This is a genomic window from Methanoregula sp., assembly GCA_041645435.1.
Lineage (GTDB): Archaea > Halobacteriota > Methanomicrobia > Methanomicrobiales > Methanospirillaceae > Methanoregula.
This window is the reverse complement of sequence record JBAZQB010000004.1, coordinates 229,487-287,157: the sequence shown is the minus strand read 5'-3', so window position 1 is coordinate 287,157 and position 57,671 is coordinate 229,487. Positions and strand designations below refer to the sequence as shown.

Annotated in this window: 59 protein-coding genes (2 of these 59 running past the window's edge); 35 read left to right on the top strand and 24 right to left on the bottom strand. The window is 51.1% G+C overall.

The features are described 5' to 3' along the window. On the bottom strand, window positions 1-398 hold the start of the coding sequence (locus WC593_10345) for a GTPase (protein ID MFA4825540.1). It extends 700 nt beyond the left edge of the window; 398 of the gene's 1,098 nt are visible here — the first part of the coding sequence; it begins with the start codon at window positions 396-398; its stop codon lies beyond the left edge, outside the window. A 46-nt stretch (window positions 399-444) separates the two neighbouring features. Here WC593_10345 and WC593_10340 point away from each other — a divergent pair, with 46 nt between their 5' ends. From WC593_10340 to WC593_10330, 3 genes are all read left to right on the top strand, one after another. Further along, entirely contained in the window at window positions 445-1,326 is an 882-nt protein-coding gene (locus tag WC593_10340; GenBank protein ID MFA4825539.1) for a CBS domain-containing protein, read from the top strand. A gap of 52 nt (window positions 1,327-1,378) precedes the next feature. Further along, complete coding sequence (locus WC593_10335) at window positions 1,379-1,588, top strand: histone (GenBank protein MFA4825538.1); 210 nt, start codon at window positions 1,379-1,381, stop codon at window positions 1,586-1,588. Between the two features lie 88 nt (window positions 1,589-1,676). Further along, complete coding sequence (locus tag WC593_10330; protein MFA4825537.1) at window positions 1,677-1,931, top strand: PRC-barrel domain-containing protein; 255 nt, start codon at window positions 1,677-1,679, stop codon at window positions 1,929-1,931. Here WC593_10330 and WC593_10325 read toward each other — a convergent pair. The 5 genes from WC593_10325 to WC593_10305 form a co-directional block, all read right to left on the bottom strand. Beyond that, on the bottom strand, window positions 1,895-2,611 hold the full coding sequence (locus WC593_10325) for a phosphoglycolate phosphatase (GenBank protein ID MFA4825536.1): 717 nt from the start codon (window positions 2,609-2,611) through the stop codon (window positions 1,895-1,897). The genes WC593_10330 and WC593_10325 overlap by 37 nt on opposite strands. Beyond that, on the bottom strand, window positions 2,605-3,582 hold the full coding sequence (radA, locus tag WC593_10320) for a DNA repair and recombination protein RadA (protein MFA4825535.1): 978 nt from the start codon (window positions 3,580-3,582) through the stop codon (window positions 2,605-2,607). The genes WC593_10325 and radA overlap by 7 nt, the downstream gene beginning before the upstream one ends. Window positions 3,583-3,662: 80 nt before the next feature. Then, on the bottom strand, window positions 3,663-4,964 hold the full coding sequence (locus WC593_10315) for a nucleic acid-binding protein (GenBank protein MFA4825534.1): 1,302 nt from the start codon (window positions 4,962-4,964) through the stop codon (window positions 3,663-3,665). A gap of 12 nt (window positions 4,965-4,976) precedes the next feature. After that, on the bottom strand, window positions 4,977-6,269 hold the full coding sequence (gene lysA / locus WC593_10310) for a diaminopimelate decarboxylase (GenBank protein ID MFA4825533.1): 1,293 nt from the start codon (window positions 6,267-6,269) through the stop codon (window positions 4,977-4,979). Next, window positions 6,266-7,414 carry an LL-diaminopimelate aminotransferase gene (locus WC593_10305; GenBank protein MFA4825532.1) on the bottom strand — a complete coding sequence of 383 codons (1,149 nt, stop codon included), beginning with the start codon at window positions 7,412-7,414 and terminating at the stop codon, window positions 6,266-6,268. Before WC593_10305 ends, lysA begins: the two co-directional genes overlap by 4 nt. 221 nt (window positions 7,415-7,635) lie before the next feature. Between WC593_10305 and cutA the strand changes: the two genes are divergently transcribed. From cutA to WC593_10200, 21 genes are all read left to right on the top strand, one after another. Then, complete coding sequence (gene cutA / locus WC593_10300; GenBank protein ID MFA4825531.1) at window positions 7,636-7,959, top strand: divalent-cation tolerance protein CutA; 324 nt, start codon at window positions 7,636-7,638, stop codon at window positions 7,957-7,959. Next, window positions 7,956-8,702 carry a formate dehydrogenase accessory sulfurtransferase FdhD gene (gene fdhD, locus WC593_10295; protein MFA4825530.1) on the top strand — a complete coding sequence of 249 codons (747 nt, stop codon included), beginning with the start codon at window positions 7,956-7,958 and terminating at the stop codon, window positions 8,700-8,702. Before cutA ends, fdhD begins: the two co-directional genes overlap by 4 nt. Before the next feature lie 72 nt (window positions 8,703-8,774). Continuing rightward, window positions 8,775-9,248: a DUF1890 domain-containing protein gene (locus WC593_10290; GenBank protein ID MFA4825529.1), complete on the top strand. Its 474-nt coding sequence runs from the start codon at window positions 8,775-8,777 to the stop codon at window positions 9,246-9,248. After that, window positions 9,236-9,511, top strand: coding sequence for a DUF1894 domain-containing protein (locus WC593_10285; GenBank protein ID MFA4825528.1), 276 nt, complete (start codon window positions 9,236-9,238; stop codon window positions 9,509-9,511). The genes WC593_10290 and WC593_10285 overlap by 13 nt, the downstream gene beginning before the upstream one ends. 73 nt (window positions 9,512-9,584) lie before the next feature. After that, window positions 9,585-9,971 carry a response regulator gene (locus tag WC593_10280; GenBank protein ID MFA4825527.1) on the top strand — a complete coding sequence of 129 codons (387 nt, stop codon included), beginning with the start codon at window positions 9,585-9,587 and terminating at the stop codon, window positions 9,969-9,971. Window positions 9,972-10,126: 155 nt separating this feature from the next. Beyond that, the gene (locus WC593_10275; protein ID MFA4825526.1) at window positions 10,127-11,830 is read left to right on the top strand and encodes a 2-oxoacid:acceptor oxidoreductase subunit alpha; all 1,704 of its coding nucleotides are present in this window, start codon (window positions 10,127-10,129) and stop codon (window positions 11,828-11,830) included. Then, a complete protein-coding gene (locus WC593_10270; protein MFA4825525.1) occupies window positions 11,830-12,678 on the top strand; it encodes a thiamine pyrophosphate-dependent enzyme in 849 nt (282 codons plus the stop codon). Before WC593_10275 ends, WC593_10270 begins: the two co-directional genes overlap by 1 nt. A 103-nt stretch (window positions 12,679-12,781) precedes the next feature. Beyond that, a complete protein-coding gene (locus WC593_10265) occupies window positions 12,782-13,618 on the top strand; it encodes a hypothetical protein (GenBank protein MFA4825524.1) in 837 nt (278 codons plus the stop codon). 63 nt (window positions 13,619-13,681) lie between these two features. Then, entirely contained in the window at window positions 13,682-14,686 is a 1,005-nt protein-coding gene (locus WC593_10260; GenBank protein ID MFA4825523.1) for an IPT/TIG domain-containing protein, read from the top strand. A 150-nt stretch (window positions 14,687-14,836) separates the two neighbouring features. Continuing rightward, window positions 14,837-15,436 (top strand): DUF2179 domain-containing protein, encoded by a 600-nt coding sequence (locus WC593_10255; protein ID MFA4825522.1) that lies wholly within the window; start codon window positions 14,837-14,839, stop codon window positions 15,434-15,436. Between the two features lie 184 nt (window positions 15,437-15,620). Further along, the gene (locus WC593_10250; GenBank protein MFA4825521.1) at window positions 15,621-16,886 is read left to right on the top strand and encodes an AAA family ATPase; all 1,266 of its coding nucleotides are present in this window, start codon (window positions 15,621-15,623) and stop codon (window positions 16,884-16,886) included. A 2-nt stretch (window positions 16,887-16,888) separates the two neighbouring features. Then, window positions 16,889-17,446, top strand: a complete 558-nt coding sequence (locus tag WC593_10245; protein MFA4825520.1) for a hypothetical protein — start codon at window positions 16,889-16,891, stop codon at window positions 17,444-17,446. A 106-nt stretch (window positions 17,447-17,552) separates the two neighbouring features. Beyond that, entirely contained in the window at window positions 17,553-17,705 is a 153-nt protein-coding gene (locus WC593_10240) for a rubredoxin (GenBank protein ID MFA4825519.1), read from the top strand. Between the two features lie 5 nt (window positions 17,706-17,710). Then, window positions 17,711-18,895, top strand: coding sequence for an FprA family A-type flavoprotein (locus WC593_10235; GenBank protein ID MFA4825518.1), 1,185 nt, complete (start codon window positions 17,711-17,713; stop codon window positions 18,893-18,895). Window positions 18,896-18,907: 12 nt separating this feature from the next. After that, the gene (locus WC593_10230; GenBank protein ID MFA4825517.1) at window positions 18,908-19,288 is read left to right on the top strand and encodes a desulfoferrodoxin; all 381 of its coding nucleotides are present in this window, start codon (window positions 18,908-18,910) and stop codon (window positions 19,286-19,288) included. Window positions 19,289-19,357: 69 nt separating this feature from the next. Then, window positions 19,358-20,815 carry a potassium transporter TrkG gene (locus tag WC593_10225; GenBank protein MFA4825516.1) on the top strand — a complete coding sequence of 486 codons (1,458 nt, stop codon included), beginning with the start codon at window positions 19,358-19,360 and terminating at the stop codon, window positions 20,813-20,815. Between the two features lie 91 nt (window positions 20,816-20,906). Continuing rightward, window positions 20,907-21,719, top strand: a complete 813-nt coding sequence (gene cfbC / locus WC593_10220; protein MFA4825515.1) for a Ni-sirohydrochlorin a,c-diamide reductive cyclase ATP-dependent reductase subunit — start codon at window positions 20,907-20,909, stop codon at window positions 21,717-21,719. Further along, window positions 21,685-22,728 carry a nitrogenase component 1 gene (locus WC593_10215; GenBank protein ID MFA4825514.1) on the top strand — a complete coding sequence of 348 codons (1,044 nt, stop codon included), beginning with the start codon at window positions 21,685-21,687 and terminating at the stop codon, window positions 22,726-22,728. The genes cfbC and WC593_10215 overlap by 35 nt, the downstream gene beginning before the upstream one ends. Then, window positions 22,721-23,851, top strand: a complete 1,131-nt coding sequence (locus WC593_10210; protein ID MFA4825513.1) for a nitrogenase component 1 — start codon at window positions 22,721-22,723, stop codon at window positions 23,849-23,851. The genes WC593_10215 and WC593_10210 overlap by 8 nt, the downstream gene beginning before the upstream one ends. Before the next feature lie 166 nt (window positions 23,852-24,017). Beyond that, window positions 24,018-24,428 carry a hypothetical protein gene (locus WC593_10205; protein MFA4825512.1) on the top strand — a complete coding sequence of 137 codons (411 nt, stop codon included), beginning with the start codon at window positions 24,018-24,020 and terminating at the stop codon, window positions 24,426-24,428. Between the two features lie 180 nt (window positions 24,429-24,608). Next, window positions 24,609-25,550, top strand: coding sequence for a PAS domain-containing protein (locus WC593_10200; GenBank protein ID MFA4825511.1), 942 nt, complete (start codon window positions 24,609-24,611; stop codon window positions 25,548-25,550). A 189-nt stretch (window positions 25,551-25,739) separates the two neighbouring features. On the opposite strand, the gene WC593_10195 is transcribed toward WC593_10200, so the two are convergent. The 3 genes from WC593_10195 to WC593_10185 all read right to left on the bottom strand — a co-directional run bounded on the left by WC593_10195 (window position 25,740) and on the right by WC593_10185 (window position 28,916). Then, the gene (locus WC593_10195) at window positions 25,740-26,882 is read right to left on the bottom strand and encodes an amidohydrolase family protein (GenBank protein ID MFA4825510.1); all 1,143 of its coding nucleotides are present in this window, start codon (window positions 26,880-26,882) and stop codon (window positions 25,740-25,742) included. Between the two features lie 302 nt (window positions 26,883-27,184). Beyond that, entirely contained in the window at window positions 27,185-27,385 is a 201-nt protein-coding gene (locus tag WC593_10190; GenBank protein ID MFA4825509.1) for a hypothetical protein, read from the bottom strand. A gap of 91 nt (window positions 27,386-27,476) precedes the next feature. Then, window positions 27,477-28,916 carry a PEGA domain-containing protein gene (locus WC593_10185; protein MFA4825508.1) on the bottom strand — a complete coding sequence of 480 codons (1,440 nt, stop codon included), beginning with the start codon at window positions 28,914-28,916 and terminating at the stop codon, window positions 27,477-27,479. A 278-nt stretch (window positions 28,917-29,194) separates the two neighbouring features. Here WC593_10185 and WC593_10180 point away from each other — a divergent pair, with 278 nt between their 5' ends. Further along, window positions 29,195-29,755, top strand: a complete 561-nt coding sequence (locus tag WC593_10180) for a DUF998 domain-containing protein (protein ID MFA4825507.1) — start codon at window positions 29,195-29,197, stop codon at window positions 29,753-29,755. Window positions 29,756-29,764: 9 nt separating this feature from the next. Here WC593_10180 and WC593_10175 read toward each other — a convergent pair whose 3' ends face one another. From WC593_10175 to WC593_10165, 3 genes are all read right to left on the bottom strand, one after another. Next, complete coding sequence (locus WC593_10175; GenBank protein MFA4825506.1) at window positions 29,765-30,883, bottom strand: isocitrate/isopropylmalate family dehydrogenase; 1,119 nt, start codon at window positions 30,881-30,883, stop codon at window positions 29,765-29,767. Beyond that, entirely contained in the window at window positions 30,871-31,359 is a 489-nt protein-coding gene (locus tag WC593_10170) for a 3-isopropylmalate dehydratase small subunit (GenBank protein MFA4825505.1), read from the bottom strand. The genes WC593_10175 and WC593_10170 overlap by 13 nt, the downstream gene beginning before the upstream one ends. A gap of 70 nt (window positions 31,360-31,429) precedes the next feature. Beyond that, window positions 31,430-32,680 carry a 3-isopropylmalate dehydratase large subunit gene (locus tag WC593_10165; protein MFA4825504.1) on the bottom strand — a complete coding sequence of 417 codons (1,251 nt, stop codon included), beginning with the start codon at window positions 32,678-32,680 and terminating at the stop codon, window positions 31,430-31,432. A gap of 193 nt (window positions 32,681-32,873) precedes the next feature. On the opposite strand from WC593_10165, the gene WC593_10160 reads away from it, so the two are divergent. From WC593_10160 to hisE, 3 genes are all read left to right on the top strand, one after another. Beyond that, window positions 32,874-33,611 carry an SIMPL domain-containing protein gene (locus WC593_10160; GenBank protein ID MFA4825503.1) on the top strand — a complete coding sequence of 246 codons (738 nt, stop codon included), beginning with the start codon at window positions 32,874-32,876 and terminating at the stop codon, window positions 33,609-33,611. A gap of 218 nt (window positions 33,612-33,829) precedes the next feature. Continuing rightward, window positions 33,830-34,273, top strand: coding sequence for a NusA-like transcription termination signal-binding factor (locus tag WC593_10155; protein ID MFA4825502.1), 444 nt, complete (start codon window positions 33,830-33,832; stop codon window positions 34,271-34,273). Then, window positions 34,270-34,572 carry a phosphoribosyl-ATP diphosphatase gene (gene hisE, locus WC593_10150; protein MFA4825501.1) on the top strand — a complete coding sequence of 101 codons (303 nt, stop codon included), beginning with the start codon at window positions 34,270-34,272 and terminating at the stop codon, window positions 34,570-34,572. The genes WC593_10155 and hisE overlap by 4 nt, the downstream gene beginning before the upstream one ends. Window positions 34,573-34,576: 4 nt before the next feature. On the opposite strand, the gene WC593_10145 is transcribed toward hisE, so the two are convergent. The 8 genes from WC593_10145 to WC593_10110 form a co-directional block, all read right to left on the bottom strand. After that, window positions 34,577-35,029, bottom strand: a complete 453-nt coding sequence (locus WC593_10145; protein ID MFA4825500.1) for a bifunctional nuclease family protein — start codon at window positions 35,027-35,029, stop codon at window positions 34,577-34,579. A gap of 59 nt (window positions 35,030-35,088) precedes the next feature. Next, the gene (locus WC593_10140; GenBank protein MFA4825499.1) at window positions 35,089-36,108 is read right to left on the bottom strand and encodes a flippase-like domain-containing protein; all 1,020 of its coding nucleotides are present in this window, start codon (window positions 36,106-36,108) and stop codon (window positions 35,089-35,091) included. A 130-nt stretch (window positions 36,109-36,238) separates the two neighbouring features. Then, complete coding sequence (locus tag WC593_10135; protein ID MFA4825498.1) at window positions 36,239-36,817, bottom strand: DUF357 domain-containing protein; 579 nt, start codon at window positions 36,815-36,817, stop codon at window positions 36,239-36,241. Next, the gene (gene dph5 / locus WC593_10130) at window positions 36,814-37,563 is read right to left on the bottom strand and encodes a diphthine synthase (GenBank protein MFA4825497.1); all 750 of its coding nucleotides are present in this window, start codon (window positions 37,561-37,563) and stop codon (window positions 36,814-36,816) included. The genes WC593_10135 and dph5 overlap by 4 nt, the downstream gene beginning before the upstream one ends. 49 nt (window positions 37,564-37,612) lie before the next feature. Further along, window positions 37,613-38,776: a GTP-binding protein gene (locus WC593_10125; protein MFA4825496.1), complete on the bottom strand. Its 1,164-nt coding sequence runs from the start codon at window positions 38,774-38,776 to the stop codon at window positions 37,613-37,615. Next, complete coding sequence (locus tag WC593_10120) at window positions 38,773-39,480, bottom strand: hypothetical protein (protein ID MFA4825495.1); 708 nt, start codon at window positions 39,478-39,480, stop codon at window positions 38,773-38,775. The genes WC593_10125 and WC593_10120 overlap by 4 nt, the downstream gene beginning before the upstream one ends. Window positions 39,481-39,491: 11 nt before the next feature. Further along, window positions 39,492-41,342 carry a ferrous iron transport protein B gene (feoB, locus tag WC593_10115; protein ID MFA4825494.1) on the bottom strand — a complete coding sequence of 617 codons (1,851 nt, stop codon included), beginning with the start codon at window positions 41,340-41,342 and terminating at the stop codon, window positions 39,492-39,494. Continuing rightward, complete coding sequence (locus tag WC593_10110; protein ID MFA4825493.1) at window positions 41,339-42,016, bottom strand: metal-dependent transcriptional regulator; 678 nt, start codon at window positions 42,014-42,016, stop codon at window positions 41,339-41,341. The genes feoB and WC593_10110 overlap by 4 nt, the downstream gene beginning before the upstream one ends. A 132-nt stretch (window positions 42,017-42,148) precedes the next feature. Between WC593_10110 and WC593_10105 the strand changes: the two genes are divergently transcribed. After that, complete coding sequence (locus tag WC593_10105; protein MFA4825492.1) at window positions 42,149-42,778, top strand: undecaprenyl diphosphate synthase family protein; 630 nt, start codon at window positions 42,149-42,151, stop codon at window positions 42,776-42,778. Window positions 42,779-43,239: 461 nt separating this feature from the next. Here the strand turns inward: WC593_10105 and WC593_10100 are convergent, their stop codons facing one another. From WC593_10100 to WC593_10090, 3 genes are read right to left on the bottom strand one after another with little or no spacing between them, the layout of a single operon-like run. Further along, window positions 43,240-43,932 (bottom strand): hypothetical protein, encoded by a 693-nt coding sequence (locus WC593_10100; GenBank protein ID MFA4825491.1) that lies wholly within the window; start codon window positions 43,930-43,932, stop codon window positions 43,240-43,242. 56 nt (window positions 43,933-43,988) lie between these two features. Next, a complete protein-coding gene (uppS, locus tag WC593_10095; protein MFA4825490.1) occupies window positions 43,989-44,771 on the bottom strand; it encodes a polyprenyl diphosphate synthase in 783 nt (260 codons plus the stop codon). Next, complete coding sequence (locus WC593_10090) at window positions 44,768-45,760, bottom strand: radical SAM protein (protein MFA4825489.1); 993 nt, start codon at window positions 45,758-45,760, stop codon at window positions 44,768-44,770. The genes uppS and WC593_10090 overlap by 4 nt, the downstream gene beginning before the upstream one ends. A 221-nt stretch (window positions 45,761-45,981) precedes the next feature. On the opposite strand from WC593_10090, the gene WC593_10085 reads away from it, so the two are divergent. From WC593_10085 to WC593_10070, 4 genes are all read left to right on the top strand, one after another. After that, on the top strand, window positions 45,982-46,959 hold the full coding sequence (locus WC593_10085; protein MFA4825488.1) for a hypothetical protein: 978 nt from the start codon (window positions 45,982-45,984) through the stop codon (window positions 46,957-46,959). 184 nt (window positions 46,960-47,143) lie between these two features. Further along, a complete protein-coding gene (locus WC593_10080) occupies window positions 47,144-48,109 on the top strand; it encodes a hypothetical protein (GenBank protein MFA4825487.1) in 966 nt (321 codons plus the stop codon). A 57-nt stretch (window positions 48,110-48,166) separates the two neighbouring features. Beyond that, a complete protein-coding gene (locus tag WC593_10075; GenBank protein ID MFA4825486.1) occupies window positions 48,167-49,315 on the top strand; it encodes a type IV pilin N-terminal domain-containing protein in 1,149 nt (382 codons plus the stop codon). Window positions 49,316-49,346: 31 nt separating this feature from the next. After that, window positions 49,347-49,730: a PKD domain-containing protein gene (locus WC593_10070; protein ID MFA4825485.1), complete on the top strand. Its 384-nt coding sequence runs from the start codon at window positions 49,347-49,349 to the stop codon at window positions 49,728-49,730. Window positions 49,731-49,733: 3 nt separating this feature from the next. Here the strand turns inward: WC593_10070 and WC593_10065 are convergent, their stop codons facing one another. Next, window positions 49,734-49,856, bottom strand: coding sequence for a hypothetical protein (locus tag WC593_10065; GenBank protein MFA4825484.1), 123 nt, complete (start codon window positions 49,854-49,856; stop codon window positions 49,734-49,736). 724 nt (window positions 49,857-50,580) lie between these two features. Between WC593_10065 and WC593_10060 the strand changes: the two genes are divergently transcribed. Beyond that, window positions 50,581-54,468, top strand: coding sequence for a PKD domain-containing protein (locus WC593_10060; GenBank protein ID MFA4825483.1), 3,888 nt, complete (start codon window positions 50,581-50,583; stop codon window positions 54,466-54,468). Window positions 54,469-56,266: 1,798 nt separating this feature from the next. Further along, a protein-coding gene (locus tag WC593_10055; GenBank protein ID MFA4825482.1) for an IPT/TIG domain-containing protein crosses the window boundary here: on the top strand, window positions 56,267-57,671 show its start. Its footprint extends 2,030 nt past the window's final position; the window shows 1,405 of its 3,435 coding nt (coding positions 1-1,405); the start codon lies at window positions 56,267-56,269; the stop codon falls past the right edge of the window.

The window sequence follows — 57,671 nt, the reverse complement described above, 5'->3', positions numbered from 1 at the left end:
TTGTCAATCTGGTGCACCATGGACGCGAGCCGGGCTACCGCCCGCTTACGCACAATGAGGGTATCGGCAGCCTTGCGGGACTGCACTGCCAGCTGGTTTCCCACCATCTTGGTATGCTTGGCTGCCCAGCCAACAGCACCAAGGGACATTTTTATTTTTTCAATCCCGTAGAGGATATCAGCCAGTTCCCGGTAAAACGGGGGGAGTTTATCAAATTCGGGAAATCCCCGTATGATATAGACAAGGCGATCGTGAACCGCTGCACCAACAGCCCGGACGAACTCTTCGTTCGCGCGCTCCTTGTTGGTCTTCTCCTTCATCTTTTTAGCTGCACGGCGGAAACTCCGGTCGAGGATCTCGTCCGCAGTTGGCACCGTCGGCATTGTTTCAAATTCCATAAATCGCCTACCTATATATTTATGGACCGTCATACGGTATATCGTTATGGACCTGTCCCTGATCCAAAAAGATATTCTTATTACGTTAATCACTCTCTATCACCGGCATTCCCACTCCATTAAAGGCGAAGAGATCGCTGACCTCATCCAGCGCAACCCGGGGACTGTGCGCAACCAGATGCAGGCATTAAAAGCAATCGGACTGGTGGATGGCGTACCCGGCCCAAAAGGGGGGTACATTCCCACAGGTCTTGCCTACCGGGAACTCAACCTGAAGGTATCCGAAGAAGGCGATTATGATGTCGCGATCAGTAAAAACGGGGTTGTAGTCAATGGGGCAAATGTCCACGAGATCGCGTTTAACACCCTCTGCCATCCTGATGTCTGCCATGCGGTGATCAAACTTGTCGGGAGCGCAAAACTCTTTGAGATCGGTGATCAGGTCACGGTCGGTCCGACACCGGTCAACAAGCTCCTGATCCGGGGGGAGGTATTCGGGAAAGACGAGTCCAAACAATCTCTACTCATTGCTACTTCAGAAATCATCTCACTTCCCAAGAAACCGATCAGCACCTACATGAGTTGTCCGTTAAAAACCCTGACCTGCACCGACACGCTCCATGATGCTCTGGTTCTTTTTAATCACGAACATATTCACGGTGCCCCGATACTTAAAGACGGGAAGCTGGCGGGAATTATCACCATGAGTGATCTCGCAAAATCCATTGAAAAGAATCTGCCCCTTACTACAAAAGTGACTGAGGTGATGACATCTGATGTCGTGGAAGCCCCTGCAGATACCCGGCTTTTTGATGTAATCCGCAGGTTCAAGGAACGGGAGATCGGGCGTTTGATCGTTGTTGAGAACGGGACTCCTGTTGGCATTATCACCCAGTCTGATATTATCAGGGTATTTCCCACGCTCTAAATACAATATATTTAGATATTTTGAATGAAATTGTATGGGTGGAGAAGTATCCATGACTGAATTATCCCAGGCTGCAGTTGAACGAATTATAAAAAAGACCGGTGCCGAGCGTGTCAGTGCTGACGCCTGCGAAACGCTGGCAGAGCTGATGGAAGAATACGGGACCTTCCTTGCAAAAGAGGCAAAGAAGATGTCAGACCACGCAGGCAGAAAAACCATGCGTGGATCGGACATCAGAATGGCTGCTGATATGTTCAAATGACCATAATCAGGTGATTAATCTAAAAAATAACTCTTTTTTTCCCGTTCTTTTAGAACAGTTTAAATATTTATACGTCGTCAATTTTTTTATGACTCGTGTATTTGCCCGCACCCTTTCGCGCAAGAAGATTATGAGCAACGATGGTAAGCTTATTGGCACCCTCAAAAACATCAGGGTCGACTTTGATTCCGGGCAGGTTGTCGAGATGCTCGTCCACCCTGACCAGACCTTTGACACTGCAAATTATGACATGGAAGATGATAAAATCCTGAAGATTTCGTTTGAAGCGGTCAAGGATATCAAGGACTATATTGTTGTCGACCGTTTTGCGGCGCGAAGGTAGGACTCATATTTTTCAATCACTTCTACAAATCCGTCTCCATATCCTTTTTCTGCAACATACTGTGCCGCTGCCTTGATATCCTTATGGCCATTTGCAACGGTTGCACCTATGCCGGCAGTAGCCAGCATCTGGATATCATTGAGCGAATCCCCGACGGCAAGAAAATCAGATGGTGACAGGTGCATCTCCTGTGCCAGTGCAATAAGGGCAGTTCCCTTATCCACGCCGGGAGACTGCAGGTGGATCGCATACCCGGTATCGAGCACATTTACCGGGTATTCTTTTAAGAGCATTTTCACTTCATCGACAGGTACGGTACGGCCAAATGCCAGATCGGCATAACGATAGGAGGGGCTGTAGAGATCCAGTTCGATTCCCTTCGTGCGGTAATGCGCCTGTAATACTTCCAGTGCAGTATGGCATACCCCCTGGTTCCCCTGAATGCGGGGGGTGCCGGTGAACCCGACCCGGAAGACACCCCCGTTCTCGGCGATGAAGGTCCCGTGGGTACCGATCATTTTGCAGATAGCATCCATGAAGCAGGAGGTATTCCCGCTCGCCAGTACCACTTCGATGCCGTCATCCACAAGAGACCTGATAGTATCGACTGCGCCGGTATTGATCCGGCGGGACGAATCGGTGATCGTCCCGTCAATATCTGTCAGGACTGCTTTTAACACGACTTGAGACCTGCCTCTTCAACAATGAACGGTGCTTCTCCCTCGGGAAGGTTGGGACTGTCCACGAGACGTGCAATACGTTTGCCGCCTTTGCTCTTGCGCAGGTAGAGACGGAAGGTAGCCGTGTGCCCGACAATGTTACCTCCGATGGGTTTTGTCGGGTCACCGAAGAAGACTGCCGGGTTGGACATGACCTGGTTGGTAACGAGCCCGACGCCGTTGTGCTCATCGATGAGCTTGAAGAGTTCATGCATATGCCGGTTCAGTTTCTGCTGGCGGGCGGCAAGGGTGCCCCTGCCGGCATATTCTGCCCGGAAATGGGCAGTGAGCGAGTCGATGATGAAGAGTTTTACCGGTTTATCGCTGTCCTTGAGTTCAGCCGCAAGATCGCGGGAGTTCTCGACAAGGAGCATCTGGTGGTCGGATGTGTGGGCCCGGGCAATATGGATATTTTTTAAAAATTCATCAACATCCGGGATATTATCCAGACCAAGACCGTTCACCATCTGTTCGATACGCTCGGGTCGGAAGGTATTCTCCGTATCGATGTAGATGGCGCTCCCGTCCAGCCCGCCCAGTTCTGTGGGAAGCTGCACGTTGACGGCCATCTGGTGAACGATCTGACTCTTACCGGAACCAAACTCACCGTACATCTCGGTGATGGCCTGAGTCTCCATACCCCCGCCCAGCAGGGCGTCAAGTTCCGGGACCCGGAAGGACAGTTTTTTGATATCCTTTCGCTGTTCGAAAATGTCTTTTCCGGTCTTGAAACCGCCGATATCTGCAGCTTCACGGGCTGCCTTGATGATCTTTTTTGCGGTTGACTCGGAGATCTCCGAGACTTCAGAGAGTTCAGCCGGCGATGCGGTTGCGATACTTTCCACCGAGAGGTAACCAGCTTCGCGGAGCTTGTCTGCGGTGCTCGGGCCGACGCCCGGTAAATCTTCAATGTTTAATGGTCCTTCAGCCATTTCTTTACAACTCCTATGGCACAACAAGATTTTATAAACTCGCATATAACCCCGCGGAGTGCGTGGTGTGAAAGTGTGATTTATTCTTTGAGACTCTCGTTGAATCGCTGGAGATGCACCATTATTTCATCAGGGGTGAGAACCACCGACTCTGCCTGCTCCGGAATAATCCGGCTCCCTTTGAGAAGTCCTGATACCCTGAGTTCTGTACCGTGCGGAAAACTGCCCTCAATCAGGTAGCGATCTGTCCCATTATCGATGAATATGCAGCCCTGCCCATGAATGATAGTGCCGGAAAAAATAATGGGCTGTGCCGCTTCATCCGGCACCCGGAATGCGCTGCCCCGTCCCACGCCCAGTTCAATACCCCCGAACCGCCCGGCTTTGGCGGTTGCATGGTAGGCCTCCACCCGGTCACCCATCTTTAATGGCACGAGAGCGAAATCCCCCCAGAGAACCAGTTTGAGTTCCTCGCCTTCGTCACTCACGACGATATTTCTTACCCATGAAGCAGTGCCGTTCTTTGTGGTGAAGGAACGGGGCTGCTGCATCTGTTTCACCTGTCCCTTGACAGAGAAAATACCCTGGTCGCTCACAGAGCCAAGCGGTGTGAACGGCACGGAAACTACTGTATCTGTTACCATGACTGTGCTTGTCTCATCCAGGCTGTAATCCCGTCCCTCGCTCTTATGGTTGGGTTTTGCGCCGCTGATATGCACCGTTGTGCCGGGAGCGATATCGCACAGCAGTTCCGGAGCCCATGCAACAAGCCGGGCCGAACCCTTGTCATCCCCGATCACCGCTTCCACCATCTCGCTGGTAGTCCCGTCCCGGCGGGTGAACGAGCGGGGCTCGTTGATGCAGATCACGATTGCATCGAGATCCACCGGTTCATTGGAGAGGCTGCCTGCACCCGTCCCCTGTGCCGGCAGGGTGCAGGAGATCTCGCAGCTTGCCTGGCGCAGGGCAAGGGCATAGATCTCTTTTGTGTTCTTTCCCGGGTGACGACCGATGATCTCCAGCACATCGCCAATCGCCACATCAATTGCCGCTCCCGCCTTTTCGTCCCAGAGCACCACCCGAGTGGTTCCCGTCTCGTCACCCAGGAGCAGGGTGGCTACCCAGCCCTTCTCACCATCAGCCCGGTCAAACTCCTTGGGTTCTGTTTTGTCAATGACTTTTCCGAAAAAAGAGAAGAGGCTGGACTTTCCTGACAGCCCCTTGATCTTCACATGCTGCCGGCCCAGTTCGCCGATCACCAGCATGGCGGCAGTCGGTTCATCGACCAGGTCGCCGCATTCCTCGATCTTTGCATCTACGCGCCGTTCGAACTCCTCTGTCGTGATCAGGTCATCGACCAGCGCGTAGTGAAAGAGGACCACGAATATCTCCGCCTACCGCTGCCAGGACGGACGTTCCATAGTGGCGGTGATATCTGCAACCGTTTCGCCCCTGCGCATGAGTCCCGCCTGCTCCCCCTTGATCAATACCTCGGGGCAACGCGGGCGGCTGTTGTACTGTGACGACATCGCAAACCCATAGGCACCGGCATCGAGCACCGCGATGATGTCACCGGCTGCAAGTTCCGGGAGTTTGCGGTCGGGCGCAAGGATATCCCCGGTCTCGCAAATAGGGCCGGTGACGGTGTATTCCATGATAAGGGGGGCATCGGCCTTGTTGGCGACAATGACCTCGTGATACGCGTCATACATTGCAGGCCGGATGAGCAGGTTGAAACCAGCATCAACGTTGGCAAACCGCTTGTGTGCCGATTTTGTCGAATTGACCCGGGTGAGCAGGATCGTGGAATCGGCAACAAGCGAGCGGCCGGGCTCGATCCAGAGTTCCGGGGTGATACCGCAGGCTTCTACGCCGGCTTTGAAGACGGGAATGACTTTTGCAGCATAGTCTTCCGGGGACGGTGACAGATCGGTATCGTGGTGGTACGGAATTCCGAGACCTCCGCCGAGATCGATGAACTCGAGTTTCACCCCCATGTTGGTGAGCTCCTTTGCGATCCGCACCATCACTTCAGCAGCGCGGACAAAGGGTTCGATATCGAGGATCTGTGAGCCGATATGGCAGTGAATCCCCACGGGCTGAATGTTTTTGCATGCCATGGCTTCCCGGTATGCCGCGGGAATCTCCTTGTGGGGGATGCCGAACTTGCTCGTGGCAAGGCCGGTGGCGATCTTCGGGTGGGTGGGGACTTCGAGCGCCGGGTTGACCCGGAACGCGATCTTAACGGTCTTTCCTGCGGCACGTGCCGCGGCATCGAGCTGGTGGAGTTCGTCGAGAGAATCCACCGAGACTTTCACGCCTTTTTCAACCGCAAGTTTCAGGTCAGCCGGGGTCTTGGAACTGCCATTGAAGAGCAGTTTTTCCGGTGCCATACCAGCTTCGAGCGCGAGATGGAGTTCTCCGGATGAGAAGATATCTGCTCCCGCCCCGAGTTTTGCAAGTGCCCGCATTATCGCGAGGTTGCCGTTGGCTTTTGCTGCAAAGAGCACCTGGACCTTCGGGTAGCGGGCACCGAAAGCTTTCCTGTAGCTTTCGAACTGCTCGATAACCCGGTCCTCGCTGGTGACGTACAGCGGCGTTCCGTACTGCTCTGCAAGGGCAACGCAGTCCTGCCCGTTGATCTTCAGGTGACCGTTCTGGACCGTGAGATGGTGAGCGAGTTTCACAGGTTCAGCCTCCGCATGCGTTCGATTGCCTCGTTGATCCGTGTTACCGGGCGGGTGATGGCAAACCGCACATAGCCTTCGCCGCTGGCGCCAAAGCCTACGCCGGGGGTTGCAACGATGCCGGCTTCATTGAGCAGTTTTGCCGAAAATGCCATGCAGTCGTTGACCGGGACCCAGACATAGAAGGTTGCCTTGGGTGAGGGCACATCGAACCCGAGACCCCGCAGGCCGGCGATCAGCACATCGCGGCGTTCCTGGTAGATGGCGCAGGCTTCTTTCACGCAGTCCTGCGATCCGCGCAGTGCGGTGATTGCCGCGTGCTGCACCGCGTTGAAGACCCCGGAGTCCACGTTGGTCTTGACCCGGCCGAGCCCGGCAAGGATCTCTGCATTACCGACTGCCATGCCGATCCGCCAGCCGGTCATGTTGTAGGTCTTCGAGAGCGAGTGCATCTCGATACCCACATCCATGGCACCCTTTGTCTCAAGGAACGAAGGAGCCCGGTACCCATCGAATGCGATCTCGGAGTACGCATTGTCCGAGACGACGACGATATTGTTATCGGCAGCAAAGTCCACAACCTCGCGGTAAAACCCGTCCGGGGCTATTGCTGCGGTCGGGTTGTTGGGATAATTGATGTAGATGATCTTTGCTGCTTTGGCTACTGCTTTTGGGATATCCGCAAGCACGGGAACAAAGTTGTTCTTCCTTATGAGGGGCATCTCGTGCACCCGTCCCTCGGCAAAGAGGGTCCCGGTCCGGTACACCGGGTAACCAGGACTCGGGGCAAGCACATAGTCGCCGGGGTTGACAAACGCCTCGGCAATATGGGCAATACCGTCCTTGGAACCCATCAGGGCAACAACTTCTTTCCCGGCATCAAGCGTAACGCCGAACCGCTGCTTGTACCAGTCGGCAACAGCGCTCCGGTACGCGGGCATACCCACGTATGACGGGTAGTGGTGGTTCTCCGGGTTCTTTGCGGCCTCGCAGAGTGAGGCTACGATATGGGGCGGGGTAGCGAGATCCGGATCTCCTACACCGAGGTCGATGATGTCTACACCTTTTTTCTGCTGTTCGGCTTTCATCTCGTCGATCCGTGCAAAAAGATACGGCGGGAGATTGCTCATGCGTGATGCGTACATAAGTACCTAATTTTGGCAGTCTGACGTATAGTAATTAACTCTAAAAGCACATTCTCCCGCACCTTCCCGCGGGTGAACGGGCATACCCTTAATACCGAACAGTAAAAATAGAGCGAAAGGGAGAAAAAAAGGGAATATGAGGTGCCGGACGTCACCGTTTACCCGGGAAAGGAAGGTAAAATGGGAACGCCTTGACCAGCCGGCATTTTAACGGAGATCTCATGGAATCACCAGAAATCGTTGTCATTTTCTGCACGATACCCGCTGCAGAATCAGAAGCCATGGCCCGGGCACTTATAGAGCGCAGGCTGGTTGCCTGTGTCAATGTCGTTCCCGTGCATTCTTATTACCGGTGGAACGGGGAATTCTGCTCGGAACCGGAACACCTGCTCATCGCAAAGACCCGGGAATCAATGAAAACAGATGTTATCGCCGCTATAAGGCAGTTGCACAGCTACGAAGTGCCCGAGATCATCGCGGTACCGGTCATTGCCGGTCATATGCCATATCTTGACTGGGTACATCAGGAAACGTGTGAATCATGATGAATCACCATCATGCCATCCAGGTAAATGGTAATGAGATACACGAGATTGATGATCCTGTTGTTGTGGAGGACCGGTTTCAGATTCTCTTGAATGATCATCCCATAACAGAAGTAATTGCGAGCCGGGACCAGCTCAGGGAACTGGGAGCCGGTTTTGTGGTAAGCGAAGGGATCAGTCCGTATGTCGATAAGGTGATTGTCGATGGCGATCGTATTTTAGTGTATTCAGATGCCGGCTGCGAAGTGAACCTGGCTAAAAGAGCGGTGGGTTCATCCGGAGGATTTGAGTTCTCTTTAAAATCTGCTCATATTGTCTCAGATATCCGGATATCCTGTCAGGAAATCATCGCTGTCACCAAAGAGATCGAGACTGAACTCTGGCGAAAAACCGGCGGGGTTCATTGTTCAGTTCTTTTCTGTAATGGTACGTGTATTGTCAAAAGCAGCGATGTGGGCCGGCATAATACCGTTGACAAAATCATCGGACATGCTCTCTTGAACGGAATAAATCTCTCCCGCTGTGTCATTGGTTGTACGGGGCGACAACCTGCAGGGATGGTCAGGAAAAGTGCAAATGCAGGAATTCCCATAATAATTTCCCGGGCCGCTTCTACCGATAAGGGGATTGCTACCGCTGATGCAGCGGGAATAACCCTGGTCTGTTTCAGTCGTGGAGAGCGATTGACGATATACACGCACCCGGAGCGGATACGCAGTATTCCGGTGTTTCCTCATGAGTGAATACCCGATGCGCAAGATTATTGCCTGTTGTGAATAATGGAACTGTACCAATCAGCAGGGAATGGTCTAAGCGTGACGGGGGAATCAACAACACAACCGGCAACCGCGCTTCTCGTGCTCGGCTGCCCGCAGGTGCCGGTACAGACAAGTATAGCATTATACCTGATCAACCGGCTCAAAAAGGCGGGTATAGTGCCCACCGTTGCCGGCAATAAGGCAGCAAACACGCTTCTTGTGGTTGCAGATCCCGACCGGCATTACCTCGGCGAGGTCATGGATCTTGACCGGGCGGTTGTCATGATCACTGAAAAAAAGCGGGACTTTGACCGGTGTTTTGTCTTTATCCATAATGATGCCGGGGTCACCTATGCCGGGACAATGAGTGCGATCTCAAAGGCAAAGATTTTCACCATCATCTACGGCGAACATTATGAAGAACTGGTAAAACAGATGGACTTTCCCTGCACCCCTATTGCAGCAAAAGCCGTGCATAACCCCCTTCCCTTGAAAAAAGCGCTTGATGAGGTGGCACCATGGGCTGCGTAGAATCAATGAATTACGAGATCGTGCTCCGGGATGCGACCTTTAAGGAGTCCCGTGATTTCATCAAAAAAAACTATACCGAGTTCCGGGATGTCTTACCCGGATTCAAGGTCTTCGATGTCCACGTCATAGGGTTGCCTCCGATTGCCATCGGGCTTGAAGGTGATTTTGTGATCTTTCCTTACACCAAGCCCTGCCATGGCACGTTTCTCCTCCGAGTTGAAGACAAGGACGAGGCTGCAAGACTGCGGGCATTAAAAAAATAGAAATCTGTTATCCGGACACGACAGAGTATATAATATATTGGTATTAACTATTAGGTTAACAGACAGGTTAACCATGACAAGCAAGGGAAAAGTACTCCTGATGGATGATGAGCAGATCATCCTTGATGTCACTCAGGAAGTCCTTAAGTTCCTTGGTTATGAAGTCATGTTTGCCCAGGAAGGGCAGGCAGCAATCGAGCTCTACACAAAAGAGAAGAATGCCGGCGTTCCCTTTGACCTGGTTATACTCGATCTCTCCGTTCCTGAAGGGATGGGCGGAAAAGAGACCATCGCGCAGTTAAAGGCATTTGATCCGGAGGTAAAAGCCGTAGTGTCCACCGGATATTCCAATGATCCTGCAGTGCTGGATTTTGCCAGTTATGGTTTTTCAGGAAAACTCACGAAACCCTATAAGATCAATGACCTGAAAAATGTCCTTGAGCAGTTGATCAGAAAATAAGGGAGAATTATTGCATTTCAGCAGTTTTTACTGTTTTTGTATGAATTTTCTCAATTGCTTCCTTTACTGCCCGCCGCACATACCCGTCGTTATCCTCTTTTAATTTTATTAAAGGTCCAAGCGCTGTCGTAGTACCACTATTGCCGGGTGCATACATGCCAAATTATTTAGCAGCTCTGGCAGTATCAGATCATGTGGGGATCCAAATGAACGAGGTGTCTGTCCTTATCGGGGGAAAGGCAGGAGAGGGCATCAATAGTGCCAGTGCAATGATCGCACAGCTGCTGAACCATCTTGGCTATCGCATTTATATCTATTTTGATTACCCTTCCCTGATCCGGGGCGGGCACAATTTCGCCATTATACGGGGCCGGGAACAGCATGCAGGTGCCTGTCGCAACCGGGTTGATTTTGTACTGGCGCTCGATCAGGAGACCATTGTGCGGCAAAAAGAAAAATTCACGGATAAAACGGCCTTCATCTCCAATAAGGATGTAGTAAAAAACGGGGGTCAGGGTATTCCGGTCAAGGCAATCCTTGCAGAAGAAAACGCTCCCGGAATCATGGGAAACTCCGCACTCATCGGCGGATTTGCCAGAGTGGCAGGGATCGACTGGCAGGTCGTGGATGCCGTGTTCCGCAGGCATATTCCGAAAGGCGCGGACCTGAACCTTGCCGTGGCAAAAAAAGCATTCGACATGTTCGAACCTGTCCATCCCATAAAAAAAGGTGAAAACCTGCCGCAGTCCCTGGTATCGGGAAATGAAGCGATCGGACTGGGCTTGGTGCGGGGTGGGCTGGATGCCTATGTTTCGTACCCGATGACACCATCTTCCAGTATTCTCCATTTTCTTGCCGAGCAGAAAGAGCGGTTTGGGATTATGGTTGTGCATCCCGAAAACGAGATTGCGGTTATCCTCATGGCGCTCGGGTTTGCCTATGCAGGCAAAAAGTCTGCCATCGGCACTTCCGGCGGGGGATTCTGCCTGATGACGGAAGGACTTTCCCTTGCCGGGATGGCAGAAATTCCTGTTGTGATCGTTGTTTCACAGCGAACCGGCCCCTCAACCGGACTCCCTACCTATACCGGACAATCCGATCTCCAGTTTGTCCTTCATGCCGGGCACGGGGAGTTTCCCCGCCTGATCGTTGCCCCGGGGGATGCAGAGGAAGCCCTGCACTGGTCTGAACGCGCAATGGATATTGCATGGAAATGCCAAATCCCGGCATTCATACTTGCCGACAAGACGCTTTCGGAAGGCACGTACAGCCTTGATCCGGGTGCATTGCAAAATCTGTCAGGTCCGATAGTATCCTTAGGGGATGGCAAGACCCCCTATCACCGCTATGGGAATACTGAATCCGGCATCTCTCCCATGGCATTTCCCGGAACAAAAGATGCAGTGGTGAAGGTGAACGGTTATATGCATGACGAAGCGGGAATCACTGCCGAAGATGCAGGGATCACCGATCAGATAACAAATAAGCGACTGAAAAAGTGGGAGACCTTAATCTATCTGATGCAGGGCTACGACGGTGTGATCCAATCGGGCACTCCCGCTGCATCAACTGCATTGCTTTGCTGGGGATCCACCAAAGGAATCTGTGAAGAAGCAGCTGCAGAACTCGGCCTCCGGGTCGTACGCCCCATTGTGCTTGCCCCGTTCCCGGTCGATCAGATCCAAAAAGCGCTTCGGGGAGTGAAACGGTTGATCGCCGTGGAAGAGAATGCAACCGCCCAGCTTGCAGCTCTTGCAGAGCGGCACGGGATTATTACGGATGAGAAGATCCTGCGGTATGATGGCAGGCCGTTTACCGTAGAAGAGCTGGTCTCCCGGGTAAAGGAGGCGGGTATCTGATGACCCGGACACTCATCACCGATGCCCAGAACACATGGTGCCCGGGCTGCGGAAATTTTTCCCTCCAGCACACGTTAAAAAACCTGCTGTCAGACAGGGAAAAGGAAGGAAAATCTCTCGATGATGTTGTTCTCGTATCCGGTATCGGTTGTCATGCAAAGATTGCCGATTATCTCAATATCAACAGTTTCTATTCTCTTCACGGGAGGGCAATTCCGGCAGCTACAGGTATAAAACTTGCCAATCCTGCCCTTACGGTGATCTGTTGTGTGGGTGACGGGGATGCGTACGCCGAGGGACTTGACCACCTGATCTTTGCAGCAAAGCGCAATATCGATATAACCGTAATTGTGCACAATAACCGGGTCTATGGACTTACTACCGGGCAGTACACCCCCACATCCCCGCTTGGATTTAAGGGAAAATCAACCCCTTCCGGTACAGCGGAATATCCCATCAACCCGGTTGAGCTCATGCTCGCGAGCGGTGCAAGCTTCATTGCCCGGGGATACACCCGGAAGATGGATGCGTTAAAGGGGCTGATCCGCGCAGGTATTGCACACAAGGGTTTTTCATTCATTGATGTGCTCCAGATCTGTGCCACATTCTTCCCGGCAACAGACTATTATGATTCCCATGTGTATGATCTGCCTGCCACAGGTACGCCGGATTTTGAGGCTGCGTGTGCCCTTGCCCGCGAATGGGACTACAACAGCGATGCCCGGATCGCCCTTGGCATTTTTTATGAGCGGGCCCTTCCAACATTTGAAGAGCGGATGAGTCCCGTTTCAGTTAGAGAAGAAGAGCGTGAGCGTGCCATACGGGAGCTGCTTGAAGCCCGGACATAATCGGGATCCCCTCAGAATGGGTATCAATCATATACGGATAGTGCAATGAAACCGGAATATACATGTGAATAGTGATCCAACCCTGTTAAGAGCACAATTACGCATGACTGACGAACGACCATCCCTTCGCAGAGTATCCGGGCCAACCGACAGACCTGAATCCCGTTCAATGGTGATCCGGCTGCTCGTGATCCCCATTGCTATCTATGCGATCTGGATGATTGTAACAGCCCTTCTCGAAGGGGATGCCCGCCTGTTCCTGGCACAAAACCCGGCAGGAATTGTCATATACACGGTTTTTGCATGCATCATTACGGGAATGATTATACCGGTATACTGCCTGCGTGAATCATTCGTCACGGGTGCGATCAACATGTTCCAGATCGGATTTCGGGAATTGCGGCGAACCCTGTTTGCATGTTCCCTGACATCCTTTTTCGGATATACGATGGTAATACTCTTTTCACCGTTTGGGACGGATCGATCCGCATTCGCCTTCACGTTCCTGCTTCTGCTGCCGACAGCAATTGCATCGGTGATGGTCTGCTGGGTGCTTCTGGGAACCCATGTACAGGCATTTGTGCGGAGCGGGGGGACTATCATATCGATCGCTGCCGGCAGCCTGGTCACTGCATGGCTTTTCTGCATCACGTCCTTTGCCCACAGCCCGTCAGTTCACCTGCAATCGGCGCTGGCGGGATTCCTGGTGCTCGGACTTGCAACAGCAGTCTTCTTCTTTGCGGTCAGGGATGTCTATGCAGCAAGCATCTTTGTTGCGTTTGGACTGACATTTGTTATGGCAGACCGTATCGGGATATCCGGCACGCAGAGTGCGATGATCGCAGTCTATGGTTCTGCACTTTTAGCAGTCATCACTCTCATCGGAATACACCGGTATTTTTCCCGGAATTTCAAAACGGTCATGCTGCCGGTAAAATAACCCGACCTTCAGCCGGAACAGGGATAAAAAATATTATACGCATATGCATCGAAAGTTACCACTATGGAGAAAAGACTCAGGGACGGACTTTTGATCTGTGCTATTCTTGGTTTTATGGTACTGGTTGCCGGGTGCTCCGATCAGTCATCTGCTGGAACGACTACTACCGTACCCACGACAGCATTGCCAGAAGCAAAGTTTGTTGCAGGAGATATTATTGCCAAATCTGCCTCATCGACGGATCAGACATTATATGTTATTACCAAATACGATGTGACAACCGATATGTACACCCGGGCCTGGATCTATAAAAACACTGACGGGTCATGGGGACACTTCATCAACAACAAGACTGAAAAAGTTGAGAGGGTCCTTGTCGAAAAAGTCTATCCGGTAAAATTATCCCATGTGACCGTCTCGTCTATACAGATTGTTACGACAACCATTCCTACGACGGTTCCAACAACCCTCTCCGGCAGTACTCCCACGGTGAGCAATGTATCTCCCGCGAGCGGTGCCAAGGATGCAGTTGTCGGCGTAACAATTACCGGTACGAATTTCGAGAGCGGTGCAACGGCAAAACTGACGCGGGCAGGATACCCGTCAATTACAGCAACGGGCGTATCGGTCTCCTCTGCAACTTCAATTGGCGGGACCTTCAATCTCAATGGCGCGGACGAAGGTAGCTGGAATGTCATGGTCACCAACCCTGGAGGAATGTCGGGGACCAAGACCGGCGCATTTTCTATTGGTGCTCAACCCCCCATTCTGACGAGTGTTTCCCCAACACACTCTGAACTGAATACAACCCAGCTTGCCATAGCCATTAATGGCCAGAATTTCAAAGAGGGGGTAAAAGTGACTTTTATTCAGGGAACAACCGAACTTCCCTGTGTCACTCCAACGTCTCTCGATACCCTGAAGATCACCTGTGTTCTTGATCTCAAGACCTCCAACGGTGCCAAATCCGGTCTCTGGGATGTAAAAGTGTTAAATATCGATGGTCAGCAGTCAGGTACCCTGACCGGAAAATTCACGGTTGAGAATCAAACACTTTCCAGTTCCTGATCTCAAATCTTTTTAATATCCTTTGGTCTTAAAAATTTAAGAGACCCGATTCATTATTTTTATTTCTGATTTGATTCAGGGTACTACGACGGTTTTTCCTCCACATACCACAAACTATTAACACCAGTGAACGGTAAAAAATGGATAATCATGGTCGAAGCCTTCCTCACGTCTCCCCTGTTTGCCCTTGTGCTGCTGCCGTTCATGATTTTCTGCGCCCGTGTCTGCGACATGAGCCTTGATACGATCCGTGTCATCACCATGTCGAAAGGGATCAAGTACCTTCCCGCAATCATCGGCTTTTTCGAAGTGATCATCTGGCTTGTAGCCATTGGCCAGGTAATGAATAACCTGACAAACGTTGTCTGCTATATCGCTTACGGGGCCGGGTTTGCCACCGGGACCATTGTCGGCATGGCAATCGAAGAGAGACTCTCCCTGGGCCTCACCAGTGTCCGTATCATAACCAAAGAGGATCCGGCAGACCTTATGAGATTTCTCAGGACGCATAATTATGGCGTCACCAGTGTTGATGGGGAAGGTGGGACAGGTAGGGTGAAAATGGTCTTTACCATCATCAAGCGGCAGGATCTTGCCCATGTGATCAGCATCATCAAACAGTTCAATCCCTCCGCTTTTTATTCCGTGGAAGAGGTTAAATCCGTTGCAGAAGGAGTATTTCCTGAGCGGAGCAGGCATGGAATCTTTTCCTGGATAGACACTCTCCGGTTTAACCAGAAGGGAAAATGATCCCTCCATATACATACGAATGATTCGCCCATGAAATCCGGTCCTGTTGTCATGCGATCACGATACTGAACCTGTAGCAGGGGGGGTCAATAGAACCAGGAGATCCGTTCCTGCCATTCAATGTCCCGGCTCAGGACCAATACCTTCTTTTTGTTGCAGGGTGACGAGAACTTACGGAGTATTCATGCCCATACAACAGGTTCATGTGGAAAATTTCAAGAGTTTTTCCGAACTCGATGTTGATCTGTCCCGCTTCAATGTGGTAATAGGGTCAAATGCAGCAGGAAAATCCAATTTCATCAGTATTTTCAAGTTCCTCCGCGATATTGCACGCCACGGTCTGGCGAATGCAATCGCCATGCAGGGGGGCCTGGAATACCTACGGAATGCAAAGATCGGGCATGGACGGGATCTTGTGGTACGGGTTGTCTATACCCCGGACCAGAAGATGGATATTATCGATCGTAAGGCCGGCGGCAATACACTTCTGGGGATCCAGTCTTGCGAATCCTCCTACGAGTTTGCGATCCGTTTTGAAGAAAAAGGGGATGGATTTGCGATTATACAAGACCGGCTCGTGATCGGGTGCGAGGTCTTTTCCTGCGAACGAAAGGGAACGGGCATAACGAAAAAAAATACCCTGGGACACGGCGGGATACAAGTAACCAGCGAAAAGGGGGATGTAACGTTTGCCGTCAACATCCCCGAGGGATGCCCCCTGTCTGAAAACGATATCATTCCGGTCTTTTTCCGCGGGGTACATCTGCCAAAAAACACCCTTCTCCTGGAGAATTCGTATGCATATCCACTTCCGCACGTGGAGAAATTCTTTGACCGGATCGCGGTGTACGATATTGATCCAAAACTCCCGAAACGGGGAGCATTAATCACCGGAAAACGGGATCTTGAGGAGGATGCCAGCAACCTTGCCGTCGTCGTAAAAACCATTATCGAAGACCCCGAAAAGAAGCGGAAATTCTCAAACCTGCTCCGGGACACGATGCCTTTTGTGGAGGATTTCTCCGTGCAGAAGTTCATGGATGTTTCCCTAATCCTCACGCTCCGCGAACGATATGCCAAAAACCATGATCTTCCTGCCTCCTCCATGTCAGATGGGACGATTACGATCTTTGCCCTGATCATCGCGCTCTATTTCGAGGACAAACCATTCATCGTCATTGAAGAGCCGGTAAGCCATATCCACCCGTTTTTAGTCGCCCGGGTCATGGCAATGATGAAGGAGTCATCAGAACGAAAGCAGCTGATGATCACCACTCACAGCACGGAAGTAGTCAAGCATGTCAGTCTTGAAGATATCCTGCTCATATCGAGAGACAGCGAGGGGTTCTCGGTCATATCGCGCCCTGCGGATAAAGAAGAAGTCCGGACGTTTCTGGAAAATGAGATCGGGATTGAAGAGCTCTATGTCCAGAACCTGCTGGGATTGTGAGCATGAAAAAACGGCTTTTTATCCTGGTCGAAGGCGAGGATGACGTCAGGTTCTTTGGCCGGATTATAAAACCCCTTTTCGTCACCCGGTATGAATCCATCGAGATCATTCCCTATGCCTGTATCAAGCGGGTGAAGGTGAACAATTTTTTGAAAAGTGTCCGGCAGATGAACAATGACTATATCTTTGTTGCCGATATCGATACCGAACGCTCGGTCCGGGACAAAAAACAGATTCTCTATTATCATTTCGACAATATATCCGGCCACAGTATTGTCATCGTGATCAAAGAGATCGAGAGCTGGTATTATGCCGGGCTGTCTGCCATTTCGGCCCGGGATATCGGTGTTGAGGAACGTCTGGCAACTGATGAAATGTTCAAAGAGGAATTCAACCAGCTCATGCCACAGCACTTTGACTCACGCATTGATTTCATGTTTGAGATCCTCAAATCCTTCTCGCTGGAAACGGCGGTTCTGAAAAACCGTTCTTTCAAATTTTTTGTTGAGCGGTATCATCTTGCTGATAGCATTCCTGACATACCCCACCATGAGGTATGAACCCGGCTATAGCTGTTGTACGCTATCGAAATGATTATTTCAAATCTCCACACTAGTTACGTAACAACTAAAACCATCGGAGGTTTTGATTTTGACAGAAAAATACGTGTGTGCCATCTGCGGGCATGAATACAATCCTGAAAAGGGAGAACCGTTGCAGAATATCCCCACGGGCAGGGATTTTGCTACTCTGGCAGAAGACTGGCAATGTCCTGTCTGCGGAGCCGCAAAGAGATTTTTTAACCGGAGTTGTAACTGATTGTTATGGTTTCACGTGAAATTGCACAGGGGATCTTCTGGGTGGGAGCTCTGGATTTTGACCGCCGTCTCTTCGATGCCCTGATCCCGCTCCCAAACGGAACGAGCTATAATGCTTACCTTATCAGGGGAAGCGGGAAAACCGCTCTTATCGATACGGTCGATCCCGGCAAGGAATTTGAGCTGGTGTCAAACCTGCTCAAACTCGGCGTTGAAAGCATTGATTACGTGGTTATCAACCATGCCGAGCAGGATCATTCCGGCACCCTGCCGATGATCCTCGAATTCTACCCGAATGCGGTAGTGGTGACCAATGAGAAATGCAAAGAACTGCTCATTGCCCTGCTCCAGCTTCCGGAAAACCGGTTCAGGATCATCAAGGACAACGAGACCCTGTCACTGGGTGACCGGACGCTCGAATTCCATCTGACCCCGTGGACACACTGGCCCGAGACCCAGGTAACGTACCTTAAGGAAGACCAGATCCTTTTTTCCTGCGATCTCTTCGGATTCCATTTGGCCACGTCTGACCTGTATGTGACCGATGAAGCTGAGTGCTACCGGTTGGCAAAACGGTATTATGCCGAGATCATGATGCCATTCCGGAACAGCATCAGGGGCTACCTGACAACAATTAAGGCACTCCCGCTCAAAATGATCGCACCCAGCCACGGTCCTGTTCACCAATCCCCGCAGTTCATTCTCGATGCCTATGCTGACTGGATTTCCGATTCGGTGAAAAACGAAGTTGTAATCCCGTATGTGTCGATGCATGGCAGTACTGAAAAGATGGTAGAGCACCTGACTAATGCCCTGATCGCACGTGGTATTACGGTAAAACCGTTCAACCTGACTGTTACAGATATCGGGGATCTGGCGCTTGCCCTGGTGGATACGGCCACTGTTGTTGTGGGGACACCTACGGTCCTGTTTGGTCCTCACCCCCAAATTGTGTATGCTACGTACTTAGCCAACATGCTCAAGCCCAAAGTCCGGTTTGCCTCGGTGATCGGATCGTACGGCTGGGGCGGCAAAACTGCCGAGACGGTTGTTAAGATGCTCGACCACGTCAAAGTGGAAGTCCTTGAACCGGTTATCGTGAAAGGACAGCCGGATGAAGCGACGTTAAAGCAGCTGGACCGGCTCGCAGACGATATCTTAAAGAAGCACCGCGAGATCATGATTGTATAGGGAGTTATTTGTATGACAAGAAAACTTGAAATCTACAAGTGCGGTGTTTGCGGAAATATTACCATGGTTGTTCATGCTTCCGGAGGAACCCTCGTGTGCTGTGACAAACCCATGGAGTTGCAGAAGGAAAAAACTGATGACACCGGAAAGGAGAAACATGTGCCGGTCATTGAGAAATCTGCAAAAGGCGTAAGTGTAAAGGTAGGTTCGGTCCCCCATCCTATGGAAGAAAAACACTATATTGAATGGATCGAAGTGACCTCAGGAAAAAATCTCTCCGTAGTTGGATTAAAACCCGGTGACAAGCCTGAAGCAGAGTTCTGTACTGCCGATACGAATGCCAAGGTACGTGCATACTGCAATGTGCACGGGCTTTGGACAAACAAACTCTAGTTCTCCACTCTTTTTTACATGCTGACGACAGGCAAACACTAATAGAGCCTCAGTGGCAATTCTTTAGCGATGCACCGGTTTGAGCATCTTTCCACGATTATTGCAGATCTCGGGGACATTTTTGTCTATGTTGCCCCGGTAACCTGTGTTCCGCTCATTGTAGCGGTTCTTTTCTCCGAGTGGAATATGCTCCTGCCCATGCTTGCCGTGCCGATTACATTTTTTATCATCGGCATGCTCATAAGAAGACTGCCACGCACCCAGCGGGGCGTGAGACTTTCAACTGCCCTCTGCTCGGTTGCCCTCTTCTGGTTTACCAGTGCAATGGTAAGTGGTCTGCCGTTCATGCTCGGACTGCATATGGGATTTACCGATGCTCTCTTTGAAGGGATGGCAGGCTGGACCGGGACGGCTTTTTCCATGATGCAGTCACTGGAGACCGCACCTCATACACTCCTCTTCTGGCGATCCTATATGCAGTGGATCAGCGGCATAGGGATTATTGCATTTGCCATTGCCATGGCCAGCAGCACCGGGCTTTCCCGGTCAAAGATATTCCGCACGGAAAGCAGGGATGAACCGCTGATGCAGGGAGTCGTATCTACCGGCAGGGCGCTCTGGAAAATCTACGGGATTCTTACCTTCTTTGCGCTGGGTCTCATCCTGTTTACCGGTCTCTCGTTATGGGAATCGGTAAATCTTGCTCTGGCCGCAATATCAACCGGTGGATTTACCCTGCACCCGGGAGGAATCCTGTATTATCACAGCGTCCTGCTCGAGCTTATCCTCCTCCCGATCATGATCGCCGGGGCCCTTCCGTTCAAACTCTATTACCTCATAGCAGAGAACCGTCGCTGGAGCCTCTTTGGCGATGAACAGGTCAAACTCTTCTTTGTCTTTGTAGCTTTGGGAACCGCGGTCCTTACCTACGATCTGGTCTATTTTAACAACCTTGCATACCTGCCGGCCCTGCACCAGGGCCTGTTCATGACCGTATCTGCTGTTTCCACGTCAGGGTTTTCTATTGTAAATATCCATACCTGGGCCAGCGTAACGATCCTCTTTCTTGCCATGCTGGTATTTATCGGGGGTGCGAGTGGCAGTACTGCCGGGGGGATTAAATTACACCGGGTCATACTTGCCGTCCGTGCCCTGCTCTGGTGGTTCCGTCGCCTCTTTGTCAGTGGCAAGGTACTCATGCCATTCCGGCTTGAAGGGCGGGTGATCCCGAAGGCAACAGCAGAGCTGGAAGTTGCAAAGAACATGCTCATCATCATCCTTTCGGTTACCGTCATTTTTGTCGCGGCCCTTGCCGTTATCCAGTTCCATCTCACTACATTTTCACTGACCGAAATCGTACTTGATGTCGTCTCTGCATTCTCTACCTGCGGTCTGGGTTCCGGGTATGTATCCCATGATATGCCCATCATCTCAAAATGGATCTTTATCTGCGTGATGTGGGTGGGCCGGCTTGAGGTTATTCCCGTAGTGATGCTGATTATGGCTCTCTTTGGCAGACGGGAATAACCGGGCAAACCTGCCAATGATCCCTGTAACACAACTTTACTTTTCTTAACATCAGGAGATCTAATATAAATTGCCACTCCATAGTATGGTGATGAAACAGATCGCCCTGTATGGCAAGGGGGGTATCGGCAAATCCACCACCTCGGCCAATCTCTCCGCTGCGCTCTCCGGTATGGGGCTTGATATCCTGCAGATCGGATGCGATCCCAAGCGGGACAGTACCCGGATGCTAATGCACGGCCAGTTTATCCCCACGGTCATGGATCTGGTCCGGGTCCGGGGCGAAGCGCCGATTACGTTATCGGAAGTCGAGTTTACCGGGTTCAATGGTGTCCGCTGTGTCGAGGCGGGAGGGCCGGAACCCGGTGTCGGGTGTGCCGGGCGGGGAATCATTGCCACGTTTCAGCTGCTCGAGAAGTTCGGGGCTTTAAAAGGCGACGTTATTGTGTATGATGTGCTCGGCGATGTTGTCTGCGGAGGATTTGCCATGCCGATGCGCGAGGGGTATGCACAGGATGTCTACCTTGTAACCTCCGGCGAACTGATGTCACTCTATGCAGCAAACAACATCTGCAAGGCGATCCAGCGCCTTTCTTCGAGAACAAAAAGCACCTGCCGGCTGGCCGGGGTGATCTGTAATGCCAAGAACCAGCCGAATGAAGAGGAACTGGTTGCGGAGTTTGCAAAGCGGGTGAACAGCTCGCTTATCCAGTTTATCCCGCGTGACCGGGTTGTGCAGCTGGCCGAACTCAACCGGAAGACAGTCATCGAGTACGAACCCGCATCTGCGCAGGCTGAATGTTATCGCACCCTAGGCAAACGGGTTATGGAGAATACCCATTTTACTATCCCAACCCCGTTAGAGATTGATGAGCTTGAATCCCTTGCCTATTCATACATCTAGATTCGGTGGCTGCACCCTCACCGGGGCCCTCTCGGTGACGACCCATATCCGCAATACCGCAAGTCTTGTCCATGGGCCAAAAGGGTGCACCCATCATAACTTCTCCCTGTTGCACGCTACCGGGCTTGACAATGATATCGTCACCCTGCCGGCACTGGTTTCTACTGCCTTAAGCGAGAGTGATATTGTGTTTGGGGGGGAGGGGGCACTGCTTCGCACCCTTGATACTGTGGCAGAACGTGACATCGATGCCATATTCGTGCTCTCTACCTGCATTATTGATACCATAGGTGATGATGTAGCCGCAATCTGCAGCAGGGAGTATGGCATACCCGTGATCATTGTGCCAACTGCCGGTTTCCTTGGGGGTACGTTCCAGAACGGGGTGGCTAATGCCCTCTGTGCAATCGCCGGTACCGCTGCACCCTGCCCCGTGAATGACTGGGTGAATATCATTGGTGAAAAAAATCTCGAATACGAGGTTGAAGAAAACTATGCAGAAATAACCCGGCTCTTAGGAATGCTCGGTATTCCGGTGAACCTGCGGTTCGTGCATGATATCGCGTTTGAGGATATCGGGACGCTGGGTGCTGCCCGGCTCAATATCCTGCGGGAACCTGCGCTCCTGTCGGTGGGAGATTACCTGGAGCAGCGATTTGGCACTCCTTTTATCCCGACATTTCCGGTCGGACTCTCCGGCACGCTCTCGTTTTTGGAAGCCGTTGCTGAAATTTTTGGCATAACCAGCCATCCGGCCGTGGAAAAAGAACTTCTGTTACAGACAGATACCCTTGCCGGTTTTTCTGATCTCAAGGGTATGGCTGCATCGTTTGATCCGGCTATGAGTGATCCGGATGGCGTGAAATCTTTTTATGAAGTGGCAGAGGCATTACATATCCACCTGAAACAACCGGGCACGAACGGCGTTTCACTCGGTCCTGGTACCCCGGTGGGAACTACCGGTGTGCGGCGGATGCTCCACCGCTGGAGGCGCCAGCTTCATGCCTGAATGCACCAATCCCCTCTGGCCCTGTGCAATGACCGGGGCGGCTGCCTGCCTTGCCGGATACGAAGGGATGACCGTCGTGATCCATGGATCGAGCGGCTGCTACTACTATCCAACCACGCTCCTCCACGCTCCCCTGCACGGGACATTCATCCTCGAACACGAGATCATCTTTGGCTCCGAGGACCGGCTCAATGAAGTGATCGGGGGATTGTCCGGAAAGGGCAAACGTATCGCAGTGATCACTACCTGTGTTCCGGCAATCCTTGGGGAGGATATCCGGTCCATGCTCGAAAAGCACGATGTTATTCTTGTAGACAGCCCGGGTTTTTCCGGTGATGTGGAGGCAGGATACAAAAATGCCCTCTCGATACTGGCACCTCGTGTTGATACCAGTGCCCATGGAGTAAATATTGATGGTGCCTGCCTGTTCGATCCCTTCTCTGCGGGCAATGTGCAGGAGGTCGGGCGATTGCTGAGTATGGCCAAAATACCTGCTGGCACGGTATTTTCCCATGACCGGCTTGAAAAAGTGCAGCATGCATCTCCATATACGATCGGCACGAATGACGATTTTGCAAGCGGCATTGGTGAGTATTGTGGGGGGACGCTCGGGTTCCGGGCGATCGAGACAACATTTGGAAAATTAGGAGAAGTGTTCGAGGACGCTGATGTGGACCGGGTCTTTTCAGAGGTTGAACAACAGGAGGAGCGTCTGGTCAGGGCATGTGACAAGTACCTGCTCCGGTTCGATCCGCCCTCTGTAGCAATTTTTGCCGGTTTTTCTTATGCACTGCATACTGCAGGAACCCTCGAACGGTACCTGGATGCGGAGATACGATGTATCGGGTCACGTAATGTTCCGGGCGAATCGAAGTACCCGGTAGGACAGGTTACCGGGCTTGATGAAGTGAGATCCCTGATCGGACAGCATAATCCGGATCTGGTAATGGGGTCCTCTTTTGAGCGTTCAGTCTGCGATGCCCGGGCTTTTACCGGCATCACACCGCCACTGCGGGGAACGGTCCGGCTTGCCCCCACCCCCATTGCGGGAATAAATGGGACCCTTTCTCTCGTGGAGCAGGTCATCAACACCTGCATGGACAAAAAAAGCGGCCGGTCCTGATCGCCTTTTTCCGGTATGCGAATTTTCGCTCCGGATTGCTTTTTTATCAGGGTTTGGCAGACTCTCTCTCCCGGATTACAGGAATTATTCACTTTCACCCTGCGCACGGTGACGGGTTATATAGCCGGCATTGCAACGCCATACTACGACAGAAAGGTGGTCGGGTATGATGGAAAAAGCAGGATATCTCCAGCGGACCGGGTACAGTGCATATGACAGTGAAGGAAATGTGCATGCAGTGATCGAACTCCATATCCTTGGGAGACGGTATGCTATACGGAGGTCTGATCTCTCCAAGGCAGTCTCCGGTCATGTTTTTGTGCAGCTGGAGGAACTCACCCACGAATGGCAGTATTACCTTGGAGCGGTAAAGGGACTTGCTCAGGTCTCGGTTTCAGGAAAAGCGTTGAACATCGAGTTATTTGAGGCCGGCAGCTTCACGGTCTCGCTAAACACCCTCCGTGGGGTAATATACGGAAAAGATCGCTTGGCAACTATTGTAAAGATACCCGCACAACCCGCCATCAGCGCCCGCCGGGGCGTTTATGGACAGCAGCAGATCGGTGCCGTTGTATAGGGTGGATTCCACAACGGAACAGGATTTCCGTATCGTAATTGCTGGAAGTCCGAGATCGAACCTCTTTTTTCCAGCGAAATCGTACAACATTAATAGTTCTGCGACAGATGATCTGTGTGAAGAAGAACACTCCTTTTTATCCGGTTGTTCTGACGTGAATTGGCACAGGGAGCTAGGATCATGAGCATGGATATTTCGGATACGATATACCGGGATCTGGTAGAGTGCCAGCAGGACCTGGTAGTTAAGTTCAACCCGGAAGGCCGTCTTCTCTTTGTGAACACCGCTTACTGTGAAGCCGTGGGAAAACCAAAAGAGGCACTTACCGGCAGCGTGTTCATGCCGGTTACTGATGAGCGGTATTCCGATGTCATTGCCACCCGGATGACCAGGCTCTTCCGCCCGCCATTTGCCTGCATGGTAGAGCAGTGGATCCAGACCCCAAAGGGAATGCGGTGCTTCAGCTGGTCGGCAAAGTCGGTACTGAAAGGTGCCAATACGGTTGAATCGATTGTAGCTACCGGCCATGACATCACGCGGATCAAGAGCGAACAGAAAGCGCTGAAAAAGAAGGATGAGGAACTGATGCTCGCTATCGAGAGCGGGAAGCAGATGTATTACACCCATACTCCTGATCATACGATGATGTTTGTCAGCCCACGTTTGCGTGCTCTTCTCGGGTGTCATCCAAAGGAAGGAAAACGCACCTGGACGGATTATCTCACCGAGAATCCGATGAATGCCTCCGGGCTTGAACGGACCTTAAAGGCGATCGCATCCGGCCGGCGCGAACCTATCTACCGGTTGGAGATGAGCTCGCTTGACGGTCACATAATCCAGCTCGAAGTCAACGAGATCCCGCTGGTAAAGAACGGAAAGACGGTTTCGATAGCGGGATGCGTAACCGATGTTACCGAAAAAGCGCTGGTTGAAGAGGGGTTGGCTGAGGCCGAGATCCTGATCCCGGATCTCGCGGTATCAAAAAAACGCCTCAACGATCATTCTGTGTCTCCGGTATCCCGCCCGAAAAAACAGCGTAGCTTTTTCCAGTCCCTCTTCTCACGAAAACCGGATGTGGAAGAGGAGGATGATTTTACTGGACATCCCCGTAATCCGAAATAGGTCAAATGGGGTGATGCAGACGGGGGTCCCCTCCCTCCTTGGGTGCGGAGAGGGGATTTGGAGAGTGACCGTCCATTTTATTGAAAAATTGAGGATTGCCTGTGAATTGCCGGAGGTCAATAAAAATTCATCCATACAACCATGGGATTTTTTTTGTCGCGGTCATGCAACCACCTTATAATGAAAAAATTAATCCTTCCAATCCTCCCCGGTCATCAGATTCCATGCGTTTTTATAAGCAATTTTCTCAGCAACGTCGTTTGGCATTGCAGGAAGAATGATTTGGCGGAATGTATTCAGGACCTGGTCATAACTTCCAAACCGCCCGCCGTTGATATCAGATCCCAGAACAAAGCGGTCGGGGAACTCCTCGATTACTTTTTTCCATTCGGGTTTAAGGGTGGACGGGGATTGTGTAGTATCATACATGATTGCATCCACATACCCTGTCTGGTATTTTGAGCCGGGTTGTGATTGCACGATATCAAAATACAGGTTCGGATATTTAATCAAAAGCTCCCTTGCAGCATCCGGTGTCGTGAATTTGCTCCAGGTAACGGGATTCCTGTTCCGGCCAAAATGGCACCAGACGACTTTGGCCTTTGGATATTTTGTGAGCGTCTTCTCCAGCTCAGGAAGCATTGCATCTTCCGCTTCATGATGGATTAAGAAGGGAACACCGGTATCATTTGAGGCTTTGAAAACGAGCTCGAAAGTATTTGAGTCCAGGGGCATATGCACATCCCGGTTATTCGTACTTGAGGGGTAATGACGTGCCTCAAACTCACCCATGGCAAAATAATCACCTGAACGTACTTCTCTATTCAGTTTATCAAGAAAGTTCATGTCGCTGCCATGCCACAGTGGACCGTCGCCATGAACGGTGGTTGGAACAAATTTGTCGGGATATAATTTGTTAAGCCTTAAGGATTCTTCACTCCCCTGTTGTTCATTGGGACCGAGCCAGGTTAATGCAACACCGTTCCTGTCCATATTATCGATAATCTTTCCAATATCCATGTCCTTGTCCCAGTGGAACTCTACATCTATAATGGGAATGTTGTGGATACCTGTTTTTTTGATTTTCCGTATACTTTCCGCAAATGTTTTTATCTGTTCGTTTTTATCGGTCAGATTCACAGGCAGGGCTGTAATCTGAGTTAGTGGAACACCCGATCCGCTTGTATTGGTTATAATCTGAGAATCATTTGGAGGGACTGAGGGGATCTGAGGATTCTGCATAACCGAACCACTGTTTTGAGGGGCCATACATCCCGTTGAATAGAGGGAAATAATCAAAACCAATACAAGAAAGATAAAATGTTTTTTCATCCGGATATCCTAAACAGGAATACTATTATTATTACGCAATAAAACAGCTGTCCTGGAATTGTCTGATACACAAATTCACATGTCATCCATTATTGACCAGAAGATCCAAAGTGCAACAGAACACCTTCTTGCGATGTCGGGAGTGTTGCAACAGAACCCGGGATTTAATATTCATCCTTATGCCGGACTGCTTCAATAACCACAAGGTTATTGGAACAGTCAATGGTGTAGATTACCTGAACCTGTTTTTTTAACTAGATCTCCCCGTTACACCATAAAGCAGACCCCTTTTCCCTCACCCCTCATCGCGGAGGAAGGCACGCGCCATCATCACCCTTAATCCGGTTGAGGTGGAGTGTGGCAAGGATGATAAAGATCCCAATAGCGATGATGGCATATCCCTGCGGTTCATCGTTAAGAGGTGGGAACGCGACGACGTAGATCCCGTTTGCGATTACAAAAAGCCCGATGATGCATCCTTCTATCGTGAGAGCCCTGACCATGTGCCTGACACCTGCTGAACAGGAATGGGGGGATGAAGGGTTAAAAAGGGTTTCATAAATCGTTTTTAAAAAAAATGGGGAGGACAATACATCAGGAGGTCATGAGATTCGCGCCTTTTGCCGAAAGCGCGTTCATCTGGGCGGTAATTCGGTCCATGATCTGTTTTTCATTATTGTAGGTGACAGTGAGTTGTTCAAGTTCGGCTTTTAACTGAACTAATTTCAGTTCTTCGGAATCAAGAGTGTTTTTTGCACCCAATGACTCCTGATATTCTGCATAGGTCAGGTTCTGACCAGCATATTTTTGATTATAGGAATCGGTGAGGGAACGGTAATAGTCCAGTTCAGTATTGTATGCGCTTACTTTCGTATTGTACTGGCTGACAATCGTTGCAAACCGGTCAATCTCGTTGTTAGCATCACGTCTCAAATCCATATTAGTTTTTAAGTCTTTGGGGTTCTCAAAGAAGATGCCGCGATAGTAACCGGGATTGTCTTTTTTATAAACGAGAAAACCACCCGTTGTCTCTAAAGCAACCCATTGCTTCGGGGCTGCTTCTACGATAACCCATACATGATTATAATCTTTCCAGTCTGCATCCGGGTTCTGGATATTTCCCGCAACCAGTAATGCCCGCATACCTTGTGTGTCAACGATATTCCAGACATCCTGCGCCATATCTGCGCAGACGAAGTAATCCTCAAGGGTATAGGTGTGGATTTTGTGGTAATCTTCTACAATCTGTTGTAAAATACGGATATTGGTGTCTTCCTGGCTTTCGATGATAAATGCAACTGTTGAGTTCTGACCCGAGGGAAGTGATGCAACCAGATGGTAATTTCCGCTCGGTAACATGGTGCTGTTTACGGTATGATTATAGGTGTTATCCGGGCGGATACCAGCAAATTGAGTTTTAATCGGTGCTGCGGTTCCCTCCGAATAGACAGAGATCGTTACATTGGGATTATCGTTTGGATGGGGCCTTACTGCTGTACCGGAGAGTAAAACCGCTTCTCCTTTTTTGTATATACAGGTCGCCGGTCCCGTAGTATTTTGTATCATCTCTGCCGAAAAGCACGCAACCGTTACCTCCGGGATGAGATTATCAGATAAGTCAGCACTGATGGTTCCTGCCTGGCCCACGGTGACACTAATATTCTTTTTCCACGGGGGATATCCCTCGCGACGGAGTTCCAGATGATACTCTCCCGGGAGCAGGTTGTGCATTACACACGGGGTTATTCCCCGGAATTCTGAATCCAGGTACACTCCCGCCCCCACGGGATCGGACTGGACAAAAAGGGAGTTTTGGGTGAAGAGATACCCCACCCCTCCAACAAGGAAAATTATGAATACTGCTGCAATAAGCAGGTACTGTCTTTGCAGGCCGGCTTTTTTTACCGGGTCCGGCTCAGGTTTTACGGGCATGATTTCCGGCGTGCCATTAGTATTTAATGCAGCTCCGCAGTTAGTGCAGAACTGCATCTTATCCTGTACTGATGACCCACACCGGGGACACGATTTCAGCATTCTTTCTGATCTTTTATATTTTGGCATGAAAATAAGTATCCCTGTTGTATTACGGTTCTCGGAAAGGATCCCCTGTTCCGGTTTATCTAACCCCGGCCCATATCAGCATGAAAACGGTGTAAAGATATTTTCACAGATGGATCTTCCTTCATTTTTATTTCCCGATCCTCCTCTCCCCATTTCCATTTGTAAACGGTGGGGGGATACCGCTCAGACCCCGTATTCACAACCCTTATCCTTAAAAAAAATCGATCTCACACAATCAGGGCGTATCTTCCATGACGTACACAAGCAGAACCCGGGCGGGCGTACTCATATTCATCGGGACTGCGTGGTTCCTGATGGGGATCATTGTTTCCGAAGCGCTCTATCCCGGTTACAAGGTAACGCAGATGATCAGCGATCTCGGGGTTGGATCTACTGCACCGATCTTCAACTCCGCAATCTTCGGTTTCGGTCTCCTGCTCATTGCAGCGGCATATCTGCTCCATACAGGAAGAATCAACCGCGGGTTTCTTGTCCTGCTGGCCCTGACCGGCGTCGGGGCCGCGGGTGTTGGGATCTTTCCTGAAACCGTAGTCATCCCGCATGTGATCAGTGCGATCACGGTCTTTATCTGCGGCGGGTTGTGTGCGATATCTGCATACCGGATATTTACCACGCCATGGTCATGGATCTCACCGGCCCTCGGTATTATCACCCTCGTTGCCACGGTGCTGCTCGGCGCGAAGTGCTACCTCGGTCTTGGCGCCGGGGGCATGGAACGGATGATCGCTTACCCGCTCATTATCTGGGCAATCGGTACCGGGGCGTTTCTTATGGCACCGGAATCCGGATAAAAAAAAGATTTATTTCCCTTTCTTCACACACTCGGCAATATACGACCCGGCTTTGGTCGTCCGTGCCGAGCCGCCCATATCCTTGGTCACCACACCGTCTTTGATGCTCTTCTCGATAGCAGAGACAACTGCTGCTGCTGCCTTGTGCTCGCCAATATGATCGAGCAGCAACGATCCTGCCCAGATGGTGGCGATCGGGTTTGCAACACTCATGCCCTTGTACTTGGGGGCCGAACCGTGGATCGGCTCGAACATCGAGGTGCCCTTCGGGTTGATGTTGCCGCCGGGGGCTAAGCCCAGGCCACCCTGGATCATCGCACCGAGATCGGTGATGATATCGCCAAACATGTTGGGCGTGACGACGACATCGAACCACTCGGGGTTCTTGACAAACCACATGGTGACAGCATCGACAAAGTTGAAATCCGTCTTGACATCGGGATACTTCTTTGCCGTCTCGGTAAACACATCCCGCCAGAGGCCGTACACATCTGAGAGCACGTTTGCCTTGTCCACGGAAGTGAGTTTCTTCTCCCGCCGCATGGCAAGGTCAAAGGCATAGGTCTGGACCCGGCGTGAACCCTCGCGGGTGATGACCCCAATCTGATAAGCGATCTCCTCTGCATCGCTCTCCACGTCGAGACCGAATTTCACGCTGTACATATCGCGGATTACGTTAAGCTCCTTCTTCTCGTGTTTCTTGAACCGGGAACCGATCCCTACGTAGAAATCTTCGGTGTTCTCCCGGACCACGACAAAATCAATATCCGCAGGAGTCTTGCCGGCCAGCGGGGTCTCGACACCGTTTAAGAGTTTGATGGGGCGGAGGTTGACGTACATGTCGAAGTGGAAGCGCAGCGCCAGCAGAATGCCTTTTTCAAGGATACCCGGTTTGACCCGCTCATCGCCGATTGCACCGAAATAGATCGCCTTGAACTTCGAGAGTTCCTTCAGTTCATCTTCAGTGACAAGTTTTCCTGAATTGATGTACCGGTCCGCCCCGATATCGAAATCCGCCCACTGGATATCGAAGTTGAACCGCTCTCCTGCTGCTTCTAATACCTTCTTTCCCTCGGCCACGATCTCCGGGCCGATCCCATCTCCGCCGATTGCGGCTATCTTGTACATACCGGTACCTCCCTGAGATTCTTCGCGTATTCCACTAGCCCGCCGGCATCGATAATCCCCTGCATGAACTCCGGCACCGGCTCGGTTTTAAACTGCTTACCGTCTGCTTCGATGAATCCCTTCTTGATATCCAGGGTGATCTTTGCCCCGTCGGCGATCTTGTCTGCATCCTTGCAGACTACGGGAAGCACCCCGACATTCACGGAATTCCTGAAGAATATCCGGGCAAACGACTGGGCTACTACCACTTTTACCCCTCCGCCAATGAGGGCGAGCGGGGCGTGTTCGCGGGAAGAGCCGCAGCCGAAGTTACGACCTCCGACGACGATATCTCCCGCTTTTACTTTCTTTGCATACTCGTCCCGGGTGCCTTCAAAGGCGTGTTTTGCGAGTTCCTTAGGATCATAGATGGTCAGGAACCGGCCCGGTATGATAGCATCGGTATCGATATCGTCGCCGAATTTCCAGACACGCATGTTTTTTGCTGACGGCGGCGGGTTTATGACGACTTTTTTTGCCGGTACGGATTTTTTTACGGTCATGTGATCACACCTCCCTTGGGTCGGTGATAACACCCGTGATCGCACTTGCCGCAGCGGTTGCCGGGGAACAGAGGTATACCTTGCCCTCGGTGCTTCCCTGCCGGCCCTTAAAGTTCCGGTTCGAGGTTGACAGCGATACTTCGCCGGGTGCTAAGAGCCCGAATGCCCCGCCCATGCAGGGGCCGCAGCACGGAGCTTCTACGAGTGCTCCGGCCTTTACGAACTTCCCGATAAGCCCGGCCTTTAAGGTCTTTAAGTATTCGTCCCGGGATGCCGGGATGATGATTACTCTGATGTTCCGGTTGAACTTTTTCTTGCCCAGCACTTCTGCTGCTTCCTCCAGATCCTCAAACCGCCCGTTCGTGCAGGAACCGATAAAAACCTGATCTACGTGCGTTCCGGCAACCTTGCTCACCGGCACCCCGGTATCCACATTGTGGGGGACGGCAACCTGCGGTTCCATGTCCGAAACATTGTAGATACGTTTGCTTGCGTATTTTGCATCCTCATCGCTCTCAAGCTTGAACGACTTCATCTTGCGCCGCCCCTTCATGTATTCCCAGGTGATTTTGTCCGGCTCGACAATGCCGGCTTTTCCGCCCATCTCAATAGCCATGTTGCACAGCGTCATCCGGCCCGGCATATCAAGTTTCGAAATGGTTTTTCCGGCAAACTCAATTGCCTGGTAGGTTGCCCCGTCTGCCCCGATATCTGCGGCAATGGAAAGGATCAGGTCTTTTGCCCCGACCCGCTTGGGAAACTTCCCCGATACTTCGGCACGAATGGTCTCGGGTACCTTGAAGTACAGGGCTCCGTATTTCAGGACAAAACCCATATCGGTTGAACCGATACCGGTAGCAAATGCTCCGGCTGCTCCATACATGCAGGTATGCGAATCAGCCCCGACCACGATCTCACCCGGCGCTGCTCTGCCTTTCTCGAGCACTACCTGGTGACAGACACCCTCATTGATGTCATAGTTGAAAATACCCTGCTCTGCGGCAAATTTTCGCATGTAAACATGGTTCTCTGCCGCGGGAATGGAATCTGCGGGAATCTGGTGGTCAAAGAGCATAATGACGTGTTCCGGGTCAAAAACTTTGGATCCACCCATCTCGTAGAACTTCTGGATAGCAAGCGGTCCGGTAATATCGTGAATCATCGCCCCGTCAATCGGGGCCATGACCACTTCACCGGCTCGTATATCGCTGCCACATTTTCGAGAAAAAATTTTCTCTACGATAGTTGCTCCCATGCTGAATCGGGGTACTATTTGCTGTCAATTATATTGTAGTTTGGGGGAGACTGCCGCTCAAAGTAAAAGGCTGGTGGGGACTGACCATTTTTGGGATCTCTCCGCCCGCGAATCTTTTGAGCCATTACTGCGGTTTTTTTCGCAGTCAAAGTAATCATTAACCTTCTTTCCGGTTAAGATCATGCGATAAATTATGACCGAAAGAAAGTCGCTCTTAATACTCACCCTCGTCATTTTGGCGATAACATGTGTCGGGATTGCTGCTGCTGTTACCGACTCGAGTAATGATAACGTGATCCAGGCATCCGGTACCGGTAATGTAATCGGCACTCCTGATCGTGCGCAGGTTACGTTCTCAGTTGAAACGGAAAATCCCGATGTGAAGGTTGCGCAACAGGACAATGCCATAAGGATGGCAAAAGTAATTGACGCGCTCGTTGCCACAGGCATTCCCCGGGACGCACTCAAGACCACCGGATATAACATTTACCCGGTGTACGAAGATACTGCCAAGTCCCTGTTCGACCAGAAGGTCCGCACCTACCGGGTCACCAATACCCTGACCGTCACCCTCCATGATGTAAGCAGGACCGGCGAAGTCATTGATGTTGCAGTTGCAAACGGCATCAACCAGGCAAGCTCCATCCAGTTTCTCCTTTCGGATGAACAGTCACAGGTTCTCCGCACCGAGGCCTTGAAAGAGGCAGTTGCACGGGCACGGGCAGATGCGGATACGGTTGCAGCAGCAATGGGCACTAATATTACCGGTGTGCAGAGGGCCGACATCAGTGGAGGGTATTTTCCCGTCCGTTATGAAAATTACCAGTACGATGCAGGTAATGCAATGATGAAATCGGCAGTACCCACCCCGATCCAGCCAGGGGATATCACGGTCAGCGCACAGGTATCCATCACTTACCTGATCCGCTAATCCTTTGTATGAAGATCCCTGTCAGGGTTTTTGTACAGCCTCAAAAGACCGGCAATCTCATTTTTTTTTGAAGAACTCTTCAAAACTTTTTTACATAAGCAGCGTGTGATGATAACTTAAGGCAACACACGCATCATCCGGGGGATCCGGAAAATACCTGCACGGCAAAAAATTTCGAATATCCCAAAATCTGAAGATACAATAGGATTGATTTTACCATGGAACGCAATATTGGCTTTAAAGAGCGACGGTACATCGAAGAGTTGAGAATATTAACGAAATCCACGGCAAACGACTGCGTGATTGATGACCGGTTCGACCGGGTCATCTATGTCATCCGCCCGGGGGACATGGGCCTTGCAATAGGTAAAAAGGGGGACAATATAAAACGCCTGCAGAACGTGCTCGGCAAACGGATCGAGATGGTCGAGTATGCCGATACCGTTGAGGCATTCATTGCAAATATCTTCAAACCCGCTGAAGTGGTGGGGATCGAACACGGGCCGGAGAACGGCCCGGTCAATGTCTTTGTCAGGCAGCGAAGTGACCTTGGAATTGCGATCGGGAAGGCCGGCTGCAATATTGAGAAGGCGCGCACCCTCTGCCGCAGGTTTTTTGGGATTGAAGTCGGTGAAGTGCTTCTCACCCCGGAGACGACATGAGCCGCACGGTAGATCCCCGGGTCATAGCAGAGATATGGGCGGTGATCTGCGAGCGGGCAGACAATCCCAAACCGGGATCCTACACCACCAGCCTGCTGACCGATCCCAAAGGCATCGACAAGGTTTTAGAGAAAGTGGGTGAGGAGTCCACCGAGTTCATCCTTGCAATCAAGAACGGCGTGAACGAACGCACGGTGGAAGAGACGGCAGATCTCCTGTTCCATATTCTCGTTGCACTCCGGGCAGCAGGAATCGACCTGAACGAAGTGATGAAAGAGCTCGAACACCGGCGCAAATAACTTTTTATTTCTGCATAAACGTGGAAAGATCCACCATATCCGGAAGTTCTTCGGATTTCTGCCCTGCGGATTCGAGCACACACTCTTCTACAAAGATGGGGATATCGCCCCGAAGTGCAAGCGCAATACCATCGCTCGGGCGGCAGTCAAGGTATTCATCCTGCTGTCCTGCACTCAATACCAGCTGGGCATAATACACGCCATCATCGATACTGTCGATCTGCAGGTACCGCAGCGTGATTGCGAATTTGTCACAGAGATCGATGAAGAGATCATGGGTAAACGGTCGTGGCAGCACTTCTTTTATCTGTGCGCTGTTGATGGAGACCGCCTCCCAGATCCCGATGAAAATCGGTAAGATCCGATCATTGCCATCTGATAGTACGACGAGAGGAACGGTAGCGGCATTGCTCATCGCGACAAAGACACCTTTGACCTCGCATTTCACCTGCGTCATGTCCGTGCAGAGAGATTGCCGTGATCTATGATAAGAGTTAAGGTGACCCGGGGTTCTGCTCACTCGCGCCGGTGAGCTTCACGGCGGACAATAATAAGACTGGATATGATGCCCAGGGCGATATTGAAGTAGTACATCACGATCCGCCATATCACGACAAAGATACCCACAATCGATGCCGGGATGAACAGGGCATACATGGAGGTTGCCCCCACCTCCGCGATACCGGAACTTCCCGGAGTTAAGGGCATCATCATCAGGATGCACAGGATAAGCTGGATAACAAAGGATTCCAAAAACAGGGGCGGCTGGCCGAGCCCCATAAGGATCAGGGAGGCTGTCACAATCTCGGATACCCAGTAGAGCAGGGTAAAGAGCATGCCCCAGGCAAGCCCGCCTTTGGCGCTCCTGACGAACTTGATCACCGCAGCCTGAAAATTATCGATCTCCTTATCGGCACGGACAAGCAGTTCTTCTACCCGTTTACTCTCCCAGGTTTTTGTAAAGAAACCGGCACACCGGCTGACCACCTTTTTTACGACATCGGGTCTTCTGATGGCAAGGTAAAACAGGAAGAGACAGCCGATGACAAAGATCCAGGTGATAAAAACCATGATCTCGGAAACTGCGCCGAGGCTCTTCCATTGATCGGTCAGGACGATCATGGCAAACGCGGCAAGCATGGCAAGGACGATCCCATCGAGCACCCGTTCCATGATGACGATCGCTGTCGCATCGCCAAGAGGGACATTTGCTTTATAGAGCTCGTGAATCCGGACCGGTTCTCCACCTGCCTGTGCCGGGGTGACTGAAGCAGCGAGCAGGTTTGCAAAAACGAGATTCAGGCTGTAAAAAAACCCTATCCGGTATCCCAGGGACCCGGTCATCTTCTGGACTCGCAATGCCCAGAAACACATCGTTAAGAGATGCGTCATAAAAGCAAGGAGTAAGAACCAGGGATTGACCTGCTGGAGATACGTGAGGGTATTTTCATTGATGGTGAAGTACAGGATGATGAGCAGGATGGCTAGCGAGAATCCCACCGAAATATAAAGCCATTTGACCTGCGACTTCTCCATAAAAACCCCTCAACAACCGGCGATGATTGGAGTTACTGGTTGTTATCTAGACAGGTTATGATGCATAGTATAAACGCTTGATCTTAAATAGGGAAAGGTTAACGCGATCCCCAAGGGCAGGTTCGCCCCCTTATACCGTGAAAATATCCCGGTTTGCCAGGATACGGAAGTATCCGCATGTAACTCCCGCATCCAGCCACCCATGCCCGTAACTGAAGCAGGCAAGTGCATCTTCATATGCTCCTGCCTGACGGTACCGGGCACCCTGTTCAGCGTACAGCAGGACAATGAACAGAACTTTCCCGGCAAAATCATAGCTGATCGTTGCCGGCTCACCTGCACATTCCACCGATAACCGGGCAGTGTTCAGCAGCCGTTCGTAGCGATGGGTCTTCTCCTCCAGTTTTTCTGCAAGCACCAGGGGCAGTTTCTCCCGTGGTCCGGTAAACGGGCAGAAGGGATTCTGACGGTCACAGATCAGGAGACCGGATGAAATGCCGAAGTGCAGCCAGCCGGCCCCATACCAGAATGCTGCAAGCGCATTGGCAAGATCTCCTGCTCTGTAAAATGTAGATCCGTCTTTCTCGTAAGCCTGCGCCATTTCTACGATGGAAAGGGCGTCGCGCTCAAGGGGCGTGTGCTGGCATGCTGTACTCCGGGTGTGGGAAAGAGCAGCAGCGAGTGCATCCCGGCATTCTGTGATCTTCATAGGCCGGCAAACATCTCCAGGTATTGGCGCTCCATCTCATGCAGTTCAGCCGGGACAATGAGGATGTGGAGCGGGGGACCGAAATCACCGGCATGGACCTTCTCTGCCGGACCGGCAATAATGACCGGCTCATCAGAACCCGCCCGGGCAATGCCGACGTATAACGGGATCTGGCACCCTTTTTTAACGGCCATCTCTTCCAGGAGGACAACTGCTTCCGGCACGGTCATATACCGCTCGTTCTGGATATCAAGATAGACAAGGGTATGCAACCGCAGGGAGAGGTTCTGTGCGATTACGTCGATCGGTGTAGTCGGCGACCAGTTCTTCTGGGGGAAGGGCACCGAGCAGGACTTGCCGAACCGGTAGTTCTGGAGCCCGGACACCCCGCAGACTGCGCTTGCAATGGATGCCGCATGCACGATTGCGGTCCGGATCCCCCGTTCTGCAGCACGCATACGGAGATCCGCGTGGGTAGTAGAGACCATCGGGTCTCCCGCACAGAGAAATACGACGTGGCTGTTTTCTGCCTTATCGAGCATCGATTCCGGGTGCTGTTCCACGTCTTCCCGGTAGAGGGGGTGAACGGGTTTTTCGTAATAGTCCCCTAGTTCTTCTATCGTTGTGCCCATGAGCCGGGAGGTGTAGCATTCAAGATAAATATGGTCGGCATGCCGGATGCAGGCAAGTCCTTTTTCCGATATATCGGTCTTATCATAGAGGCCCAGCCCGACAAACGTCAGCATGGGTACACCTTACGACCGGAATTCCGCAACAGCAGCATTTATTCACACCTCAGTACGGAAATTGCGTAATGAAATCTACAAAGGATCGAAGCATACGCTTAACTTCCGCTTTCTTTTTTGCTGAGAGAAAGACGACCCGGATATCCTTTCGTATCTCCAGTGCGGTGCGGATCTCTGCCTCGCTCAGCCGGGAGGGGAGATCTTTTTTATTTGCCGCGATAATCATCGGCATATTACGCTCTGTTATCAGACCGATCATCTGTTTTGCCCGGGGAAGGGACTCGGGTTTGGTTGCGTCCACGATCAGGATAACTCCCATCGCATGTTTGAACATCCCCGGAATCATCAGATCGAACCGTGGTTGTCCGGGTGTCCCGTAGAGCGTGATATAAAAGCCCTTCCAGTCGAGTAATCCAAAATCCATTGCTACGGTTGTCGAATCATTATCCAGTCCAAACCGGTCTACTGATAACCCGTCATGGGATGCCGTAGTGATAAAGGTGGATTTCCCGGCTTTTGCGGGTCCTGTAACCACGATCCGCGGGATATATGGGGCAATGCGGCCTTCTGTAATGATAAAGGGAACGGAACGCGCAGGCAGGGGTGACCAGGAGGTATGAACAAGCGTAAAATAATCGAACGACGCCATGGGGGGGAATGAAGACTTTATGGAAATCACGACATCAAAAGCGAAGTCATGGATGAACCGGTCGAGTTGCGTTTCTCCCTCAAGGTTGAGATATTCAACGATCAAGGTCCGCTTCGGTTCGTCGTTTTCCTCCTCAAAAATATCGAGTGCCTGCTCGATCCCAAAGTCCTCACAGAGAAGATCAATATAGACAAATATGACATCTACCTGCTTATCCCGGCAGATCTTTGCGACCTTCGCTCTCCACTCTTTTTGTGCCGTATCTGCTGACCGGGTACTCTTCTGGATCCTCTCCCGGTCAATCGCATCGATATAGGTAAGATTTTTTGAGCAGAGATCGATTGATCCTGACCGCGTGGCCATTGCATCACGCCGGAACGAATCAACAGTTGTATAGGGAAGGATAACCAGGCATGAGAGTTTTTTTGCAAGAGCACTGGCCAGCGTTGATAGCATGAAGAGCTGTCCGTTGACGCCGGCCTCCATGCTGTACACCATTTTGCTGCCTTCTGGTATACCATCGCCCAGCATGTCATCAAGACCATTAATTCCCGTAGGTATCATAGGAGTATGGTCACCTGCCCTTTATTGACGGAAAACTTCTGCCAGTCCGGGTTGATTCCCCGTATTCCCATGATACGCAGGTAGCTGATGTTCTGCTCGATCTTGATCTCAATAACGCAGTTCATCAGCTGCTTGATTAAGGACAGCGTCTTGTCATCGAATGACTCGCTGTTTAAGATATAGATGCCCACACCGTCGATCTTTTTTATTTTGGCGGTGAGGACATGGAGGAACTGGTACAACACCTCAAGCTTGCGGTACATGAGCAGGGTGGAGATGGAATTCACGCAGAACCGGATCGGGGGCGGGAAGAGACCTGCCTCACCATCGGAGAAATCGCCTTCAAAAATGGTCTCGATCATATTGGAAAATTTAATCCCTATTCCTGTGAGATCGGTAGGGCTTGAGACAAACATGAGTCTTGGGGTATCGACTATGCTTGGGGTTGAACTCTTGGTGATGGCATCTATAACCCCGATAAACCGCTTGTCCGATCCTGCGACCTTAAAAAAATCCACCACTTCGGCTGCCCGTTCGTTGGTGGAGAGGGTTATGGCATATTCACCGACAGCGGGTTTTGTCAGGGCATAAGCAAGCTGATCGGCGTAGCTCATTGGGGGTGCAAGGATGAGAATATTGGCCCCAGCTTCAAATCCGCCGGACAACTTATCGATCTGCTCGATGCCTGTCTTATAAGAGTACATTTATGATTTGATCATTTCATGAGAAGGTTTATAATAACTCCTATAAAAAGGCCGAGAAAAACCGTGTAAATTGAAGTAATTATGGCAATTCTGGCTCCCAATTGCCGGTACAGGACCGCAATGGTAGATACACAGGGAACAAAGAGCACGCTCACGATCGCAAACGTGTACAGCTGGACACTGGTCATCACCGAACCGAGATCTGCCGTACCGGCAAGCACGGCAAGCGTTTCGAAGGCCAGTTCCTTCCTGAACACACCGAACAGGAGTGCCGTAGATGCGTAGCCGGGCAATCCGAGCAGGGTGACGGTAACAGGAGCAACCATCTGCTCGAACAATTCGGTCAGCCCGAGATACTGGAAGAGACCAAGAAGGATGCTGGTGACGATCAGGACCGGCATGGCAATGAAGAGGAACTCTTTGATCCGGATCCAGGATTTTGCCAGCACGAGGTGAGCCTGCGGTCTCCTGAGCGTTGACATCTCGACGATCATGCCGAACTGCTCTCCGGGGGTGATCCGGCTGAGCACGACGGCGGTGAGAATGAGGAGGACAAAGACGATCAGGTAGATGGAGAATGCCCAGATGATGCCCACAAAAGCCGCAACGATCCCGGCAATAACCACGGTCCGGGCGGAGCAGGGGATCATGGTGACAAGGAACGCTGCGATCGTCTGTTCCCTGCGGGTCTTGAGCAGGCGCAGGCTCATGATCGCAGGCACCGTGCACCCGAAACCGATCACCATGGGAATAATTGCCTCCCCGTGAAGCCCGATCCGGTGCATGGCCCGGTCTGCAAGGAAAGCAGCCCGGGTCATATACCCGGTATCCTCGAGAAGGGAGAGTCCGATATAGAAGGTAAAGACAAAGGGAAATGCGATCCCAAAACCTGCCTGAAGAGCAACCAGGAGGGAAAATCCGATCTGGTTCCACAGGGGTGGCAATGCGAGTGCAGTAAACGGGGTAATGATTGAGGTTGTGAATGCCGCAACGATGATCCCCTCCATCCATGAGCCGATCAAAAAAACGGAGAGGAGCAGCAGGAAGAGAATGGTACAGAGGATGGGGATGCCGGGAATTGTCCGGGTGAGCAAGCTGTCGAGATCATACGGTTTCTTCTGCGCACTTGTGTGGACTGCGGCTGTCGCAATGTCCCGGGCAAAGTTATGCCGGTTGGTTGCTATGATTTGCCCAACGGACATCCGGTGGCGCATCCCGATCTCCTGTGCGATTGCCCCCGCAGCATCGAGCAGCACCGGATCATTCCCGGAACCCTGCAGGGCAAGCAGGTTTGTGGGCATGGGAGTCCCGATCGTCTTTTCCAGGCTTTTTAAGGCAGCTTCAATATGATGGTCGTACGGTACGTGAACCTGTGCGGTGGTTGCCTGTCCCAGTGCCACCGGAAGAATCCGGTCAATATTCTTTCCTTCCGATGCCGCAGTAAGGATTACCGGAACTCCGAGATGTGAAGAAAGGATACCGGCATCGATGTGCATACCCTGCCGTTCTGCGGCATCGGTCATGTTGACGACTGCGATCATCTTCGGGGAGAACTCCGCGGCCTGCACAAAAAGGTAGAGGTTTCTCTCAAGTTTTGTGGCATCGAGAACGGCGACAATCACATCCGCCCCGCCACTGGTTAAGAACGTGCGCACCAGCGTCTCTTCTTCCGAGTTGCCATCAAGGGAGTAGATACCCGGCAGGTCTACAATCTCGGTCTTCTCCTGCTTGTAGCAGACATTGCCGCATTCCAGCGCCACCGATGAGCCCGGGTACCGGTTCACTTCAACGCCTAGACCGGTGAGCTGGTTGAAGATGAGGGATTTTCCCACTCCGGGATTTCCCAGGAGGGCAATTTTCATGGTGAGCGCTCCACACCGATTGCCGAGGCAATCTCCGGGCTCACCGCGACATCGCACCCTTTTACCTGCATGACGACGGCGCCGTTGGATAACTTTCTCCGGATTATGGCACGCTCTCCGGGCACAAGACCGAGATCGAGAAGGCGCTGGGCACATGCCCTGCCATGGATACACTGGATGATGACTTCTTCACCCTCAGAGAATTCAGAGATGCTGGGAGACTGGCAGAATCCATCCGTCTCAACATTGCATATCCCGTCTCCCGCCGGTTTTATATTTTTCCCTTTTCCATGATGCCGGGGATGATCATGGATTATGATCAGCTTTCCCAGCCGGTCGATCGTCTCATCCGACACCGTATGTTCGAGCGTGCATGCTTCATCGGATGCCAGGGATGAGTCCATGCCGAGAATTTCGGATAAAAAACACTGGAGGGTCTCATGTTTTTTCATGACACAGGTCCCGGTCTGTTTTCCCTGTCCGGTCAGGGAGATAACTCCGTCAGCAGCCACGATCACATCGCCATGGGATACCAGCTCTGCCATGTCAGAACTCACAACAGACACCGGCTTTGAAAGTGCTGTGGCAAGCTCTTCAGTAAGGGGAAAGCGGGTATTTTTTTCCGAGAAGAGCTGGACTGCTTCCAGGTAATCTTCCCGCAGGGAGGGCTGCATGATAATCTCTTCTCATATGTCTGTGCCATCCGACTTTATTGATTTGGGTAAAGGAAGCTCTGGTACACCTCAAGTCTGCCAAACCGCAATCCTCAAGTCTCTTTACCTTTGACCTACAATTATAGGCAGGACATGATATACTGGCTTTATGAATACATGCTCAAACGGCAGATTACCATCCTGCCGGAGCATGTGTGCTTCATGATCAGCAGGCAGGATATGGCAGATACCCCGGATAAACTCTACCGGGCTACTGCATGGTGTAACGAGATCTCTGCGTTTGTGGTAAAACACAATGCATCCGTTCAACCGGGGATTCGTGGCCTTACGTTCCATATTGCAACTCCGTCTCCGGAGGATATGAAAAAATGTTTATCGGAGATCAGGAAGATCGGTACCATCGCCCGGCTTATCCTCCACGTAGGTGACAATGAAGAAGTTATCGGGGAGGGTATGGATGTGGTAGTGGCAATAGGGAAGAGCGGCAGGGAAGAGATCACCGCCTGTATCAGAAGGATGGCTGAGGCTCACATCCCGCCGGAAGATGTGGACGAGAAACTCCTTGAATCCTACCTGACATTCAAATATACACCCGATGTGGTGATCAAGAGCGGCGGGGATCATCTCACCGATTTCCTCATCTGGCAATCGGTTTACTCCGAGCTCTTCTTTTCCGATGTGAACTGGAAATATTTCCGGAAAGTGGACTTCCTGCGTATCCTGCGGGATTACCAGTCGCGGATGCGTCGTTTTGGGAAGTGAAGCCGGTTCGTTGTTGTTTTATCCGGGTAAGATACATAACCAAAAAAATCGTTTGTGACGTCTCCCCATATCAGGCCCTCTCCGAGAGACGACGGGGCAAGAAGGTTTCAACTTTTGGCTCTGGAGAAATCATTTATAAAAACTCTGACGCTCTCGGGGACATCACTCCCACCACTAGGGCACCCCTTCGTTGCGATGACGACGTATTACCTGTAACCTTGGCTATCACACTGCGCCCGTCCCCCAACGGGGGACTGGTGGCGCAAGAGGGGGGGCAACATATTACATAAAAATGGGTTTTCTCCAGAGAACAACTTTTAATCACTAAAACCTCCGCAAAGGCGTCCCTTTTAGGTGCGGCGGCATTTATCCTGTTTTGGAGTGTAGGGCATCTGCCATCATTATTTTAATCCACTCAATTCATGCGTTACCCATACAAAATCGCAACGACCCGAAAAAGATTATTGTAACCGGACATTCACCCAGCTGGGTATACCGTTTACCGTCTTATCAAAAAAGGCGAATTTATTTTTCAGGGCAATCGTGAATGACTTGCGATCCGGCACGGGTGCGAATTTGTGCTCCCGACAGAATCGGGTAAATGCCTGGTACATATCATCTTTGGAAACCACAGCATCAGGCATGTCGCTCCGGGCGATCTTTGTTGTGACAAATTGTTTCAACCCGTCTTCTTTGTGCGCCCTGGCCCCTGCCGGTTTTTTTGCTTTTCCTGCGGGAGCGGTTCCGGCAGACGGGGACGGGACGGTTTTCTCTGGCGCCGGTAATGAAGAGGGGGCACTGACCGGTTCCCTGGGGGCGGGTTTTGCTTTGGGCTGTCGTTGTGCGTTCCTGACCGTTGCGATAGCGGAGGGGTCGTCGGCATTAATGACCGGGGTATGAGCTGCTGAAGGAGCCCCGGTAATATGCCCTTTTTCTTCAGGGGGAGGATTATTTTTCGCGATGATGACGGGTCGGGTTACCGGCACGTTGTCCAGGTGCTGATGGCGGTAGTCGATCCCCAGCAGATCCGCGAGTGCATGGTTGCACACATCCGAGATATCAATTCCCTGTTCGTGCGCCTTTGAAAAGATATCTGCCCGTACAACAACAGACGAATGACGCCACGTGATCTCAGTCTCTTTTTTTCCCGTCATGACCTGTCACTTGGTTGATCTGTCTGCACAGGGAAATATAGTACGCGATCTGGTTTTTATGAGAGATAGCCGGATCCATTCTTTGCCGAGATCCGCTGGTCATAGATGCGGATGGCGCGCAAAAGATCGATCATCCGGAACAGGGGCCAGAACGGGGCACAGAAATACACCGCAGATTCATGACCGTTTGCCAGCCATGGCAGGAAGTTTGAGGTTCGGCATTCATTCCCGGTCCTGATGATGAGATCTACCGGGGGAATCCCTTTTCCGGCGTGAAGGTGCTGCTCTACCATATGGACATCGATGGAATCCGGGTTGATCCCGTTATTCTCTACTTCGGCAAGGATCTCCCGGGCGGCAAGGACGATCTCATTTCTTCCCCCGTAGGCAAGCGCGATGTTGAGAACGAAACCGGTGTGGGCTTTTGTAGCCGCTTCCGCGGCATCTATTGCGGCCCGCAGATCATCGGGAAGCAGGGACCGGTCCCCAACCATCTGGACACGGATCTTATATTTTTTTACCCGTTCATCGGAAAGCACGCTCACAAATTTTTCTTTGAACAGGGCAAAGAGATGGCTGACCTCTTCAGGTTTTCTTGAGAAGTTCTCCGTTGAGAAAGTGTACAGGGTGATATGGCTGATACCGAGTTCGTGTGCCCAGTCCAGCATCTCTTCAGTCCGGTCTGCACCGGCCCGGTGCCCGCTTGCCGTATCAACCCCCAGCAGTTTTGCGTACCGCCGGTTGCCATCCTGGATGATAGCGATATGGTTGGGCATATGCCGGCATTGCATGCGGAGGTAGCGCTCGTACAGGGGATCGATCAGGGTGCGGAGGATCATAAGGGGGTCACCTCGACTACCATGCCGTTGTTGGGGTATCGCTCGATGACATACTTCTCTCCTTTCATCTCATCAGCAAATTTTGTGAGCAGCCACCATGCCATCTCGATCCGGTCACTAAAATCCTCGTAGCTGTCCGGTTCGCACTTGTCTTTGCAGAGCAAAAGACAGGCACTTTTATCCGTTTCAGAGGGTTTTATGACACCATACACGATCGTCCCGTCTTCGGTGATCTCATCAAAAGGACGGGCGGTATTATGAGCGATCCTTTTTAACCGTTCCCGCAGCTGCACGGAGTCCTTGAACGCGGATGAGCACCAGTGCACCTTGTCATGCCGGCAGAGTTCTTCTGCCCAGCCCTTTGCCCCGTCAATTGCATTGTGCAGTTCATCGGCGAGTTCGTACCCCCGTTCCCGCATGTGGTACGCGTTTGACTCCCCCCATTCCAGTTCATTGATGTTGAGGAAGTCAAGACTGGGCAGGGCAGGGATGAGGTATTCGAGCCCGGGTAATGCCGGAATCTCGATGCCGATGTCAAACCCCATCTCTCTGGCCCGCTTTGCTGACCGGATAAAATCCGAATCAAGGATCTTCTCCCAGCATTCGTGCGGGGGATGGAGCCGGATCTCATCGACAAGCCCCTGCATCTCTGCCAGTTCTGCATCCGTAGGAGCCTTCGCGGTGTACAGGTGAATCTGGTGTTCCGGACCAAAATGTTCTTTCAGCAACCGGCAATACGCGGTCACCTTGTCAAGAACAAGCAGCGGCTCACCGCCGGTGATACCGGTGCCCAGCGCACTCATGCTCTCGGCCACGTCGATGATCTGGGCGGGTATATCCACGGGAAGCTCGTTTGCGTAGATGGTATCGGTCCCCTTCCGCTCGGCAGAGAGCGGGCAGTACCAGCATGTGCGGTGGCACCGTCCCGTAACAAAGAGCACCATCTTTGCACCCTGGTGACAGAGAACACAGCCTTTGGAAAGTGTCATGGCATTTTTCAAAATATTCCCCGGTATGGAATGAATGTATCCCTATTTTTTTGGCGGGCGGAGATGAAAACCCTTCTGTGCAGTGTATAAAAATTGGAAATTGGGTGAAAAAGAAAAAGAACACCGCATCTCTCCCATCAGACCGGACTGCAACCCATTCTTCGAAGATACCCCTCACAGCAACTATAAATAAAGTCTTTCACAACAAAATGCTACTGAATATGAAAAATCGCAGCAATGACGTGGCATTATCAGAAGTAATCGGTTTTGTTTTGCTCCTGGCAGTCATTATTGCTGCACTCTCTTTGTATACGGTCTACGTAGTTCCGATCAACGGAAGGGGGGAAGAGATCGACCAGATGAACTATGTGGAGGAACAATTCACGGATTACAAACTTACGTTAGACGCACTCTGGACTTCCCGCCTCATTAATACCAATAGCCCGAGCCCTGTGTTGAACGTCACTCCGGTGATCTCGTCTGCGACCATGATCCTGGGTAATGGGGGAAATTCACAACAGGGCACTCTTTCATTTCCTTTGTTCAAACCGGTCGCATCATCTGCAAAAATATCGATCAATACTTCCGCAGATACCTTCGACATCGACAGCAGCAATTACCATGCATCTCATGATACCATAGGAGAATTTCCCCTCAATATCACTGCCCTTGATTACAGCTCAGATAATTATTACTGGATCCAGCAGCAGTATTCCTACCAGCTCGGGGGTGTTTTCCTTTCACAGGATGAGGGCACGATAAACCGCATTTCTCCTCTCATTTCGATCACCAATGCTGACAATAAGAGCATCGTTGTCCACGTAGTCCCTGTCCAGGTCAGAGGAAATGGAAGTTACACCAGCAACACACTGGTACGGATTGATACCCGCCAGAAAATACTTCCGAATTATAATATCTCATCAGCCACATATCGCAACAACCAATGGGTGAATCTTTCGATAACTACTTCAAATAACGCAACTGCTGCGATGTGGCTGAACCTATTTAAGAGTCTTGTCGCCAGCGAAAAAATCAGATCATCGGACTACATTATCAGTAGTGAGTGGAATCCCGGTTCAAAAAGGACAACCGTTTTTATAAAAATTGAACCTTCAAACCCGGGTTCACATGCCTCGCTCTACGTCCAGCGTGCGGAATTTGATGTGGTCTTCAATACGGTTGCATCAGAAGTTACATGACCCTATGCAACGATAAAATCGTCTTTTTCCCGGGCAGGACTTCACCGGTTCTCCCCGTATGTCTCCCGTTTGACTTCCCGTCCATTCCGTTAGTGAGATTACGGATCGGGAACTGTCCTTTCAGGTGCTGATATCCAACCCGGTAACTATAAATAAAGTCTTTCACAACAAAATGCTACTGGATATGAAAAATACAAGCGATGATGTGGCATTATCAGAAGTAATCGGTTTTGTTCTGCTCCTGGCGCTCGTTGTTGCTGTACTCTCTTTGTATATGGTCTATGTTGTTCCGATCAACGGCAGGGAGGATGAGATCGCCCAGATGAACCGCATCAACGAACAGTTCACGGACTATAAGTTCACGCTGGACAACATCCGGACATCGATGCTGGTCAACAACCTGAGCCCGGTTATGACATCCACGTCCTTTAATCTTGGTACCGGAGGCGGCAACACACAGGCAGGGGGGTTTTTTCTCTATATGCTCCAACCGGTTTCATCATCCGCGACCATATTGATCAACACAACCGGGGATACTTTTGACATAAACAGCAGCAGTTATGATAATTCAGCAGGTGATAAAGGAGAATTCCCCCTCAATATTACTTCTTTTGAATACCGCTCGAATAACAAATACTGGATCCAGCAGAAGTATTCCTACCAGCTCGGCGGGGTATTCCTCGCGCAGGATGACGGCATCACAAACCGGATCTCGCCCCTGATCTCGTTTACCAATTCCGCCAACAAGTCCGTTGTTGTCAATATCGCACCCGTCCAGGTTGTCGGGGGAGGGAGCCTGAGCGGCAACGGTCCGGCCCGGGTGGATACCCGCCAGAGAATCCGTCCCAAATACAATATCTCAACGGATCCGTATATCGCCAATACGTGGGTTAATCTCTCGTTCAGCAGTGCAGATAATGCAACAGCTGCGGCGTGGCTGAACATTTTCAGGGATATTGCCCTCCGTGAACAGCTCGACTCGTCCGCATACAAAACCGGGAGTGCATGGAACTCAGGTTCGAAAAGAACAACGGTTTTTATAAATATTACCGGTTCGAACCCGGATCCCCAATGGAAAGATGTGTCCCTGTATGTCCAGCGTGCGGAATTTTATGTAGCGCTCAATAATATCGCATCCGGAGTGATGTGATGGCATCCATAAAAATGAGGGAAATCTATGCGAACTGACAGAAGTAAAAGACAAAAAATGGATATCAGCTCCGGAGTATCAGAAACAGTTGGGGCTATCCTGCTCGTCTCGCTTGTAGCCGTATTGGTCAGCATTATCGCAATCTCCGTATTTTCCCAGCCGGTCCCTCAGAAAATACCCAGCCTGAATTTTATGACCGGTGTCAACAGTACGAAAACAACATTATACCTCTATCATAACGGGGGCGATACCCTGACAGTAGGTGAATTCAGCGTGCTGCTCGATGGCGTACCGGCTTCGTATACAGTTGCCGGCGGCGGGAACGAGTGGTCACTGGGAAAGAACCTGATCGTTCCCATCTCATCAATTCCGCAGAGTGTCCAGCTCATATATAACAACACCGCTGCGAGTGGAGGTACCGGCAGCACGGGAGCGATTCTGCTCGATGAGGCCTCAGCAAATATCGTGAGCTCCGAAAATGTCAGCGCAGACCAGCTTCCGTACCTTGACTGTTCAGCGGTGAGGAACTGGGACTGCCGTTTTGAGATCCCTCCGGAGATTATTGTAGACCGGTATGTAACGAACAGTACCGTGCAAATGATGAATTTCGAGAAAAATAATATCGCCAGTGACAGTGGTTTAATCGGAAAGTTAAACTCAGCCACATATCATTTCAATTTCACCGTTGCTGAAGCGAATTCGACCATTGTGTGGGGGGACAGTGATTGTTCTCCAACAACAAGAGCAGCATTGCAAACAGATGACAAGGTTGGAATTTATTTCCGAAGTAACGCAGGTCCAGACGATTTTGTCCTCTTTGGAATGGCTCCCCAGATTTGGGAAATGGCGGGAGGGGGGCTTTCAGAGATTGGAATTGACATCACACATGCTTCAAATGGTACCACAACAAAAATTACCGGTTCGAGGCTTTGTCACACCTATATCTCTGAATATAAAGACCTGGATTCTACCATGCTCATCATAGGGCGATCGACGGGTAGTTCTGAAACCTCCTTTATTATTAACAATACATTCAATATCGCCGGTCAGAGCTCATCAAATGTGACGTTTGCCAATTTCAGACCCGTTGCCAATGGTATGTTTCTCGTGAGCTGGGGAGGCGGAGGGACAACCCCGGTATTTGTTATTGGCTGGTCAGATAGTGTCTATAAAGACGGGAGCCTCCTGACGGGAGCCGGTCTCTGATCACCCTCTTTTTGGCTCATCACTGTTTTGAATGGGTACGATCTATGATGAACAGATTATAAAAAGGGGGTCTGTTGTACCCATACCCCCCGTCGCCAACTTCATTGCAACGCCGATATCCGGAATCAGGCCGCTGAGCGTCACGTTCAACGACACATCCACCAATGCACCGGCAAGCTGGCTCTGGACATTCGGTGACGGGACCAATGCCACGGTACAACATCCGGTCCACACCTACACCTCCGCAGGGAACTACACGGTCTCGCTGAATGTCACCAACGGGGATGGTGCCAATATTTCAATCAAAGAGAAATATATCTCCGTATTCAACCCTCCCCCGACGACCATCCCGACAACAACCGCAACAACTACAGTTACAACGAAGCCGACATCAACCAAACCGACACCCGACTAAAACTCATGCCCCAGTTTCACCAATCGTCGCGGTGGCCGGGATTGCACTGGTCGGGTTGCTGTACGTGATCGGGAAGAAGAGAGCGCCGTGAGGTTTGATCCGGGAATATCCTGAGCACCTGGACATACTCTAACCGCTAAAAAAGAGGCACTGATGTGGGGAATCCCCCTTTATATTCACCATTTCAACGATTCTTAAAATCTGATTATAAACAGATTTGGATCATATGCTGGAAGCGCGTAGCGTAAAAACCGGAGCGGTTTCACACAAAAAAACGCACTGCAATCGATCTCCGGCAAAAAATTTTCAATCACCCCCTCACCCCCTGCTCATTTTTTTTCAAGCAACCCTTGACTTCATTGTACGGACAGTCACGCCGGAGAAACAAAAATTTTGTAGGTTGTACATACCGATTGTAGGATAATTATCCGATAATCGCCTCATCAACTTACACCACATGATCGCGATTGAAATTTTTTGAGCAGGGTCTGCCAAGAAAATGCGCATCAAAAATGCGATACCCGGGTTATGCTCAGTTACTCTCCGGTATGGTTTTGACAAGAGTGTTGGTGGCAGGATCAAAAAAAGAACCGGAAATCAGTTTCCCCGGATTCAGTAATACGGTAGATCTTTTCTTTACGGTTTCCCGGGGAATTTTCCTCATCAATGATCCCTGCATCGCTGAGGATGCCCACGAAACAGTGAAGAACCTTTTTTACCCTTGCAATAAATCATGCCAATACCCCGATATATGCTCCATCCATTAGTATAATAAACAGATACTGCCACATAGCATTACAAGAGTATTTGTGAATCGTGATACCATTCATGTATTCACCGGTTGATCTGCATGAACCATCCGCCAGATTCTGAACGGGCTATCTCTGACGTCATTGGTGCTATTGTCCTTATCAGTGTCATCGTTGCAGCGTTTGCCATTGTCGGGCTCATGGTACTCTCCCAGCCCCAGCCCCAGAAGATCCCTGCATTAAATACCATCATTTCGAGCAATGCGCAGGCAATAGATATTCACCATGGCGGGGGGGACTTGTTCAATAAGGCGGATATTGAGATCCTCGTCGACGGTGTTGATCGAACCGACTCGTTCAAAGTAGAGGGAACGGATGACTGGAGTACCTGGTCGGTTGGCCAGTCGCTCATCTGCACCGGTTGCGGTTCTTCTGACGCACTGGTCCAGATTGTGTACAAAGGTGGCGGTGTTTCCCAGCTGATCGCTCAGACCGGGGAGCAGTCACTGATTGGATCTCTCATCCCTGCCCCGGTTGTGACAGCAATAACCCCGAACACGGGGAATGCCGGAACCGTGGTATCGATTACGAACCTTGCCGGGTCTAATTTTTTCAGTGGGGCAACGGTAAGATTAAGCCGGTCTGGATACGCGGACATCACCGCGTCGAATGTGGTTGTCGTATCTGAAACCAAAATCACCTGTAACATCGACCTTTCCGGGTCAACGGGGGTATGGGATGTTGTTGTCACCAATCCCGGCGGGCCTTCCGGCACCCTTAACAATGGATTCACCATACTGGCGTCCTCACCTCCGGTTGCAGACTTCTCGGGTACACCATTATCAGGTACGGTCCCTCTCACCGTGTCATTCACCGATGCATCAGCTAATTTCCCGGATACATGGCACTGGGATTTTGGGGATGGGAACTGGTCAAATTCCCAGGATCCCACCTTCATCTACCAGATACCAGGTACCTATTCGGTGAGCCTGACTGCGACCAATACCGCTGGCACTAATCTCACAGTAAAGACGAATTACATCACGGTAAATCCCGTCGTGTATTACACGATCAATGCAACAGCAACTCCGCCCGGGGGTTCAATCTCACCCTCCGGTGCGGTGAGCGTTGTAGCCGGGAACAACCAGGACTTCACGATAAGTGCCGATACCGGATACCATATCGCAGATGTTCGTGTTGACAGTGTGTCTCAGGGTATCATACCGAATTACACATTTACGAATGTGGTAGCGAATCACACTATCAATGCCACGTTTGCGATCAACCAGTACACGATCACCGCGACCAGTGGAGCAAACGGCAATGTCACACCGGCCGGGCTGACGCTCGTGAACTATGGATCAAACCAGACGTATAATATCACCCCGATCACCGGGTATCACGTAGCTGATGTCCTTGTCAACAACGTGACTGTGGGAGCAGTAACAACATATCAGTTCACGAATGTGGTAGCGAATCACACTATCAATGCCACGTTTGCCATCAACCAGTACACGATCACCCCCTCCATAACCGGTGGAAACGGCGTAATCAGCCCAGACACCGTCCAGACGGTAGATTATGGAGCCACGCCGACCTTCAACTTTACACCGGCACTCAATTATCACCTGTATAACATCACCGTGAATGGTTTCGCGGTCGCGCCTACAGGAAACAACAGTTATACCTTCCCGCCGGTGACGGCTAACAAGACCATTGTCGGAAGGTTCATGATCGATCCACCGGTCGCGAATTTCACCGGCACCCCCCTGACCGGAGGGATTCCCCTCAATGTTTCCTTTACCGATTTATCAACGAACTCGCCGACATCATGGCTCTGGAACTTTGGCGATGGGCAGTATTCGAGCCTCCAGAATCCCACCAATACCTATGCGCTTGGAGGAAATTATTCAGTGCGGCTGGAAGCGACAAATGCAGGCGGAACCAATGTTTCGGTAAAAGAAGGGTATATCTTTACGTATATTCCCGCAGTTGCCAACTTTACCGGGTCGCCGACATCCGGGCCGGTATCGCTGACCGTATTCTTCACTGACAGTTCAACAGGTTCGCCTTCCAGCTGGCACTGGAACTTTGGCGATTTCGCCATGGTGAACACCTCGACAAACCAGAACCCGGGTCACACGTATGATCCGGTGGGCCTCTACTCCGTGAACCTTACGGTGGCAAATTCCTTTAGCAGCAGCTATCTCCTCCGTACCAATTACATCAACGCGACCGTGGCGCCACCGGTTGCTGGTATCTACAACAATACTGACAACATTGGCCTTGCCCCGCTTACGGTTGAATTCTGGGACATGTCAAGCAATGACCCGACATCCTATCTCTGGCACTTCAATGATGGACAGCCGGATGAAACCACCATGGATGCGACTCATACGTTTACCAACCCGGGCACCTACAACGTGAGCCATACCGCAACCAATATCGGCGGAAGCGACACAGCCTACATGATAGTCACCGTAATCGCGCCTCCGACGGTCACCAGTGTCGCACCGGCAGCCGGCTCGACAAGTGGTAGCAATACAGTAACGATCATCGGTACGAACTTAATTGGAGCGAGTTCAGCCCTCTTTGGCGGCTCATCGGCTACCGGAGTTTCTGTTATCAACGCGACGGCGGTCTCAGCGATCACGCCTGCCCATACAGCCGGAGCCGTTTACGTTAACGTCACAACACCCAATGGCACTGCTATCGGGACGAACGTATTTACCTATGTGGCTCCCCCGACGGTCACCAGCGTCGCACCATCGACCGGCCCGGTAGGGGGCGGTCGAACGGTAACGATTATCGGTACGAACTTACTCGGAGCAAATGCAGCCCTCTTTGGCGGTACAGCAGCAACCGGGATTTCCGTTATCAACGCGACGGCGATCTCCGCGATCACACCCGCCCATGCACTCGGAGCTGTTTATGTTAACGTCACTACACCCAACGGCACTGCAATCGGGCCGAACCTATACACCTATGTGGGAGCCCCGACGATCACCGGCATCTCACCGCAATATGGCATACGAGCCAGTGGCACGCGGGTAAACATCACCGGTACGAACCTGGTCGGTGCGAACTCAGGCGGGGCGAACGGAGTAACGTTTGGAAGCAGCGCAGCAACCATCAACGCTAACACCGCCACTGTGATCAATATGACCGCTCCGGCGGGTACGGGAACGGTAACGGTCACCCTTACGACACCCAATGGCACAGCCACGACTACCTATAACTTCTTCATCATCCGGAAATTCATCGCATCAACTTCCTGGACCGGGCCCACTGGTATGGTTGGAATTGACTACCTTGTCGTAGCAGGCGGCGGTGGTGGAGGCGGACTTGGTGGTGGCGGTGGCGCCGGGGGAGTCCGGATGGGCACGTTAACAACCGGATTAACCGGTGCCAAGACCGTAACGATTGGTGCCGGTGGAGCGGGTGGAACAACCGCCCGTGCTTCAAACGGGGGCAACTCGGTATTTGCAACTATTACCGCAACCGGCGGGGGTGGAGGAGGTACCAGCAGTGGCACTTCGACAGTCGCTACCGGAGCTGCAGGGGGTTCCGGCGGGGGTGGTGCCAGAAACAGGGCTGGCGGAGCGGGAACAGCAGGTCAAGGAAATATTGGTGGAACGGGTGGCGGGGGGACAACTCCTTATGAGGGCGGCGGTGGCGGCGGCAATTTATCTGCGGGTGTTACTGCTACCAATCTTGTTGGTGGAGCCGGGGGCGCAGGCAGGGACTATTCCGCAACATTCGGAACTGATTTTGGCGTAAGCGGAGTAGTTGCCGGAGGCGGCGGTGGCGGTGTCGCTCAGGGAACCGCGGGCGCTGGCGGTGCAGGTGGCGGTGGCGCTGGTGCTGTTGGTACTGCTGCAGTCAACGCTGGTACGGTAAATACCGGAGGTGGCGGTGGAGGCAGCGGGGCGACAACTGTTCGTGGGGGCAGTGGCGGCTCCGGTGTCGTCGTCATCAGGTACTATTAATCCCTGATTGTGGCCGGGTAGTAAGCGGATAGCACAAGAGAAGACGTCAGCTACAACTCAATGCTTCCATTTTTTTGGAGAGGAGCTTATCGCACGCTGCATGCGTTCCGCTTATCTGTATCGGCTGGATATTCCGGTTTGTGATAGAGCCAGAGATTCAGGTTTCGCTTTTTTTGTTCTCGGTCCCATGCACTACATTCGGGATCATGACAGCCTCTGTCACCGGTCACGCAAACCCGCATCATGTGCCGGATTGTACCTCCACGTCACGTTCAGCGAGTTTCGTAGTGATCCGCGGATGATGCAGCTCAAGGCTCTCTTTGCTTGAGAGTGTTGTTTGAGAATGTGATGTATCAGTCATCGCTGGATGAAAAATTATTTACTTCCGGAAAAAGAATTCCGGAAAATTTCACCAACAAGAAAAAATCCGGAATTGTTTTTTTAAGCGTGAGAAAAATTTTCAGAAAATATGGCTCTGTTGAATCGGGCATGAACGATTAAGTTCACACCCAAACCATGAAAATCGTTTTTATGATTCTCTCCCGCCGCTCGGGCATCCCCCAATATTGCGATAACCCTCATAAGGTTGATGAGAATTTTTTTTTTAAAAAGGGGGTCAAGGGGATGCTCCCCTTGGGCTGCATCCCCCTCTGGGAGAGAGGGGGTCATCGCCATATCAGCCGCAGAGAATAGACAAGCAATGGGAAAAAGAGGATTTCAACAGAGCCGAAAATTTTTAAAAATCTGGATAAGCCCCCCACAAAACAAATCTATCCAAACTTAAAAAAATAACCGACAAACCCTGCAAAAAGCCATTTTTCTCCGACGTGATCGCAATATAAGGTCACCAAGGGCATTTGCAGACCATTTCTGCTGAAAAACCTCCTCAAATATATGTCAAAATCAGATGCCATTAAAAGCCCGCTAATTAAACAGATTTTATTCTGTTTAAATCGCTTATTTTTCGAAAATAATCGTTTTAATCGATATTTTCTAAAGATGTTGACACTTTGCACTTGGGTCCATGGTTTTCTGATCCAAAAACGGCAATCGGGACCCGGATTGAACCCCAAATACCTCATCTCCCGGGCATCAGTATCAATCTCCAATATCCGGATTTCGGAGAGTCAGACACTTTAATGGATCCCATGTAAGGGCAAATACTCCAGGAGTTTTCGATCGAACAGGGGGTCATTTACCCCAAAACGGAGCCCGAAATGGATGAATCTGGGAATCGGGGGCTGGAAAATGCCCGGATTCGGGGTGCTGTGAACTCGGGACTGGTTATGGTTTTGGACAATTTTCAGGGAGGGGGCAAGATGGGGGAAATGAAGTGAACGGCAAACGCGTGCGAAGGATTAGAAAAAAGGGGATTTTTTTGGAAAACACACCGAATAAACTGCTCGCAGAGTGAAAAAGTTGCGGCAGCCATCGCTAAAGGAAAAAATTTACTGCTGAAAAAAATCCGGAAAAATTTTCCCGGTGTCAGAAAACATTTTTGTCAAGAGGGTGAAAAGTCAAAATGTACATCAATATCCAGGGTTAATGAATGCCAGTTTTATAATCTCTCAACTACGTAAGCCCGAATCTCTTTTACCGCTTAAGCCCGGCAACACCCCAACTCCCATCTCATTTTATATCGATGAGCAAAGTTAAGGTAAAAAAGGAATGTTCATTATCAATAACATCAAATATCGATTTTATCTATTGCTGTAAATTTTATTGAATTACCTTAGCGTAAGAATCAAACAACGTATACATGCGGTGGGAGGAAAGAATGAACACAAACCGTAAACAAATGAGATGGATTCCTGTTAGTATCCTGATCCTGGCAGGATTGTTGCTGATTGGTGGCGTGTCAGCAAGTGAATTCGGACCATGGTCGTTTCAGACCGTGGACAGTTACAAGCATGTTGGACAATATTCATCCGTTGCCCTGGATGCAGCGGGCAATCCTGCGATCAGCTACTATGATCAGACGTATGGGGATCTGAAGTATGCCTCCTGGGACGGGACCAGGTGGAATATCACCACTGTAGACTGTTCCAAGCGTGAGAGCAAAAACAAATGGTTCTTCTGGGACCGGAGTCATGACAGTACTCAAACCCCTGAATATCTTTCCTGTTTCCACGGAACCCAGAAGGTGGGCAAGTATTCCTCCCTTGCCTTCGACAATAACGGTAAGCCACGCATCAGCTACTATGACGAGTCGAACAAGAACCTGCTGTATGCTGCATGGGACGGGACAAAATGGGTCATCGAAACGGTTGACGGATCCAAGGCTGTAAAAGGACATAACTGGAAGAACTGGGATGGAGATCACAACCGGATTGATGACCGTTCCGTAAAGGTTGGACAATATACTTCCCTTGCCTTTGACAACACCGGCAAGCCACGCATCAGCTACTATGACGAGTCAAAGGGTGACCTGAAATATGCATCCTGGGATGGAAGCAAGTGGATCCTAACGACAGTTGACGGATCCCTGGCTGAGAAAGGACGGAAGAACTGGGATAACGATCGCGACAGGGTTGATACCCGTTCCGTAAAGGTTGGAGAGTATTCCTCACTGGCCCTTGACAGCAGCAATAAGCCAAGCATCAGCTACTATGACGAGACGAACAAGAACCTGAAGTATGCTGCCTGGGACGGAAGCAAGTGGGTCATCGAAACGGTTGACGGTTTGAAGAAAGGGGAAGGACAGAACAAATATCACTGGGATGGCGATCATAACAGGATTGATGACCGTTCCAGGAATGTTGGGAAATTTTCCTCCCTCGCCCTTGACAGCAGTGGCAAGCCATGTATCAGCTACTATGACCAGTCGGACAAGAACCTGCTGTATGCTGCCTGGGACGGAAACCAGTGGAACATTACCACGGTCGACAGTTCCAAGAGAGTGGGTGAATATGCATCCCTTGCACTGGATGCGAACGGTAACCCGCGTATCAGCTATTACGATGCATCTCACAGGGATCTGAAATTTGCTTCATGGAATAGTACAAATTCCATCTGGGTTACTGAGACGGTGGACAGTTCCGGAAAAGTCGGGAGCTTTACATCCCTTGTACTGGACTCGCAGGGGGCTCCGGGGATCAGCTACTACGACCAGTCGAACAAGGATCTGAAATATGCTGCCGGGAAAGGGCAGACGCAAACCCCGACAGCCCCGATCGTGACCGGAATCTCACCGGCAAGTGGAC

Coding starts and splice junctions, on each gene's coding strand:
- WC593_10340 (MFA4825539.1), top strand. CDS start 445: ATGGACCTGTCCCTGATCCAAAAAGATATTCTTATTACGTTAATCACT.
- WC593_10335 (MFA4825538.1), top strand. CDS start 1,379: ATGACTGAATTATCCCAGGCTGCAGTTGAACGAATTATAAAAAAGACC.
- WC593_10330 (MFA4825537.1), top strand. CDS start 1,677: ATGACTCGTGTATTTGCCCGCACCCTTTCGCGCAAGAAGATTATGAGC.
- radA (MFA4825535.1), bottom strand. CDS start 3,582: ATGGCTGAAGGACCATTAAACATTGAAGATTTACCGGGCGTCGGCCCG.
- WC593_10305 (MFA4825532.1), bottom strand. CDS start 7,414: ATGTACGCATCACGCATGAGCAATCTCCCGCCGTATCTTTTTGCACGG.
- cutA (MFA4825531.1), top strand. CDS start 7,636: ATGGAATCACCAGAAATCGTTGTCATTTTCTGCACGATACCCGCTGCA.
- fdhD (MFA4825530.1), top strand. CDS start 7,956: ATGATGAATCACCATCATGCCATCCAGGTAAATGGTAATGAGATACAC.
- WC593_10285 (MFA4825528.1), top strand. CDS start 9,236: ATGGGCTGCGTAGAATCAATGAATTACGAGATCGTGCTCCGGGATGCG.
- WC593_10280 (MFA4825527.1), top strand. CDS start 9,585: ATGACAAGCAAGGGAAAAGTACTCCTGATGGATGATGAGCAGATCATC.
- WC593_10275 (MFA4825526.1), top strand. CDS start 10,127: ATGCCAAATTATTTAGCAGCTCTGGCAGTATCAGATCATGTGGGGATC.
- WC593_10270 (MFA4825525.1), top strand. CDS start 11,830: ATGACCCGGACACTCATCACCGATGCCCAGAACACATGGTGCCCGGGC.
- WC593_10265 (MFA4825524.1), top strand. CDS start 12,782: ATGACTGACGAACGACCATCCCTTCGCAGAGTATCCGGGCCAACCGAC.
- WC593_10260 (MFA4825523.1), top strand. CDS start 13,682: ATGGAGAAAAGACTCAGGGACGGACTTTTGATCTGTGCTATTCTTGGT.
- WC593_10255 (MFA4825522.1), top strand. CDS start 14,837: ATGGTCGAAGCCTTCCTCACGTCTCCCCTGTTTGCCCTTGTGCTGCTG.
- WC593_10250 (MFA4825521.1), top strand. CDS start 15,621: ATGCCCATACAACAGGTTCATGTGGAAAATTTCAAGAGTTTTTCCGAA.
- WC593_10245 (MFA4825520.1), top strand. CDS start 16,889: ATGAAAAAACGGCTTTTTATCCTGGTCGAAGGCGAGGATGACGTCAGG.
- WC593_10235 (MFA4825518.1), top strand. CDS start 17,711: ATGGTTTCACGTGAAATTGCACAGGGGATCTTCTGGGTGGGAGCTCTG.
- WC593_10230 (MFA4825517.1), top strand. CDS start 18,908: ATGACAAGAAAACTTGAAATCTACAAGTGCGGTGTTTGCGGAAATATT.
- WC593_10225 (MFA4825516.1), top strand. CDS start 19,358: ATGCACCGGTTTGAGCATCTTTCCACGATTATTGCAGATCTCGGGGAC.
- cfbC (MFA4825515.1), top strand. CDS start 20,907: ATGAAACAGATCGCCCTGTATGGCAAGGGGGGTATCGGCAAATCCACC.
- WC593_10215 (MFA4825514.1), top strand. CDS start 21,685: ATGAGCTTGAATCCCTTGCCTATTCATACATCTAGATTCGGTGGCTGC.
- WC593_10210 (MFA4825513.1), top strand. CDS start 22,721: ATGCCTGAATGCACCAATCCCCTCTGGCCCTGTGCAATGACCGGGGCG.
- WC593_10205 (MFA4825512.1), top strand. CDS start 24,018: ATGATGGAAAAAGCAGGATATCTCCAGCGGACCGGGTACAGTGCATAT.
- WC593_10200 (MFA4825511.1), top strand. CDS start 24,609: ATGAGCATGGATATTTCGGATACGATATACCGGGATCTGGTAGAGTGC.
- WC593_10195 (MFA4825510.1), bottom strand. CDS start 26,882: ATGAAAAAACATTTTATCTTTCTTGTATTGGTTTTGATTATTTCCCTC.
- WC593_10190 (MFA4825509.1), bottom strand. CDS start 27,385: ATGGTCAGGGCTCTCACGATAGAAGGATGCATCATCGGGCTTTTTGTA.
- WC593_10185 (MFA4825508.1), bottom strand. CDS start 28,916: ATGCTGAAATCGTGTCCCCGGTGTGGGTCATCAGTACAGGATAAGATG.
- WC593_10180 (MFA4825507.1), top strand. CDS start 29,195: ATGACGTACACAAGCAGAACCCGGGCGGGCGTACTCATATTCATCGGG.
- WC593_10175 (MFA4825506.1), bottom strand. CDS start 30,883: ATGTACAAGATAGCCGCAATCGGCGGAGATGGGATCGGCCCGGAGATC.
- WC593_10170 (MFA4825505.1), bottom strand. CDS start 31,359: ATGCGTGTCTGGAAATTCGGCGACGATATCGATACCGATGCTATCATA.
- WC593_10165 (MFA4825504.1), bottom strand. CDS start 32,680: ATGGGAGCAACTATCGTAGAGAAAATTTTTTCTCGAAAATGTGGCAGC.
- WC593_10160 (MFA4825503.1), top strand. CDS start 32,874: ATGACCGAAAGAAAGTCGCTCTTAATACTCACCCTCGTCATTTTGGCG.
- WC593_10155 (MFA4825502.1), top strand. CDS start 33,830: ATGGAACGCAATATTGGCTTTAAAGAGCGACGGTACATCGAAGAGTTG.
- hisE (MFA4825501.1), top strand. CDS start 34,270: ATGAGCCGCACGGTAGATCCCCGGGTCATAGCAGAGATATGGGCGGTG.
- WC593_10145 (MFA4825500.1), bottom strand. CDS start 35,029: ATGACGCAGGTGAAATGCGAGGTCAAAGGTGTCTTTGTCGCGATGAGC.
- WC593_10140 (MFA4825499.1), bottom strand. CDS start 36,108: ATGGAGAAGTCGCAGGTCAAATGGCTTTATATTTCGGTGGGATTCTCG.
- WC593_10135 (MFA4825498.1), bottom strand. CDS start 36,817: ATGAAGATCACAGAATGCCGGGATGCACTCGCTGCTGCTCTTTCCCAC.
- dph5 (MFA4825497.1), bottom strand. CDS start 37,563: ATGCTGACGTTTGTCGGGCTGGGCCTCTATGATAAGACCGATATATCG.
- WC593_10125 (MFA4825496.1), bottom strand. CDS start 38,776: ATGATACCTACGGGAATTAATGGTCTTGATGACATGCTGGGCGATGGT.
- WC593_10120 (MFA4825495.1), bottom strand. CDS start 39,480: ATGTACTCTTATAAGACAGGCATCGAGCAGATCGATAAGTTGTCCGGC.
- feoB (MFA4825494.1), bottom strand. CDS start 41,342: ATGAAAATTGCCCTCCTGGGAAATCCCGGAGTGGGAAAATCCCTCATC.
- WC593_10110 (MFA4825493.1), bottom strand. CDS start 42,016: ATGCAGCCCTCCCTGCGGGAAGATTACCTGGAAGCAGTCCAGCTCTTC.
- WC593_10105 (MFA4825492.1), top strand. CDS start 42,149: ATGATATACTGGCTTTATGAATACATGCTCAAACGGCAGATTACCATC.
- WC593_10100 (MFA4825491.1), bottom strand. CDS start 43,932: ATGACGGGAAAAAAAGAGACTGAGATCACGTGGCGTCATTCGTCTGTT.
- uppS (MFA4825490.1), bottom strand. CDS start 44,771: ATGATCCTCCGCACCCTGATCGATCCCCTGTACGAGCGCTACCTCCGC.
- WC593_10090 (MFA4825489.1), bottom strand. CDS start 45,760: ATGACACTTTCCAAAGGCTGTGTTCTCTGTCACCAGGGTGCAAAGATG.
- WC593_10085 (MFA4825488.1), top strand. CDS start 45,982: ATGAAAAATCGCAGCAATGACGTGGCATTATCAGAAGTAATCGGTTTT.
- WC593_10080 (MFA4825487.1), top strand. CDS start 47,144: ATGAAAAATACAAGCGATGATGTGGCATTATCAGAAGTAATCGGTTTT.
- WC593_10075 (MFA4825486.1), top strand. CDS start 48,167: ATGGATATCAGCTCCGGAGTATCAGAAACAGTTGGGGCTATCCTGCTC.
- WC593_10070 (MFA4825485.1), top strand. CDS start 49,347: ATGGGTACGATCTATGATGAACAGATTATAAAAAGGGGGTCTGTTGTA.
- WC593_10065 (MFA4825484.1), bottom strand. CDS start 49,856: ATGTCCAGGTGCTCAGGATATTCCCGGATCAAACCTCACGGCGCTCTC.
- WC593_10060 (MFA4825483.1), top strand. CDS start 50,581: ATGAACCATCCGCCAGATTCTGAACGGGCTATCTCTGACGTCATTGGT.